Source organism: Streptomyces sp. NPDC088766 (assembly GCF_044750845.1).
In the GTDB taxonomy this organism is placed as follows: domain Bacteria; phylum Actinomycetota; class Actinomycetes; order Streptomycetales; family Streptomycetaceae; genus Streptomyces.
Genome location: NZ_JBIVKQ010000001.1, coordinates 509,006 through 566,676, shown reverse-complemented (window position 1 = coordinate 566,676; position 57,671 = coordinate 509,006). Strand labels below are relative to the sequence as shown.

The 57,671-nt window shown below is 72.3% G+C and carries 44 protein-coding genes and 2 tRNA genes (1 of these 46 cut by a window edge); 16 read left to right on the top strand and 30 right to left on the bottom strand.

What is annotated here, in order from left to right:
* Positions 1–77 precede the first annotated feature (77 nt).
* The gene (locus ACIP5W_RS02510; protein WP_401465494.1) at positions 78–473 is read left to right on the top strand and encodes a cyclic nucleotide-binding/CBS domain-containing protein; all 396 of its coding nucleotides are present in this window, start codon (positions 78–80) and stop codon (positions 471–473) included.
* A 72-nt stretch (positions 474–545) separates the two neighbouring features.
* Here the strand turns inward: ACIP5W_RS02510 and ACIP5W_RS02505 are convergent, their stop codons facing one another.
* Entirely contained in the window at positions 546–1,997 is a 1,452-nt protein-coding gene (locus ACIP5W_RS02505; RefSeq protein ID WP_401465678.1) for a catalase, read from the bottom strand.
* A 144-nt stretch (positions 1,998–2,141) separates the two neighbouring features.
* Here ACIP5W_RS02505 and ACIP5W_RS02500 point away from each other — a divergent pair, with 144 nt between their 5' ends.
* Positions 2,142–2,573 (top strand): Fur family transcriptional regulator, encoded by a 432-nt coding sequence (locus tag ACIP5W_RS02500; RefSeq protein ID WP_401465491.1) that lies wholly within the window; start codon positions 2,142–2,144, stop codon positions 2,571–2,573.
* Positions 2,574–2,724: 151 nt separating this feature from the next.
* Here ACIP5W_RS02500 and ACIP5W_RS02495 read toward each other — a convergent pair.
* From ACIP5W_RS02495 to ACIP5W_RS02480, 4 genes are all read right to left on the bottom strand, one after another.
* Positions 2,725–2,798, bottom strand: a tRNA-Met gene (locus ACIP5W_RS02495).
* Positions 2,799–2,910: 112 nt separating this feature from the next.
* A complete protein-coding gene (locus ACIP5W_RS02490) occupies positions 2,911–4,770 on the bottom strand; it encodes a tetratricopeptide repeat protein (RefSeq protein ID WP_401465488.1) in 1,860 nt (619 codons plus the stop codon).
* A 206-nt stretch (positions 4,771–4,976) separates the two neighbouring features.
* Positions 4,977–5,050: transfer RNA gene (locus ACIP5W_RS02485), tRNA-Met, on the bottom strand.
* Positions 5,051–5,091: 41 nt separating this feature from the next.
* Positions 5,092–8,061, bottom strand: a complete 2,970-nt coding sequence (locus tag ACIP5W_RS02480) for a UPF0182 family protein (protein WP_401465676.1) — start codon at positions 8,059–8,061, stop codon at positions 5,092–5,094.
* A gap of 164 nt (positions 8,062–8,225) precedes the next feature.
* On the opposite strand from ACIP5W_RS02480, the gene ACIP5W_RS02475 reads away from it, so the two are divergent.
* Entirely contained in the window at positions 8,226–8,768 is a 543-nt protein-coding gene (locus ACIP5W_RS02475; protein ID WP_401465486.1) for a PPA1309 family protein, read from the top strand.
* Between the two features lie 45 nt (positions 8,769–8,813).
* Here ACIP5W_RS02475 and ACIP5W_RS02470 read toward each other — a convergent pair whose 3' ends face one another.
* The 4 genes from ACIP5W_RS02470 to ACIP5W_RS02455 form a co-directional block, all read right to left on the bottom strand.
* A complete protein-coding gene (locus ACIP5W_RS02470; RefSeq protein ID WP_401465483.1) occupies positions 8,814–9,914 on the bottom strand; it encodes a PDZ domain-containing protein in 1,101 nt (366 codons plus the stop codon).
* A gap of 63 nt (positions 9,915–9,977) precedes the next feature.
* Positions 9,978–10,142 (bottom strand): hypothetical protein, encoded by a 165-nt coding sequence (locus ACIP5W_RS02465; protein ID WP_363092863.1) that lies wholly within the window; start codon positions 10,140–10,142, stop codon positions 9,978–9,980.
* A 210-nt stretch (positions 10,143–10,352) separates the two neighbouring features.
* Positions 10,353–10,811, bottom strand: coding sequence for a molybdenum cofactor biosynthesis protein MoaE (locus ACIP5W_RS02460; RefSeq protein WP_401465480.1), 459 nt, complete (start codon positions 10,809–10,811; stop codon positions 10,353–10,355).
* 237 nt (positions 10,812–11,048) lie between these two features.
* Positions 11,049–12,158, bottom strand: a complete 1,110-nt coding sequence (locus ACIP5W_RS02455; RefSeq protein ID WP_401465477.1) for an SDR family oxidoreductase — start codon at positions 12,156–12,158, stop codon at positions 11,049–11,051.
* Between the two features lie 193 nt (positions 12,159–12,351).
* Between ACIP5W_RS02455 and ACIP5W_RS02450 the strand changes: the two genes are divergently transcribed.
* Complete coding sequence (locus tag ACIP5W_RS02450; RefSeq protein ID WP_401465474.1) at positions 12,352–13,839, top strand: zinc-dependent metalloprotease; 1,488 nt, start codon at positions 12,352–12,354, stop codon at positions 13,837–13,839.
* The gene (locus ACIP5W_RS02445; RefSeq protein ID WP_401465471.1) at positions 13,836–14,357 is read left to right on the top strand and encodes an NUDIX hydrolase; all 522 of its coding nucleotides are present in this window, start codon (positions 13,836–13,838) and stop codon (positions 14,355–14,357) included. Before ACIP5W_RS02450 ends, ACIP5W_RS02445 begins: the two co-directional genes overlap by 4 nt.
* A 61-nt stretch (positions 14,358–14,418) precedes the next feature.
* Here the strand turns inward: ACIP5W_RS02445 and ACIP5W_RS02440 are convergent, their stop codons facing one another.
* From ACIP5W_RS02440 to ACIP5W_RS02425, 4 genes are all read right to left on the bottom strand, one after another.
* A complete protein-coding gene (locus tag ACIP5W_RS02440) occupies positions 14,419–15,174 on the bottom strand; it encodes an AIM24 family protein (RefSeq protein WP_401465468.1) in 756 nt (251 codons plus the stop codon).
* A gap of 18 nt (positions 15,175–15,192) precedes the next feature.
* A complete protein-coding gene (locus tag ACIP5W_RS02435) occupies positions 15,193–15,873 on the bottom strand; it encodes an AIM24 family protein (RefSeq protein ID WP_401465465.1) in 681 nt (226 codons plus the stop codon).
* Between the two features lie 11 nt (positions 15,874–15,884).
* A complete protein-coding gene (locus ACIP5W_RS02430; protein ID WP_401465462.1) occupies positions 15,885–17,600 on the bottom strand; it encodes a TerD family protein in 1,716 nt (571 codons plus the stop codon).
* A 136-nt stretch (positions 17,601–17,736) separates the two neighbouring features.
* Positions 17,737–18,336 (bottom strand): M48 family metallopeptidase, encoded by a 600-nt coding sequence (locus ACIP5W_RS02425; RefSeq protein WP_401465459.1) that lies wholly within the window; start codon positions 18,334–18,336, stop codon positions 17,737–17,739.
* Positions 18,337–18,575: 239 nt separating this feature from the next.
* Here ACIP5W_RS02425 and ACIP5W_RS02420 point away from each other — a divergent pair, with 239 nt between their 5' ends.
* Together ACIP5W_RS02420 and ACIP5W_RS02415 are read left to right on the top strand one after the other, a co-directional pair.
* Complete coding sequence (locus ACIP5W_RS02420; RefSeq protein WP_401465456.1) at positions 18,576–19,793, top strand: ThiF family adenylyltransferase; 1,218 nt, start codon at positions 18,576–18,578, stop codon at positions 19,791–19,793.
* Entirely contained in the window at positions 19,786–21,156 is a 1,371-nt protein-coding gene (locus ACIP5W_RS02415) for an ABC1 kinase family protein (RefSeq protein ID WP_401465453.1), read from the top strand. Before ACIP5W_RS02420 ends, ACIP5W_RS02415 begins: the two co-directional genes overlap by 8 nt.
* Before the next feature lie 188 nt (positions 21,157–21,344).
* Here ACIP5W_RS02415 and ACIP5W_RS02410 read toward each other — a convergent pair whose 3' ends face one another.
* The 4 genes from ACIP5W_RS02410 to ACIP5W_RS02395 form a co-directional block, all read right to left on the bottom strand.
* Positions 21,345–21,671 carry a hypothetical protein gene (locus tag ACIP5W_RS02410; protein ID WP_401465450.1) on the bottom strand — a complete coding sequence of 109 codons (327 nt, stop codon included), beginning with the start codon at positions 21,669–21,671 and terminating at the stop codon, positions 21,345–21,347.
* On the bottom strand, positions 21,668–22,036 hold the full coding sequence (locus ACIP5W_RS02405; RefSeq protein ID WP_030038270.1) for a WhiB family transcriptional regulator: 369 nt from the start codon (positions 22,034–22,036) through the stop codon (positions 21,668–21,670). Before ACIP5W_RS02405 ends, ACIP5W_RS02410 begins: the two co-directional genes overlap by 4 nt.
* Positions 22,037–22,213: 177 nt before the next feature.
* On the bottom strand, positions 22,214–22,540 hold the full coding sequence (locus ACIP5W_RS02400) for a hypothetical protein (RefSeq protein ID WP_401465447.1): 327 nt from the start codon (positions 22,538–22,540) through the stop codon (positions 22,214–22,216).
* Positions 22,541–22,705: 165 nt separating this feature from the next.
* Complete coding sequence (locus ACIP5W_RS02395) at positions 22,706–24,910, bottom strand: ATP-dependent DNA helicase UvrD2 (protein ID WP_401465444.1); 2,205 nt, start codon at positions 24,908–24,910, stop codon at positions 22,706–22,708.
* Between the two features lie 186 nt (positions 24,911–25,096).
* Between ACIP5W_RS02395 and ACIP5W_RS02390 the strand changes: the two genes are divergently transcribed.
* On the top strand, positions 25,097–25,339 hold the full coding sequence (locus tag ACIP5W_RS02390) for a mycoredoxin (RefSeq protein WP_382784432.1): 243 nt from the start codon (positions 25,097–25,099) through the stop codon (positions 25,337–25,339).
* Positions 25,340–25,420: 81 nt separating this feature from the next.
* Here ACIP5W_RS02390 and nudC read toward each other — a convergent pair whose 3' ends face one another.
* The 5 genes from nudC to ACIP5W_RS02365 form a co-directional block, all read right to left on the bottom strand.
* Complete coding sequence (gene nudC, locus ACIP5W_RS02385) at positions 25,421–26,365, bottom strand: NAD(+) diphosphatase (RefSeq protein ID WP_401465441.1); 945 nt, start codon at positions 26,363–26,365, stop codon at positions 25,421–25,423.
* Between the two features lie 156 nt (positions 26,366–26,521).
* Positions 26,522–27,925 carry a dipeptidase gene (locus ACIP5W_RS02380; protein WP_401465438.1) on the bottom strand — a complete coding sequence of 468 codons (1,404 nt, stop codon included), beginning with the start codon at positions 27,923–27,925 and terminating at the stop codon, positions 26,522–26,524.
* 43 nt (positions 27,926–27,968) lie between these two features.
* The gene (locus ACIP5W_RS02375; RefSeq protein ID WP_401465436.1) at positions 27,969–31,652 is read right to left on the bottom strand and encodes a UvrD-helicase domain-containing protein; all 3,684 of its coding nucleotides are present in this window, start codon (positions 31,650–31,652) and stop codon (positions 27,969–27,971) included.
* Between the two features lie 159 nt (positions 31,653–31,811).
* On the bottom strand, positions 31,812–35,309 hold the full coding sequence (locus ACIP5W_RS02370) for an ATP-dependent helicase (protein ID WP_401465433.1): 3,498 nt from the start codon (positions 35,307–35,309) through the stop codon (positions 31,812–31,814).
* A gap of 308 nt (positions 35,310–35,617) precedes the next feature.
* Positions 35,618–36,031: an MGMT family protein gene (locus ACIP5W_RS02365; RefSeq protein WP_401465430.1), complete on the bottom strand. Its 414-nt coding sequence runs from the start codon at positions 36,029–36,031 to the stop codon at positions 35,618–35,620.
* Between the two features lie 185 nt (positions 36,032–36,216).
* Between ACIP5W_RS02365 and ACIP5W_RS02360 the strand changes: the two genes are divergently transcribed.
* The 3 genes from ACIP5W_RS02360 to ACIP5W_RS02350 all read left to right on the top strand — a co-directional run bounded on the left by ACIP5W_RS02360 (position 36,217) and on the right by ACIP5W_RS02350 (position 42,510).
* Positions 36,217–38,925, top strand: a complete 2,709-nt coding sequence (locus tag ACIP5W_RS02360) for a lysylphosphatidylglycerol synthase domain-containing protein (protein ID WP_401465427.1) — start codon at positions 36,217–36,219, stop codon at positions 38,923–38,925.
* A gap of 348 nt (positions 38,926–39,273) precedes the next feature.
* On the top strand, positions 39,274–40,818 hold the full coding sequence (locus ACIP5W_RS02355) for an alpha/beta hydrolase (RefSeq protein WP_401465424.1): 1,545 nt from the start codon (positions 39,274–39,276) through the stop codon (positions 40,816–40,818).
* Positions 40,819–40,947: 129 nt separating this feature from the next.
* A complete protein-coding gene (locus tag ACIP5W_RS02350) occupies positions 40,948–42,510 on the top strand; it encodes an alpha/beta hydrolase (RefSeq protein ID WP_401465421.1) in 1,563 nt (520 codons plus the stop codon).
* A gap of 65 nt (positions 42,511–42,575) precedes the next feature.
* Here the strand turns inward: ACIP5W_RS02350 and moeZ are convergent, their stop codons facing one another.
* The 7 genes from moeZ to ACIP5W_RS02315 all read right to left on the bottom strand — a co-directional run bounded on the left by moeZ (position 42,576) and on the right by ACIP5W_RS02315 (position 51,856).
* Positions 42,576–43,754 carry an adenylyltransferase/sulfurtransferase MoeZ gene (gene moeZ / locus ACIP5W_RS02345; protein ID WP_382784331.1) on the bottom strand — a complete coding sequence of 393 codons (1,179 nt, stop codon included), beginning with the start codon at positions 43,752–43,754 and terminating at the stop codon, positions 42,576–42,578.
* A gap of 63 nt (positions 43,755–43,817) precedes the next feature.
* Entirely contained in the window at positions 43,818–44,567 is a 750-nt protein-coding gene (locus tag ACIP5W_RS02340; protein WP_401465417.1) for a spherulation-specific family 4 protein, read from the bottom strand.
* A complete protein-coding gene (locus tag ACIP5W_RS02335; RefSeq protein ID WP_401465414.1) occupies positions 44,555–45,517 on the bottom strand; it encodes an NAD-dependent epimerase/dehydratase family protein in 963 nt (320 codons plus the stop codon). Before ACIP5W_RS02335 ends, ACIP5W_RS02340 begins: the two co-directional genes overlap by 13 nt.
* Before the next feature lie 220 nt (positions 45,518–45,737).
* The gene (locus ACIP5W_RS02330) at positions 45,738–47,081 is read right to left on the bottom strand and encodes a hypothetical protein (protein WP_401465411.1); all 1,344 of its coding nucleotides are present in this window, start codon (positions 47,079–47,081) and stop codon (positions 45,738–45,740) included.
* Positions 47,078–48,922, bottom strand: a complete 1,845-nt coding sequence (locus ACIP5W_RS02325; protein ID WP_401465673.1) for a DUF3492 domain-containing protein — start codon at positions 48,920–48,922, stop codon at positions 47,078–47,080. Before ACIP5W_RS02325 ends, ACIP5W_RS02330 begins: the two co-directional genes overlap by 4 nt.
* A 251-nt stretch (positions 48,923–49,173) precedes the next feature.
* The gene (locus tag ACIP5W_RS02320; RefSeq protein ID WP_401465409.1) at positions 49,174–50,682 is read right to left on the bottom strand and encodes a DUF3152 domain-containing protein; all 1,509 of its coding nucleotides are present in this window, start codon (positions 50,680–50,682) and stop codon (positions 49,174–49,176) included.
* Positions 50,683–50,689: 7 nt separating this feature from the next.
* Positions 50,690–51,856: an alpha/beta fold hydrolase gene (locus tag ACIP5W_RS02315; protein WP_401465404.1), complete on the bottom strand. Its 1,167-nt coding sequence runs from the start codon at positions 51,854–51,856 to the stop codon at positions 50,690–50,692.
* Positions 51,857–52,054: 198 nt separating this feature from the next.
* On the opposite strand from ACIP5W_RS02315, the gene ACIP5W_RS02310 reads away from it, so the two are divergent.
* The 4 genes from ACIP5W_RS02310 to ACIP5W_RS02295 all read left to right on the top strand — a co-directional run bounded on the left by ACIP5W_RS02310 (position 52,055) and on the right by ACIP5W_RS02295 (position 54,068).
* Positions 52,055–52,276: a hypothetical protein gene (locus ACIP5W_RS02310; protein WP_401465401.1), complete on the top strand. Its 222-nt coding sequence runs from the start codon at positions 52,055–52,057 to the stop codon at positions 52,274–52,276.
* Positions 52,277–52,497: 221 nt separating this feature from the next.
* Entirely contained in the window at positions 52,498–53,139 is a 642-nt protein-coding gene (locus tag ACIP5W_RS02305) for a TetR/AcrR family transcriptional regulator (RefSeq protein ID WP_366062522.1), read from the top strand.
* Between the two features lie 145 nt (positions 53,140–53,284).
* Positions 53,285–53,512 carry a DUF3107 domain-containing protein gene (locus ACIP5W_RS02300; RefSeq protein WP_073493074.1) on the top strand — a complete coding sequence of 76 codons (228 nt, stop codon included), beginning with the start codon at positions 53,285–53,287 and terminating at the stop codon, positions 53,510–53,512.
* A gap of 286 nt (positions 53,513–53,798) precedes the next feature.
* Positions 53,799–54,068 (top strand): hypothetical protein, encoded by a 270-nt coding sequence (locus ACIP5W_RS02295; protein WP_401465396.1) that lies wholly within the window; start codon positions 53,799–53,801, stop codon positions 54,066–54,068.
* 132 nt (positions 54,069–54,200) lie between these two features.
* Here ACIP5W_RS02295 and ACIP5W_RS02290 read toward each other — a convergent pair whose 3' ends face one another.
* Positions 54,201–54,929, bottom strand: coding sequence for a ferritin-like fold-containing protein (locus ACIP5W_RS02290; RefSeq protein ID WP_401465393.1), 729 nt, complete (start codon positions 54,927–54,929; stop codon positions 54,201–54,203).
* Positions 54,930–55,435: 506 nt separating this feature from the next.
* Between ACIP5W_RS02290 and ACIP5W_RS02285 the strand changes: the two genes are divergently transcribed.
* Positions 55,436–57,671, top strand: the 5' portion of a protein-coding gene (locus ACIP5W_RS02285) for a DEAD/DEAH box helicase (protein ID WP_401465390.1). 374 nt of this gene lie beyond the right edge of the window; only the first 2,236 of its 2,610 coding nucleotides appear in the window; its start codon is at positions 55,436–55,438; its stop codon lies off the right edge, out of view.

Below are 57,671 nucleotides of genomic sequence, written 5' to 3'. Positions count from 1 at the left end.
CCTGCCACCCTGGCGACACCCCCACTTGTGAATTTGTGAATCCGCGCACCGGCGGATTCGTAGGAGGTGTTCAGCCCATGCTCGTCCGCGACGCCATGAGCACGGTGGTGCTCACCATCGGCCCCGCACACACCCTCCGGCAGGCCGCCGCCCTGATGTCCGCACGCCGCGTCGGCGCGGCCCTGGTGCTCGACCCGGACGCCGGTGGCATCGGCATCCTCACCGAACGGGACATCCTCAACTCCGTGGCCCGGGGCGAGAACCCGGAGACCGAACACACCCACGCCCACACCACCAACGACGTCGTCTTCGCCGCCCCCACCTGGACCCTGGAGGAGGCGGCCGCGGCCATGGCACACGGCGGCTTCCGGCACCTCGTCGTCCTGGACCACGAGGAGGCCGTCGGCGTCGTCTCCGTCCGCGACCTCATCCGCTGCTGGGCCCCCGCACGGCAGCCCGCGCCGGCCCTGTGAACACGGACGGGCCGGACTCCCCGAGGGAAGTCCGGCCCGTCCGGTCACGACAAGCGGTCCAGTGCTGGAGTATCAGCCGCGCAGGGCCTGGACCGCGGCCTCCAGCCGCTTGCCGTAGTCTCCGTCGGCCCGGCGGAAGTTGTCGATCGCCCGCTCCACGACGTCGTCGCGGGAGACCTTGGCGATGAAGCCGGCCAGGTTGCCGATCAGGCGTTCCTTCTCGTCCTGCGACATCAGCCGGTAGAGGTTGCCCGCCTGCACGAAGTCGTCGTCCTCAGCGTGGACGGGCGCCGGGTGGTTGCCCGTGCCGCCGGTCACCGCGGTCGCGGACCACAGCGGACGGCCGGTCTGGAACGGTCCGCCGAAGCTGTTCGGCTCGTAGTTCTTCGCCCCGCCGTGGCGGCCGTCGTACAGAAGGCCGTCCCGCGCGTGGGTGCGCGCCACGGTGGCGTGCGGGCGGTTCACCGGCAGGTGGTCGGCGTTGATGCCGACGCGGTAGCGGTGGGCGTCGCCGTAGGCGAAGAGGCGGCCCTGGAGCATCTTGTCCGGCGAGGGGCCGATGCCGGGCACGAAGTGCGCCGGCGAGAAGATCGACTGCTCGACCTCGGCGAAGACGTTCTCCGGGTTGCGGTTGAGCTCCAGCTTGCCGAACTCGATCACCGGGTGGTCCGCGTGCGGCCACACCTTGGTGAGGTCGAACGGGTTGAACCGGTACGTCGCCGCGTCGGCCACCGGCATGATCTGCACGCCCACGGTCCAGGTCGGGTACTCGCCGCGCTCGATGGCCTCGCGCAGGTCCCGCTGGTGGGAGTCGGGGTCCTCGCCGGCGAGCCGGTCGGCCTCGGCCTGGGTGAGGTTCCTGATGCCCTGGTCGGTCTTGAAGTGGTACTTGACCCAGAAGGCCTCGCCGGCCCCGTTGCTCCACTGGTAGGTGTGCGAGCCGAAACCGTCCATGTGGCGGTAGCTCGCCGGGATGCCGCGGTCACCGAACAGCCAGGTCACCTGGTGGGTGCTCTCGGGGCTGAGGCCCCAGAAGTCCCAGACGTTGTCCGCCTCCTGCGAGCCCGTGTACGGGTCGCGCTTCTGGGTGTGGATGAAGTCGGGGAACTTGATGGCGTCCTTGATGAAGAACACCGGGGTGTTGTTGCCGACGAGGTCGTAGTTGCCCTCCTCGGTGTAGAACTTCAGCGCGAACCCGCGCGGGTCGCGCACGGCGTCCGCGGACCCGAGGCTGCCCGCCACGGTCGAGAACCGCAGGAACGTCTCCGTCTGCTTGCCGACCTCGGAGAGGAAAGCCGCCCTGGTGTACGGCGTGACATCGGCGGTCACCGTGAAGGTGCCGTAGGCGCCGGCGCCGCGGGCGTGCACCACGCGCTCCGGGATGCGCTCACGGTTGAAGCGCGCGAGCTTCTCCAGGAGCAGCTGGTCCTGGACGAGGACGGGGCCGCCGACGCCCGCGGTCTCGCTGTTCTGGTTGTCGGCCACCGGCGCGCCGGCCTCCGTCGTGAGCGGCCCCTGCGTCACGTGCGTCTTCTGCGTCATTCCCGACCGTTCCTGTTGCTTGGCCAAAACCAGGATCGATCCTACAATGGATATTGTCTAAATCAAGCATGCCTCCAAAGTCACACCTGTTCGGGACTCGCCTCCCCCTCCTGTTAGGCTGGTGCCATGAGCGACCTTCTGGAACGGCTGCGCGGACGCGGATGGCGAATGACCGCGCAGCGACGCGTCGTGGCCGAGGTCCTCGACGGCGAACACGTCCACCTGACGGCCGACGAGGTCCACGCGCGGGCCGTCGCCAAGCTGCCCGAGATCTCCCGGGCGACCGTCTACAACACGCTCGGTGAGCTGGTCTCCCTCGGCGAGGTGCTCGAGGTCGCCACCGACAAGCGCGCCAAGCGGTACGACCCGAACGCGCACCGGCCGCACCACCACCTGGTCTGCGCCCGGTGCGGCGCGATCCGCGACGTCCACCCGAGCGGCAATCCGCTGGCCGACCTCCCCGACACCGAGCGCTTCGGCTTCACGGTCTCGGGCGTCGAGGTGACGTACCGCGGCGTCTGCCCGAACTGCGCGTCGGCGGCCTCGGTGTCCGCCTGATCCACGCGACACAGAAGCCCCGGCATCCGTCCTGGACGCCGGGGCTTCGCGTTTTCCGACACCGCCTGAATACGGCACCGCCTGAATCCGACACCGTCCGAACATGAGCTAAGGGCCGGAACCCTTTCGGATTCCGGCCCTCGGCCTTCAGTAGCGGGGACAGGATTTGAACCTGCGACCTCTGGGTTATGAGCCCAGCGAGCTACCGAGCTGCTCCACCCCGCGTCGTTGAATGCAACGTTACGTCACGGCGACAGGAAGAAGCAAATCGATTCGCCGCACCCCGCCGTCGCAGGTCAGGGCATGCCGGCCGGGACGGCGGGGCGGGCCGCGGACCTCACGCCGACAGTTCCTCCCGGAGGGCGTCCCGCAGCCGCGCGGCCCGTTCGGCCACCTCGTCCGGCCCGAGCGACACCGCCCGATCCGCCCATCGCTGCCCCTCCGCCAGTTCACCCCGGCGCGCGTAGACGAGGGCGAGCCGCAACGCCGCCCGTCCGTGCCCGGCGTCGGCCGCGCGCGTCCACCACACGGCGGCCTCGGGCTCACTGCCCTCCCGCGCGAGCAGCAGCCCCAGGTTGAAGGCGCCGTTGCGCGACCCGGCCTCCGCGGCCGTCCGGTACCACCGCGCGGCCTGCACCACATCGCCCCGCGCGGCGGCCAGCATCCCGACCCGCACCTGCGCACGTCGGTGCCCCTGGGTCGCCGCCCGCTCGTACCACTCCTCGCATTCGGTCTTCTCGTGCACGATCTCGCCCAGCTCGTGCGCCGGCTGGGGCGGCCGACGGGCGTCGAGCACAGAGGCCAGCCGGTACGCCGCCTCCGCGCTGCCCCCGCCCGCCGCGCACCGCAGATGCCGTTCGGCGGCCTGTTCATCGCCCTCCCGCAGCCGGGCGATGCCGACCTGGAGCGCCGCCTCGGTGTGCCCGGCCGCCGCCGCCCGCTCGTACCAGCGCAGCGCGACCGCGTCCTCGCCGCGGCCGGCGAACAGGATCCCGAGGTTGAAGGCGGCGTCGACGCTGCCCGCCTCCGCGGCCTTGGAGAACCACGGCTCGGCCCCGGACGCGTCCCCGCCCTGGAGCAGCAGGACGGCCAGCGCGTTGGCGGCCTCGCGGTGCCCGGCGTACGCGGCGCGCCGGTACCACTGCTCGGCCTGCGCGGTGCGGCCCTGCTCGGCGCAGAGCAGGGCGAGGTTGTAGGCGCCGTTGTCGTCCCCGGCGTCCATGGCCGCCCGGTACCAGCGTTCGGCGGTCTGGGTCTGGTTGCGCTCGGCGTACAGGGCGCCCAGCGCGTTGGCCGCGTTGCCGTCGCCGTCCTGGGCGGCGCGCAGCCACCACATGGCGGCGTTCTCGGTGTCGCCGGCGTCACGCAGCAGGAAGCCGAGGGCACAGGCCGCCCGGGGCTCGCCGTCCTTGGCGGACGTCAGGTACCAGCGCCCTGCCTCCTTCAGCTCGCCCCGACGCTCCAGGATCGCCCCGAGGTGCAGCGCGGCCCGCCGGTGTCCGCGCGCGGCGGCCTGCCGGTACCACTGCTCGGCCTCCGCCGGCACGGCGGCACCGTGGTCGGCCGCGTCCCAGCGCCCGTCGGCGAGCTGCGGCTCCCTGCGGTCGAGCGCCCGCGCGAGCCGGTACGCCGCCTCCCGGTGCCCGCGTTCGGCGGCGGCCCGCATCCAGCGCTCGGCGCCCGGGCGGTCACCCCGGTGCTCCAGCAGGTCGGCAAGGGCGTAGGCACCCAGGACGTGCCCTTGTTCGGCGGCCTGGCGCAGCCAGTACTCGGCGGCGGGTTCGTCGCCGCGCTCACGGTGGTGACGGCCCAGTGCGTGCGCCGCGGGCGCGGAGCCGGCGACGGCGGCGACCCGCCACCAGCCGGCGGCCTCGTCGGGGTAGCCGCGCTGGTGGAGGAGAACACCGAGGTTGTTGGCGGCGGCACGGTCGCCCCCCGTGGTGGCGGCACGCAGATGGGGTTCGGCTCCGTCGAGATCGCCGCGGCGCAGCAGCAGGGCCCCGAGGACGCTCATCGCCTCGACGTCGCCGGCCTCGGCGGCGAGCCGTCGGCGCGCCTCCTCGACGGCGTCCCCCGTCTCGTCCCGACCCATGTCCGGAGTCTCCTCCGAGGTCTCGTCCGGGGTACCTTCCACACCGGAAGGCTGCACAAATCGCCCTGTCTCGAACAGAGTTGCCTTGTCCCCCATAACGTCCATCGTCGCACCACCTGCAACCCGGTCACACCTGGTATACCGCAGTCCGTGAGGTCACTTCAGCGTTTTGTCGACATGCCCACAGAGAGACAAGTCAAACACAGATGCCTCAACTCCCCACGCCGGCACGGCGGTGCCTCTTGCGAGGACATGCGTTCGCACACCACGAAGGCCCGGATCCTTTTCAGGATCCGGGCCTTCGCCTGGAGTAGCGGGGACAGGATTTGAACCTGCGACCTCTGGGTTATGAGCCCAGCGAGCTACCGAGCTGCTCCACCCCGCGTCGTGTTCCACAACCGTACCACGACGCGGGATGGTTCTTGATCAGCCGCTGGAACTGCCGCTCGGGCTCGGCTCGGGACTGGCGCTGGTGCCCGGCTTGGCGCTCGCGCTCGGCGAGCTGCTCGGACTCGGGCTGCCGTTGGCGTTGTTGTCCGCCGCGGCCTGCGCGTCCTCGGCCCGCTTCAGTGCGGCCTCGAGATCCGCCTGCGCCTTGGCGTACGCCTCCCAGTCGGGCTTCTTGAGGGCCTCCTGGCCCGCGGTGAAGGCCTTCTGGGCGTCCTGCAGCGCCTCCTGGACCGTCGCGTTGCCGGTCGCCGGTGGCGGGGTGGTGGTGCCACCGTCGTCCGCCGGCGGCTTCGGTGTCGCCCCCTCCGTGCCGAAGACCTTGTTGAGGGCCTCGTCGAGGGAGTCCTCGAAGGCGGTGACACCTCCGTAGGACACCAACACCTTGCGCAGCAGCGGGTACTTGAGTCCACCGCCGCGTACGTAGACCGGCTCCACGTACAGCAGTCCTCCGTCGAGCGGCACCGTCAGCAGGTTGCCGTACTCGACCTCCGAGTCACCGCCCTTCAGGAGCCTGATGGACTCGGCGATGTCCTGTTCGGAGTTGAACTGGCTCTGTACCTGTTTGGGTCCGTCGACGGTCGTGCTGGTCGGCAGTTTCAGGACTCTGATCTTGCCGTAGCCGGAGGTGCCGGCCTCGGAGTCGACCGCCATGAACGCGCTGAGGTTGTCCCGGCCGTTGGGCGTGAACGTCGTCGTCAGCGAGAAGGCCTGTGCCTTCTGGTCGGGCATCTTCATGCTCAGGTAGTACGGCGGCACCGCGTCGTTCGACTGGTTGGTCGGGTCGTTGGGCACCTGCCAGACCTCGCTGCCGCTGAGGAACGTCGTCGCGTCCTTCACGTGGTAGCGGGTGAGCAGCTCACGCTGGACCTTGAACAGGTCCTGCGGGTAACGGAGATGGGCCATCAGCGCGGTGGAGATCTCCGACTTCTTCTCCACCGTGCCGGGGAAGGCATTCATCCAGGTCTTCAGGACCGGGTCCTTGGTGTCCCACTGGTAGAGCTTGACCTCGCCGGTGTACGCGTCGACGGTCGCCTTCACCGAGTTGCGGATGTAGTTGACCTGGTTCTGCTGGGCCACCACCGCGCGGTTGTTGTTGGTGGCGGTCAGCGAGTCGGCCGTCGTGTCGCCGAGGGTGGTCCGCGAGGCGTACGGGTAGCCGTTGGTCGTGGTGTACGCGTCGACGATCCACTGCACCCGGTCGCCCACGACCGCCGGGTAGGCGTCGCCGTCGATGGTCAGCCACGGGGCGACCGCTTCGACGCGCTCCTTGGGCGTGCGGTTGTAGAGGATCCTCGAGCCCTCGCCGATCGCACCGGAGTACAGGATCTGCGGCTCGCCGAACGCCACCGCGTACGCCGCCCGGTTGACCGGGCTGGAGAGGTTGACGCCGCTCTTGCCGGTGTAGCTGGTGGTCTTCTCACCCTGGTCGTCGGAGTAGTCGATCTCCTTCTGGGGACCGCCGACGATCGAGTACGTGGTCGTCTTCTCGCCGTAGTAGATCCGCTGCTCGTACTTGCCGAGCACGCCCTCCGACGGCAGGTTGGACTCGGTGAAGGCCGGACGGCCGTCGGCGTCGGCGGTGGTGCCCTTGGCGGCGACCACGCCGTAGCCGTGGGTGTAGCGGAAGTGGTTGTTGATCCAGTTCTGCTTGTCCACGCCCGCGAGGTTCAGCTCGCGCAGACCGATGACCGTGTCCTGGTCCTGGCCGTTCACGCTGTAGCGGTCCACGTCCAGGTTGGTCGGGAAGGCGTAGTACTTCCGGATCTGCTGGAGCTGCTGGAAGGTCGGCGACACGATGTTCGGGTCCAGGACGCGGATGCTCGCCGCGCCGGCCACGTCGTCGCGCAGCGTCGTCTTGTCCTCGGTCTTGCTCGTCCCCGAGTAGTCGGTGACCTGGGTGCCCTCGATGCCGTAGGCCTCGCGCGTCGCCTTGAGGTTCTTCTCGACGTACGGCGCTTCCTTGGCCTGCTCGTTGGGCTGGACCTGGAACTTCTGGACGATGGCCGGGTAGAGGCCGCCGATCAGGATCGCGGAGAGCACCATCAGGCCGAAGCCGATGACGGGCAGCTGCCAGGTGCGCCGCCACAGCGTGGCGAAGAACAGCAGGGCGCAGATGACCGCGATGCAGAACAGGATCGTCTTGGCCGGCAGGTAGGCGTTGGCGTCGACGTAGCGCAGGCCGGTCCAGTTGTCGGTCGCCTTGAAGTCGCTGGACTTCACCGCCAGGCCGTACCGGTCGAGCCAGTACGCGACCGCCTTGAGGGCGACGAAGATGCCCAGCAGCACCGACAGGTGTCCGGTGGCCGCGGCCGTGGCGCGCGCGCCGGGACTGGTGACGCGCAGCCCGCCGTACAGGTAGTGGGTGAGCGCGGCGGCGATCAGGGAGAGGATCGTGGCGGCGAAGCCGAAGCCGAGCAGGAACCGGTACCAGGGCAGGTCGAAGGCGTAGAAGGACACGTCGAGGTGGAACTGCGGGTCCTTCTGCCCGAAGGACACGCCGTTGATCCACATCAGCCAGGTCCGCCACTGCCCCGACGCCGAGGCGCCGGCGATCAGTCCGACGAGGGCGGTGATCCCGAGCAGCAGCCACTTCTTGTAAGGCGCGATGCCCATGCGGTACCGGTCGAGGCTCTGCTGCTCCATCGACATGGCGCTCAGCGGCGGCCGCAGGCGGTGGGCCAGCCAGATGTTGAACCCGACCGCGAGGGCCATCAGCAGACCGAAGACGAAGAAGAGTCCGATCTTGGTCGACAGGGTGGTCGTGAACACGGAGGAGTAGTCCACCGACCGGTACCAGAGCCAGTCCGTCCAGAACCCGGCGAACATGGTGAACGCCATGGCCAGGACGGCAAGCACGCCCAGTGTCATGAGCAGAGTCCGGACCCGCCGGGACGGGCGGCCCACTCTGATCCGTGGCCCGGTCGGGCCTCCGCCGCGGTCCGGCATCTGGAAAGCCAAGGTTCGCACCCCGAAGTTCGCTGTTGATCCGTCAGGTCCGCGTCTTCGTGGACCCTCCGTGGCCCCCTGTGATCGTGGGCCCACACCTATGCAACTTACTCACCGTTTACTCGGTTCCCGATTCCGGCCGGGAACGAGGCAGGATTGTGACCATGTCCAACACTCCCATGGCGGCGAGCCCGCTCACCCGGGCCGTACTCGAGATCGACGAGTACGCCTCCGGCCTCGGCTGGGACCAGCCCGCCCGCCTTTTCGCCCTCGTAGACACCGCACGGCTGCGGACCCAGGAACCCGCGCTCGCCGCCCAGCTCGGTCTGGAGGACGCGCCCGAGACCACCGGTCTCACCCCGATCGAGCAGGACGAAGTGCCAACGGACAAGCCGCTCGACGAGTTCCTCGCGACGATCGCCTGGCCCGACGCCGTAGCCGGCTGCGCGCTGACCGTGGAGCGTCTGATGCTGCCCCCGTCCGCCGAGGCCCAGGTCCCGCAGGGGCTGAGCGGGGCGAAGCTGACGCGGTGGGTGGCCGATCACCCCGACCGCCAGGAGGTGCGGATGACGGTGGCGGTCCTGCGCGACGGCACCCGGGACTCGGCCCTGCGGCTGCGCGAGAAGGACTCGCCGACGGAGGTCCTCACCGGTTCGGAGCTGGTCCCGGGCCTTGCGGAGGCCCTGTCGGCGACGTTCGAGGAATAACCCCCACGGCGTCGCCGCACGGCCCGGCGGCCTCCCGGCGTCGCCTCAGGACTTGCCGGCCGTGCACTTCGGCAGGTCGGCGGTGTCGCCGCTGCGAATGTCCTTCAGGGCACCCAGGGCGTCCTCGATGGTGTTCACCTTGACGAGCGTCAGCCCGCTCGGGGTGTCCTTGGCTGCGGACGCGCAGTTGTCGGCCGGCGTCAGGAAGTACTGGGCGCCCTTGTCGCGGGCGCCGACGGTCTTCAGCTGGATGCCGCCGATCGGGCCGACCTTGCCGTCGTCGTCGATGGTGCCGGTGCCGGCGACGAACTTCCCGCCGGTCAGGCTGCCCGGGGTGAGCTTGTCGTAGATGCCGAGCGCGAACATCAGGCCGGCGCTCGGGCCGCCGACGTCGGCGAGCTTGATGTCGATGGTGAACGGGAACGTGTGGTCGGTGCCGGCGGAGATCCCGACGACGGCCCGCTTCTGCGCGCCGTCGTCGGAGGCCGCCGTCCTGATCGTGACCTTCTGGGTCCTGGTCGCCGTCTTCCGCGCCTTCTCGGCGGCGGCCTGGTCCTTCGCCGGCACGATGGTGAAGACGACGTCCTCGCCGGGCTTGTGCTTGGTCACCAGCTTCGCGACGTCGGAGGGCGCCTTCACCGCCGTACCGTCCACGTCCTTGATCACGTCTCCGGCGTGCAGCCGGCCCTCGGCGGGCGAGCCCTTCACGACGGTGGAGACGATCACCCAGGACTGCACCGGGACGTCGAGCTCCTTCAGGGCGGCGACCTTGGCGCTCTCCTGGGACTGGCTGAACTCCTCGGCGTTCTCCTGGGTGGACTGCTCCTCGGTCTTGCCGTCCGGGTAGAGCGTGTCGTGCGGGACGACCTTGTTGTCGTGCGCGAGCCAGCCGTAGACCGCCTCGACGAGGTTCATCCGGTAGTCGGCGCTGGTCACCCGCACGGTCGTCATGTTGAGGTGACCGTCGGCCGGGTAGGTCTTGCGCCCGGCGATCTGGAGCACCGGCTCGCCGCCGTGCTCTCCGAGCGTGTTCACCGTCGGCCCCGGGGACATCTCCGCGTACGGCACGCGGATGAGTACTCCCGCGCAGAGGAGCGCGATCAGCATCAGGGTGGAGGCGAGCATCGTCGCGGTGCGGCGTGGCATGACTCGACAGTACGGGACGCCTCTGTCGGCGCACTGTCAGGGCCACCGCCCGGGTCACGGACCTCAGGTGCCCGAGTGGGACCTCTCCATGGCCGCGCGGAAGCGGGCGTATCCGTCCAGCTCGGGACCGTCGCCGCGGGCTCTGCGCGTGCGGTTGGCCCAACTGCCCCACAGACCCGCACCGATCGCGGCGACCAGCGGAATCAGCAACCAGGCGAGCGCCCCCATGCCGACCTCCCAACCCCACGTGCGACCGCAGCTGACTGATCAGCAGATTAACCTTCCGCACTGACAACGCTCACGGCAGGGGTGGGGTTACGCAACCGGACGGGCGGCCGGTTCAGCGCTCCCCGACCCGCCCGGCCACCGCCCCTCAACGACGGCGCTACGCACCGACCCGCCCTCCCGCCACCCGACCACCACCCCTCAACGACGGCGCTACGCACCGACCCATTCTTCGGTGCCGTCGGAGAACCTCTGGTGCTTCCAGATGGGCACCTCGTGCTTGAGGTCGTCGATCAGCCTGCGGCAGGCCTCGAAGGCCTCGCCGCGGTGCGGACAGGACACGGCGACGACGACCGCGAGATCGCCGACCCTGAGGTCCCCCACCCGGTGCACGGCGGCGAGCGCCCGCACCGGGTACTCGGCGACGACCTTCTCCGCGATCCGCCGCATCTCCGCCTCGGCGCTGGGATGACTCGAGTAGCCGAGGCTGTCCACGTCGGCACCGCCGTCGTGGTTGCGCACGGTTCCCACGAACAGTGCCGTCCCACCGGCCGCGTCGTCCCCGACGGCCCGGAAGACCTCGTCCAGGGACAGCGCGCCGTCCCGGATCTCGATCAGCTTGACGGGGTCCTGCGCGACCTGCTCACCGGGGTGATCGTTGCTGGGTGCCATGGCTCCATCGTGCCGCACCCCGCAGACAGGGGGGAACAGCGGAATCACCCGGCACGCGCGCGTAGGGCCTGGAGCCTCCTGCAGAGGAGCTTTTTACAGAGGTGTCTCCGCCCGTCCGGTGGGGTCCCTCGCCGGGAGGGTCGGTCGGGTCCGGGAGGGAGACACAGCCCCGGGCCCGGGAGGGAGAAGGAGACGGGGCGCCCCCCTGGAGGGCCGGCCCTCCGACCACCGCTACCGCTACCGCCGCCGCGCCTTGCGTGCCCGGCGCACCACGGCGGCGGCGCCGAGCAGAGCCACGGTCGCCCCCGCGGCCCCCGCGGCCGTCGCGTCCTTCCGGCCCAGTCGCCGCCCGGCCACGGTGTGCCGCCCGGAGACCTCCTCCAGCAGCTCCGCCAGTACCTCCTCGTTGGTCCAACGGGGCCGCCACCCGGCGTCGTGCAGCCGGCTGCCGCTCACCACCCACGGGTACATCGTGTACGCCAGGTCCCCCGCCGGGGACGGTGTGAGTCCGATCCGGTGCAGCCGGGCCGCCGCGCCGAGCGCCACCGTCGACGGCAGCTCCATCCGCCGGATCCCGCTCAGCTCCTCGACCTCCTCCTGCTCCAGCCATCCGTCGCACCCGACGGCGAGTTCCCCGTCGACCTTCTCCAGGACGGCGTACTCCAGGGCCCCGCACAGGTCCTCGACGTGGCAGAACTGCCAGACCGGCCGGGATCCGGCGACGACCAGCAGCCGGGGCGACTCGAAGTACCGGGTCAGCGCGGTGTCCGTGCCGCCCACCAGCACCGCCGGCCGGACCACGGTGACGTTGAGACCGGGATGGGCGCGCGGGGCGCGGCGGGCGAGCCGCTCGATCTCCAGGAGGTCCCCGACGCCGGTCGCCTCCGCCGTGGCCTTCAGTTCCGCGTCCTCCGACAGCGGCAGCTCGTTGTCCGGCAGCGCGCCGTAGACCATCGCGGAGGTGCACAGGACCACGCGGTGCACCCCGGCGGCCGCGGCGGCGGTCAGCACCGTCTGGGTCCCGCGCACGTTGTAGGCCGTTCGGGCGGCGGCTTCGCTCCCCAGGTCGAGATCGAGCGCCAGATGGACGACAACGTCCGCGCCGCGCAACTTCTCGGCGATCGCCGGGTCGCGGACATCGAGGATGTGCCACTGCGCCGCGTCGCACTCGCCCCGCCGCTCGTCGATGGCGATGACCTGCTTGATCTCGTCGGACGCGGCGAGCCGCTCGGTCAGCAGCGCGCCCACCCCGGTCGCGGCGCCGGTCACGGCGACGACGGGGCCGCGCGGCCCGCCCGGGGTCGACGGGTTTCGCGCTGCGCGAACCTGCGGATCTGGGGAACTCACCAGGTGTCTCCAGCGGTTGTTTTCCATACGGGCGCGAGTGACGCGTTCGTACCAGGTGGCATCCATCCTGCCGCAGGCCGCGAGTCGGCGAAGCACCGAGGCCCGATCGAGCCCGGGTGTCTACGCTGGGGGGTGTTGCAGGGCAGCCGCGCCGCCGGACCAGAGCCGGTGGCCTTACCAGCCGAGGAATCCCGTGAGTGACACCCCATTCGGATTCGGCCTTCCGCCGGAGGAGCCGGACGACGGCGACGAGGGCAAGAAGAAGGACCCGCAGGGCGGCGGTGGTCAGGGACCGGCCAACCCGTTCGGCTTCGGCGGGCTGCCCGGCGCCGGAGGCTTCGGCGGCCCGGGCGCGGACAATCCCCTCGCCGCCATGTTCGGCTCGCTGAACCCCAACGACCTGGGCGCGGCGTTCCAGCAGCTGGGCCAGATGCTCTCCTACGAGGGCGGCCCGGTGAACTGGGACATGGCCAAGCAGATCGCCCGCCAGACGGTCTCCCAGGGCACCTCCGACGGCGTCAAGGACGCGAGCGTCGGCCCCGCCGAGCGGACCGCCGTGCAGGAGGCCGTCCGCCTGGCCGACCTGTGGCTGGACGACGCGACCTCACTGCCGTCCGGCGCCGGCACCGCCGTGGCGTGGTCGCGCGCCGAGTGGGTCGAGGCCACCCTGCCCGCGTGGAAGGAGCTGGTCGACCCGGTCGCCGAGCGGGTCGGCGCGGCCATGGGCGATGTCCTGCCCGAGGAGATGCAGGCCATGGCCGGCCCGCTGATCGGCATGATGCGCTCGATGGGCGGCGCCATGTTCGGCTCGCAGATCGGGCAGGCCGTGGGCGTACTGGCGGGCGAGGTCGTCGGTTCGACCGACATCGGCCTGCCGCTCGGTCCGGCCGGCAAGGCCGCGCTGCTGCCGCTGAACATCGAGTCGTTCGGCAAGGACCTGGGCGTCCCGAAGGAGGAGGTGCGGCTCTACCTGGCCCTGCGCGAGGCCGCCCACCAGCGCCTGTTCGCGCACGTGCCGTGGCTGCGCTCGCACCTGTTCGGCGCGGTCGACGGCTACGCGCGCGGGATCAAGGTGGACACGGCGAAGCTGGAGGACGTGGTCGGGCAGTTCGATCCGCAGAATCCCGAGCAGCTGCAGGACGCCCTTCAGCAGGGCATGTTCCAGCCGGAGGACACCCCGGAGCAGAAGGCCGCCCTGGCACGTCTGGAAACGGCTCTGGCACTGGTGGAGGGCTGGGTCGACGCGGTGGTCCACGCGGCCGCCAAGCCCCGCCTGTCGTCCGCGGACGCACTGCGCGAGACCCTGCGCCGCCGTCGTGCCACGGGCGGTCCGGCGGAGCAGACCTTCGCGACGCTGATCGGACTGGAGCTGCGCCCGCGGCGCCTGCGGGACGCGTCCCGGCTGTGGGCCTCGCTGACGGACGCGCGCGGTGTGGACGGCCGTGACGCGCTGTGGGCGCACCCGGACATGCTGCCGACGGCCGCCGACCTGGACGACCCGGACGGCTTCGTGCACCGCGAGCAGATGGACTTCTCCGAGTGGGACAAGATGCTCGGCGAGGCGGCGAGCGGCGGCGCGGGTTCCGGCTCGGGCTCGGGTCCCGGTTCCGGTTCCGGAGAGAAGCCGCACCTGAAGAAGGACGACGACACCGACGAGGGCAAGGGCGACAGCACCGAGTGAGCCTGCACGACGACGCGGTTCTCGCACTGAAGGCGTACGGGGACCAGGACGAGTTGCGCCAGGAGTACCTCGACCACCTGGCAGCGCACCCGGACGCCATGTGGAAGGCCTGCGAGGCAGGGCACCTGACGGCCAGCGCCCTGGTGATCGACCCCGATCGGGGGCAGGTGCTGCTGACCCTGCACAGGAAGTTGCGGATGTGGCTCCAGATGGGCGGCCACTGCGAGCCGCAGGACGCCTCCCTGGCGGCGGCCGCCCTGCGCGAGGCCACCGAGGAGTCCGGCATCCCGGGCCTGACACTGCTGCCGGGCGGCCCGGTCCGGCTGGACCGTCATCCGATCCCGGCCCCGTGCCACTGGCACTTCGACGTCCAGTACGCGGCCCTGGCCCCGCCCGGCGCCACCCAGGCCATCAGCGACGAGTCCCTCGACCTGCGCTGGTTCCCCTACGAGGCGGTCGCGGAGGTGGCGGACGAGTCGGTCGTCCGCCTGCTGGAGGCGGCACGGACGCGTCTGTGAGGCGGTACGCGTAAGGGGCGGCCGGCCAGGCGGTCGCCCCTTACGTCTGCTTTCCGGACGGTCAGCTCCAGGCGTTGCCCTGGTTCTGCGTCCGCGCCCCTTGCTGGCCCATGCCGTACTGCGCGGCGAGGCCGGAGCCGATCTGGGCGTTCTGGGGCGGCAGCAGTTCACTCGGCTGGACGAGCGCGAAGCCGGTTCCCATGAAGCTCAGCTCCCAGCCCTCACCGGTGTTGCCGCGACGCCGCCACACCCCGGAGGAGTGCGTCTGCGCCTGCATCTGCACCCGCAGCCCGGTGGACCATGCGACGATCGCGTCGGCGTCGCAGTTGACGTACTTGTCGGGCGTGACCTGCAGCATCAGGGGCGCGCCCGAGGTCATCAGGGCGACCCGGCCACGGCCGGTGATGTTGAGCTGGTACTTCCCGGAGCCGGAGATGCCGTAGAGGCTGTCGACGGCGATGACCTCGTGGTGCAGCGCGGAGTCCATGGCGAGGACGTAACTGCTGTCGACGGTCAGTCCCTCGTGGTCGACCTCCACGACGTGGATGTGCTGGGCGAGGTTGGCGAGGTAGACGATGCCCTGCCCGTGGCAGCGCATCAGGTCCAGGCCCTCGCCGGTCCGCGCACGCGCGCGTGACTGGCTGTTGCTCTGGAACTCGGCGTCGAACTCCACGAGGCCCTGGTAGGCGACCATCGTGCCCTTGCGGGCGAGGACGTCGTCGTGGCCCTCCAGGGCGACGCGGAGCATCTGCTTGTTCTGCAGGCTCCAGCGTTCCTGGGTCTGCTGGTCGTTGTAGGCGAAAAGCGGGCTCTGCATGGTGACTCTGGCTCCCCCTCAGCCCCGGACCCGAAGGCGGTCGGTGCTGTCCTCGCTGGGCTGGACGACGACGATGCCCTCTCCGGAGAAGGCCATCTGGTAGGCCTCGCCGCTGCCCCGGCCGATCAGCGACTGTGCCTTGAAGCTGCGCTTGCCCTTGACCTTCAGGTTCGGGGACCAGGCGACGAGCGCGTCCGGGTCGACGTAGGTCTCGTTCTCGCCGCCGCCGCAGTCGACGACGATCGGCTTGCCCCGGGAGGTCAGCGCGACCCATCCCTGACCGGAGATCTTGGTGTTCCACAAGCCCTGTCCGGCGAACTTCGCCATCCCCTTGACCCGCTCGACTCCCCAGGTGAGGTGGGCGTCGAAGGCGAGCAGGTTGGTGGCGTTGACGGAGATGCCGTCGCCGTTGAGGTTGATCACGACGACGTTCGCGCCGTAGTCGGCGAGGTAGAGCAGGCCGTCGCCGGAGCACTTCATCAGGGGCGCGCCCTCGCCGGTCATCCAGTCGCGCGCGATCTGGCGCACGGCCGGCGGGTTGGGCTCGTACTGGATGAAGCCCTCGTAGGCGACCATCGAGCCCACGCGCGCGAGGAGGTCGCTCCCGGTCTGGAGGGCCACCTTCAGCATGTGGTTGCCGTGGTTCTCCATGCGGGCGGTGACGGGTGCGGGGGCGTAGCCCGCGAGCGGCTGGTTCATGACGGGCTCCCTCAGACCTCGTACGGCTGGACGACGATGAAGTTGCCGGGAGCGGCCCGGAACTGGAGGTTCACGCTCTCTCCCGTGTCGCCCGGATAGGCGTTGCGGCGCATGCGCACCTGGCTGGAGACGACGACCTGGGCCGCGGCCGACCAGGCGACGACGGCGTTGCAGTCGGCGAAGGTCGTGGGCGTGACCGGCAGGACGACGGGCGTGCCGTGCGTCTTCACGACGATGGTGCCGGTGCCCGTGAACTGCATGGTGAAGAGGGCGCCGCCGGGGATCCCGTGCCCCTCGATGCGGCGCACCTCGTACTGGAGGCTCTCGTCGAAGGCGAGGACGTTCTCCGCGGAGACACAGATGCCGTCGCCCTGGAGCTCGATGGGGTGCAGCATCGTGGAGTCCTCGGCGAGGAACACCTGTCCCTGGCCGGTGCAGCGCATCAGCTGCATCTCCTGACCGGTCGCGTTGCCGACGATCCGGCCGGCGAAACCGGCGCCCTTGTAGCTGAAGTCGACCTTGCCCTGGTAGAGCACCATGCTGCCCTGCCGGGCCAGCACGGGCTGGCCGCCGACGCCGAGGTCGACGCGGATCAGCTTCCGGTTCTGCTGTGTCCAGCGCTGCCCGGTCGGCGTCTCCTTGAACTGCTGGAGGGCCGCGGCCACACCGGCGCCGCCCTGGGGCGCGCCCTGCGGCACGCCGTAGGTCTGCTGGCCCGGCACCTGACCGAACGCCGGCTGCTGTCCGTAGCCGGGCGGCGGGGTCGGCTGCCCGTAGCCCGGCGGCGGCGTGGGGGCCTGCGGCGCCGGGGGCTGGCCGTAACCGGGCGGCGGCGGAGCGGTCGGCGCGCCGGGCTGGCCGTACGGCTGCTGCTGCGGCTGCTGGCCGTACGGCGGCTGCTGGCCGGGCGGGCCGTACGGCGCGGGGGCCGGGGACGGCGGCGGGACCTGTACTCCGCCGGGCGGGGTCATGGGCGCGACGATCGTCGGTGCGGCGTGCACCGGCGGCTGGGTCGCGGCCGGAGACGGGCCGGCCGGCGGGGCGAAGCCCTGTGCCGCGGGCTGCGGCTGCTGCGGGGCGGGGGCCGGAGCGGGGGCGGACGGGGCGCCGAACGCGGGTGGCGCGGACGCCTGGGCGGGCGGGGCGAAACCGGGAGCGGCACCGGACTGCGGCTGGGGCGCGGCGGCGGGCGCCTCTTCCTCGGCGACCTCGCCGCCGAAGTTCTTCAGCAGCGCGTCCAGACCGCCGTCGAAACCCTGCCCGACGGCCGCGAAGCGCCACACGTCCTTGAGGTAGAAGTCGCCCAGCATCACGGCGCGCTCGGTGGAGAACTCCGAGCCGTCGAAGGAGTAGCGGGCCACCTCCTGGCCGCCCGCGACGATCCGCAGGTAGCCGGGGGCGATCTGCGACATCTGGCCGGCGCCGTCGAGGGTCGCGGTGAAGGACAGCTTCCGGATCTGCGGGGGGATCCGGTCCAGAGTGACGCGGAAGGACTCCGTGTCGCCCGCCTGAGGGCCCAGGAGCTGGACCGACTCCTCGGGGGTCTTCGGCTGGTTGAAGAAGACGAAGTACCGGTCGTCCGAGAGCCGCTCGTCGGCGTCGAGGCCGAAGCAGCTGATGTCGAAGGTCAGGCCGGGACCGGAGATCTGCACGCCTACGTACAGATCCGTGCCCGCGGTGAGGTCACTGATCCTGGCCTTGTGGCCGCGTTGGAATTGCCTGGACATGCGTAACGACCGTCCCCCATCCCGATTGCGAGTGCGTCGCGTCAGGCTAACGGCAAACCCGGAGATCGGACGATGTCGGTACAGACCCGGTACACAACCCGCGCGGTACACCGCCGGACGTCCCGCGCGCGGGGGCTCACTCCCCGCGGGTTCCGGGCGGGTGGGGCAGCCGCTCGGCCGCGACCACCCCTTCCAGGTAGCCGCGGGCCCGCTCGGTGCGCGGGTAGGCCTCCAGCAGCCGCCAGAAGTCGGGGCCGTGGCCGGGCACCAGCAGATGCGCCAGCTCGTGGAGGAGCACGTAGTCGACGACGTACTCCGGCATGCCCTTGAGACGGTGCGACAGGCGGATGCTGCCCTCGGCGGGGGTGCACGAGCCCCAGCGGGTGTTCTGGTTGGTGACCCAGCGCACCGTGGCGGGCCGGGCCCGGCCCGCGAAGTACTGGGCCGACAGCCGCTCGGCGCGTTCGGCCAGTTCGGCGTCGCCGGGGGCTCGCCGGCGGCTCTCCTGGGCGGCGAGCTTGTCGAGCATGACGCTCACCCAGCGTTGCTCCTCGGCCTCGGACATCCGGGCGGGGATGAGCACGACGGTGCGATCGCCCTCACGGTAGGCGGAGACCGTCCGGCGCCGACGGGCGCTCCTGCGGACTTCGATCGCGCTCGCCCATGAGCCGCTCGGCGGCTGGCTCGTCGTGCTGCGCTGTGGCGTTCCGGCGCGGTGCGGTGGGTCGGCGGGCACGCCCCGACGTTACCCGTTGCGCACGGGGGAAGTCCCGGCTCCGGGACGGTTCGGTTTCGATCCCGCACCTCACTTTTGCCTCGTACGACGGATTTGTACGATAAATTCCGTTCCCTGTGGACAACTTTCGGCGCCCTCCGGCGTCGCCGGGCATGCTGGCAGTCGTCGGCGGAGCCAGGTCGCCCCATGGCCCCGCTCCGTCGGCGTACGGGGAGATTCCAGGCTGACGGGGGCCTTCGATGCATCCGATGGTGAAGCCCGCGCTGCGGCGCGGCTGGCGTGACCTGAACACCGTGCAGTTCGGGCTGGCCCCGGCGCACGCGCTGACGCTCGGCCCGGTGGACACGGCGACGGGCAGTTTCCTGGACCTGCTGGACGGCACCCGCGGTCTCCCTCTCCTGCGTGAGGAGGGGCGCCGGATGGACCTGCCGGACGGGCACGTGGATCAGTTGGTGCGGCGGCTGGCGCGGGCCGGTCTGCTCGACGACGCACGCGGGGGCGGGGCGGAGGGAGCCGCCCTGCGGGAGAAGAAGGACGTCATGGACCGGCTGCGCCCGGACCTCGCGTCGCTGTCGCTGACCACGTCGGAACCGGGCGGGGCCATCGAGCACCTGGCCACCAGGCGTCGGCTGCGCGTGCAGGTACGGGGCGCGGGCCGGGTGGGCGCCGTGGTGGCCTCGCTGCTCTCGGGCGCCGGGGTCGGTGAGGTGGACGTGCGCGACGGCGGCGTGGTGGAGCCGGGGGACGTCGCCCCGGGCGGGCTGCCCGCCGAGACGGTCGGTGAGCGCCGGGACGAGTCCGCCCGTCGTGCGGTGCGCCGGGCCGCGCCGGACAGACCACCCCGCAGGAGCACCCGCTCACCGGCCGGGGCGGATGTGCCCGGTTTCTCCCTGGTGGTCCTGGCCCCGAGGGACGACGTGTCCGTGCACGCTCCGGCTCCGTCCGAGACGGAGTCCTTGATCGCCTCGGGCACACCGCATCTCCACGCCGGGGTGGTGGAGGCGACCGGAGTGGTGGGCCCGCTCGTCCTGCCCGGCGAGACGGCCTGCGCGGGGTGCCTTCACCAAACGCGTACCGACCGGGACCCGGCCTGGCCCCGGCTGGTCGCGCAGTGGCACTCCGGGACGCGGCGCGCCGTCCGCGCCTGCGACCTGACGCTGGCCACCACGGTCGCGGGGCTGGCGGCGGCGCATGCGCTGGCCTTTCTCGACGGCACGCTCCCGTCCAGCGCGGGCGCCCGCTGGGAGGTGTCCGTGCCGGCCCTCCAGTGGCATGCGCGACCGGTGTGGGCACACCCCGCATGCCCGTGCGAGGCAGCGGAGAAAGGTAATGAGGAACACACCTTCTCCGAGGACACGGAGTCGCGCGCGACAATGGCGGAGCAACGGCATTCGAAGGAGTTACGCCGTACGGCAGACGCGGCGCGGCTTTCTGGGACCTGGAGGGCGCATGTCTGATCTTCCCCGGAAGGCGGTCACCCGGACCGCCAAGCTCGCCGCGCTCCCGCTCGGCATCGCGGGCCGGGCCACCTGGGGCCTGGGCAAAAGGATCGTGGGAGAGTCCGCGGAGATCGTCGGGCGCGAGCTGCAACAGCGCACCGCGGAGCAGCTGTTCAAGGTCCTGGGCGAGTTGAAGGGCGGTGCGATGAAGTTCGGGCAGGCCCTGTCCGTCTTCGAGTCCGCACTGCCCGAGGAGGTCGCCGGCCCCTACCGCGCAGCCCTCACCAAGCTCCAGGAGGCGGCGCCGCCCATGCCGACCCGCACGGTGCACTCCGTGCTCGCGGAGCGGCTCGGCGAGGACTGGTCCGAACTGTTCCTCACGTTCGACGACAAGCCTGCCGCGGCCGCCTCGATCGGCCAGGTGCACCGTGCGGTGTGGCACGACGGGCGGGAGGTGGCGGTCAAGGTCCAGTACCCCGGCGCGGGCGAGGCCCTGCTCTCGGACCTGAATCAACTGAGTCGTTTCGCCAAGCTGCTGGGGCCTCTCATCCCCGGCATGGACATCAAGCCGCTGATCACCGAACTGCGGGACCGCGTCTCGGAGGAACTGGACTACGGGTTGGAGGCGCAGGCCCAGCAGGCCCACGCGGAGGAGTTCACCGACGATCCCGATGTCGTGGTCCCGGCGGTGGTCCACCAGTGCGACCAGGTCCTGGTAACGGAGTGGATCGACGGCGTCCCCCTGTCCGAGGTGATCTCCGCCGGCACCCCCGAGCAGCGCAACCGCGCCGGCCAGCTGCTGTCGCGTTTCCTCTTCTCCGGGCCGGCCCGCACCGGCCTGTTGCACGCCGACCCGCACCCCGGCAACTTCCGTCTCGTGCCCGGTGGCCCTGAGGGCGAGGACGACTGGCGCCTGGGCGTCCTGGATTTCGGCACCGTCGACCGGCTCCCGGGCGGTCTGCCCGAGCCGATCGGCACCTCCTTGCGCATGACCCTCGACGGCGAGGCGGGAGCGGTCTACGAGCTGCTGCGCGAGGAGGGCTTCGTCAAGGAGTCCATCGCGCTGGAGCCCGACGCCGTCCTCGACTACCTCCTGCCGATCATCGAACCGGCGGTGGTCGACGAGTTCACGTTCACGCGTGACTGGATGCGCAGCCAGGCGGCCCGGATCGCCGACCCGCGCTCCCCCGCCTACCAGCTGGGCAGGCAGCTCAACCTCCCTCCGGCCTACCTACTGATCCACCGGGTGACGCTCAGCACGATCGGCGTGCTGTGCCAGCTCGGTGCGACGGTGCGGCTGCGGGAGGAACTGGAGGAATGGCTTCCGGGATTCGTCGCCGACGAGGGCCTGGAGGCGGAGGAGTCGGTCGCCGAGGCGTGAGCGGCCGCCGGGGCGTGAGCGGCCGCCGGGGCTGGCGGATCGTGCGGCCGGGCCGGCCGCCCCTCGGTCGTGTCGCCGGCATCCGTGGCACAACGCGCCGCGGGGGGCCGGTCCGTTCGGACGGACCGGCCCCCGCGTGGAGAGCTTCGCCTCCCCTGCCGGGAGGCCACCGCTTCAGGTGAGAAGGGTCACTGCATCACGGCCATGGCGAGCGCCCGGCGAGCACGCAGCGAGGCGCGCTCGGCCCGACGCTGCATCCGGCGAGCGGTCACCAGGCGCATGGCCCGGCGTTCCTGCTCGGCCGCGTGCAGCCGGTCGCGCATATGAGCACGAGCCAGGGCTTCTGGGATGAGTTGCATCTCGCGGGTCCTGTTCTGACGCGAGTCGTTCGCGCCGGTGGTGGTGACGTCTTGGGTCGCGGAGCCTGCGGGCTCGCTGGTGGACGGCTTCATCGGGGCCTGCTTCTTGGGGTCGTGCGTGACGGGACGGTCGATCGTTCCTGCGATGGTGTTCATGCCGTGACCGGGTTCTTGCGCGGGCGGCCACGCGGCCGCTTCCGGGCGACGACGACACCCTGGACGAACAGCTCGCCACCCCAGACGCCCCAGGGCTCACGCCGCTCCTTGGCGCCGGCGAGGCAGGCCTCGACCAGCGGGCAGGTGCGGCAGAGGGACTTGGCGTACTCCACGTCCGCGGGCGACTCGGCGAAGAAGACCTCCGGGTCGTAGGAGCGGCACGGGACGGGTACGCCGAGGTTCTCGATGGCGTCGTCGAGCGCGGTGAGCGCCGTAAGCGGGGTCAAGGTGGAGTCCTCCGTGAGGCCGGGCGGGGGGATCGTTTCGGAAGGCGGTACGGACGGGGCGTGCGCTTCGAGTTGCACGGATCGTCTTCCTCGTCTGGTCGTTCCGGCCCTGTTGGGCCGGGGGGCGGCTTGGTACCGGGTTCTTTTCTTGTCCCGAGGCCCCTTCGCTCTGCCGTCCCCGGTCGGGGACAAACAGAAGGGCCGCGGATCCCGGGTGGGGTTCCGCGGCCCTGAAGGCGCCGGCCTGATCGACGATCAGGCTGGATCACTCCAGGGTTCTGGCCCACGGAAGGCCCACATCAGGTGGTGCTGCGTCGTCTGCTTCCGGGCTCCGGCACCGGTCGCCGTAAAGGCATAGGCCTTCGCCTGTGCCTTTACTGCCGCTTCCAGTGCCTCGGTCGGTCGCTCGCTGCGGTCACGGGCAACAAGGCCCACGGGGGCAACGGAGGAGGACGCCGGCCGGTCGGCACGAATGCCGGACAGACCGGTGCCCAGGTTCGAGGCGGCGAGAATGCACGTGGAGACGTTCGAGCGATCGGTCAGTTTGGCGGTGCTGACGGAGTTGGTGTTGATGATGATCACTGGAATCGCCTCCTCTCGGCGTCTCGGGGGACCAGGACGAACCGGTCCGACGGATATGCAAGTACAGCACGGAACCGGGGCCTTGGAGAAGGCCTCTGTTCTCGTGCCTAAGAACCTATGGGGATTCCCGGGGCATGCGCAAACTATTTTTCCGACGAGTTCGGATCAGTCGTCGCCGTCCTCCGCCGCCAGGTCCTGGCCTGCGCAGATGGCCAGGACATCGGTTCCGTAGCGGTTGAGCTTGCGGGTGCCGACGCCCGGGATCCGTGCGAGTTCGCCCGGTTCCTCGGGGGCGGTCTCGGCGATCGCGACCAGCGTCTTGTCCGTGAAGACGCAGAACGCGGGCTGCCCGGACCGCCGGGCCTGGACCGCGCGCCAGGACCGCAGCCGCTCGTAGAGCCCCTCGTCCATGTCGGAGGGGCAGTCCTCGCAGCGCATCAGCTTCATCTCGCCGCCGTCGGTCAGGGTGCGCCCGCACACCCGGCAACGGGCAGGGGTGCGCTGGGTCCGGCGCGGCCCGACCGCCACGCCCGTGGTCGCGCTCCCGAAGCCGCGCTCGACGCCACCGGCTCCGGCACCGGCGCCGCGCCCGGACGCGCTGCCCGAACCGGGGCGCAGCCCGTCGAGGAACCGGCTGGGCCGGCGGTTCGGGCGGCCACCCGGCGAACGGCAGAGCGCCCAGGAGACGTGGAGGCGCTCACGGGCCCGGGTGACGCCGACGTAGAGCAGACGGCGCTCCTCCTCGATCTGTTCGTCGGTGCGCGCGTAGGTGATCGGCATCATGCCCTCGGCGACGCCGACCAGGAAGACGACGTCCCACTCCAGCCCCTTCGCCGAGTGCAGGGAGGCGAGGGTGACGCCCTGGACCGTCGGGGCGTGCTGGGCGCCCGCGCGCTCGTCGAGTTCGGCGATCAGGTCGGCGAGGGTCGCGTCCGCTCGGGCGGCGGTGAAGTCCTGCGCCAGGTGCACCAGGGCGGCCAGCGACTCCCAGCGCTCCCGGACCGCACCGGAACCGGCCGGCGGCTGGGGCGTCCAGTTCTCGCCGGACAGGACCGCGCGCACCTGGGAGGGCAGGTCGACGACGTCCTCGAGGAGGGCGTCGTTGCCGCCGAAGCGGGCGGCGGCGCGCAGGGCGTTGATCGCCTTGCGCACCTCGGGGCGGTCGAAGAACCGCTCGGCGCCGCGCAGCTGGTAGGGGATGCCGACGTCGGCGAGGGCCTGCTCGTAGGTCTCGGACTGGGCGTTGGTGCGGAACAGGACGGCGATCTCGGCCGGCTGGACGCCGGCGGCCAGCAGCTCACGGATGCGGCGGGCCGCGCCCTCGGCCTCGGCGGGCTCGTCGGCGTACTCGGTGTAGACGGGTTCGGGTCCCGGTGCGCGCTGGGAGATCAGTTCCAGGCGGTGGTCGGCGGCCCGGCCGCGGGCCTGGGCCAGCAGACCGTTGGCGAGGTGGACGACCTGGGGGGTGGAGCGGTAGTCGCGGACCAGTTTGACGACGGTGGCCCCTGGGTGGCGGGTACGGAAGTCGAGGAGGTGGTCCGGGGTGGCACCGGTGAACGAGTAGATCGTCTGACTGGCGTCACCGACCACGCACAGGGAGTCCCGGTCGCCGAGCCACAGCTCCAGCAGACGCTGCTGGAGGGGGCTGACGTCCTGGTACTCGTCGACCACGAAGTGCTGGTACTGGGCGCGGACCTGCTCGGCGATGTCCTGCCGGTCCTGGAGGACGGCGACGGTCAGCAGGAGCACGTCCTCGAAGTCGATGACGCCGCGCTCGCGCTTGAGATCCTCGTAGGCCGCGTACAGCTGGGCGATCTCGGCGGGCGCGCGGGGCGTCTCACGGCCGGCCTTGGCGGCGGCCGCCGGATAGTCGGCGGGGACGGTCTGGGTGACCTTGCACCACTCGATCTCAGCGGTGGTGTCCCGCAGCTCGCCCCGGTCGAGGCGGATACGGCAGGCGACTGCGGCGTCGGCGACGAGCTGGACCTTGCGGTCGACGAGGCGGGGCAGGGAGCCACCGATCGCTTTCGGCCAGAAATACTGCAACTGACGCAGGGCCGCGGAGTGGAAGGTGCGGGCCTGGACGCCCTGGGCGCCGAGCTGGCGCAGCCGCCCGCGCATCTCTCCGGCGGCGCGGTTGGTGAACGTGACGGCGAGGACGCTGGAGGGATGCAGGATGCCGGCGCGCACGCCGTAGGCGATGCGGTGGGTGATCGCCCGCGTCTTGCCGGTACCGGCTCCGGCCAGCACGCAGACCGGCCCGTGCAGGGCGGTGGCCACCTCGCGCTGCTCGGGGTCGAGCCCTTCGAGCACCGCGTCGGCCGAGTCCGGTACCTGCGGGAAGAGGGTGGAGTGCGTCGCTGCTGTCACACAGCCATGCTGCCAGGTCGCCGGGGACGCGTGAGCAGGTTGTCCACAGGTGGGCACCGGCAGTCGTACTGATGCGGCGCGGGTCACCCCCGCCGTCCGCACGGCACGGGAATGGTGTGCCTTGCGCGTACGTTCTCCCCCTGCGACCACCTGTTACCCCGGACCCGCCGAAGGAGCACGAGAGACATGCTGGGCACTGTGACGATGTACAGCACCACGTGGTGCGGTTACTGCCAGCGGCTGAAGAAGCAGCTGGACCGCGAGGGCATCGCGTACACCGAGATCAACATCGAGCAGGACCCGGAGTCCGCGGCGTTCGTGGAGAAGGCGAATGGCGGAAACCAGACGGTGCCGACGGTTCTGTTCGCAGACGGTTCGACGCTGACGAACCCCTCGCTGGCACAGGTCAAGCAGAAGATCGGCGCGTAGCTCGCCGGCCGCCTCGGCGGTACGGCGAAGGCGAGGAGGGCGGTCCCTGGATGTCAGGGGCCGCCCTTCTCGGGTCCGGACTCACATGACGCTGCGGGTCGGCAGCGGCTTGCCGTACCAGAGTTCGATCAGGCGGGCCGCGATGGAGATGCCGTACGGGGGCAGGACCTCGCCGGACTCGAAGGCCGCGCCGAGTTCGTCGCGGGAGAACCAGCGGGCCTCGTGGATCTCGTCACCGTCGACGTCGATGTCGGTGGAGGTGGCACGGGCCATGAAGCCGAGCATGAGGCTGGACGGGAACGGCCACGGCTGGCTGGCGACGTACTCGACCTGGCCGACGGCGACGCCGGCTTCCTCGAAGACCTCCCGGCGCACCGCCTGCTCGATGGACTCGCCGGGCTCGACGAAACCGGCCAGCGTCGAGAAGCGGCCTTCCGGCCAGTGGACCTGGCGGCCGAGCAGGATGCGGTCCTCCTCGTCCGTGACCGCCATGATCACCGCCGGGTCGGTGCGCGGGTAGTGCTCGGCGCCGCAGGCGGGACAGCGGCGGATGTGACCGGCGGCGGCGATGACCGTGCGCTCGCCGCAGCGGGAGCAGAAGCGGTGGGTGCGCTGCCAGTTCTCCAGGCCGACCGCGTGCACCATGAGGCCGGCGTCGCGCGGCGACAGCAGCAGTCCGGCCTCGCGCAGGCCCGCGGGGCGGGCGGACTGGTCGATGCGGCCGGGCAGCGCGTCCTTCTGGAGGGCGAAGTAGCTGACGCCGTCGGCGTCGGTGCCCAGGAAGTAGCGGTGGGCCTCGGTGAGCGGGGCCTCGAAGGAGGGCGTCATGACGAGTTCGGTCCGGCCGTCGGACGTCTCGTCGATGAGGACCTGGCCGCCGGAGACGACGAAGCAGCGTGTCGTGGGGTGGCTCCACGCCGCCGCGAGCCAGGCCTCGTCGAGCCGGTGGTGGGCGGCGCGGTCGATGCCGCTCGGGGCGGTGAGCGAGATGGGTCGGTCGGCGTTCTGGTCGGTCCAGGTGGTCACAGGTGCTTCCAACTCCCCCGGTGGAACGGTTGTTTCGGCGGGCGGTTCAGCGGGTCGTGCGGCAGGGGGGCGACCGGGCCGGATGTGGTGTGGCCGTGCGGGGCGGCTTCTCCAGTGTGCCCCGCGCGCGGTGTCGCTCCGGACCGGGCGGGGTCGTCAGGGTGCATGGCGCCAGGTGTCGGCGAGGTCGCCCCAGAGGTAGGCGGTGGTCTCGACGCCCTTCAGGAGAAGGTCCAGCTCCACCTTCTCGTTCGGCGCGTGCCAGCCGTCGGAGGGGACGGAGATGCCCAGGAAGAGCACTGGGGCGCCGAGTACCTCCTGGAGGTCGGCGGCGGGGCCCGAGCCTCCCTCGCGGGTGAAGCGGACGGGGCCCTCGAAGGCGCGGCCCATGGCGCGCACGACGGACTGCAGGGCCGGGTGGTCCAGCGGGGTCAGGCACGGACGCGTGGCGGGGCGGAACGTGATCTCGTGACGGATGCCGGCGGGCACCTGCTCGTCGGCCCAGGCACGGACCGCCTTCTCGACGTGGTCGGGGTCCTGTCCCGCGACCAGCCGGAAGGACAGCTTCACGAAGGCGGAGGACGGGACGATCGTCTTGCTGCCTGGGCCCTGGTAGCCGCCGCCGATGCCGTTGACCTCGGCGGTGGGGCGCGCCCAGATGCGCTCCAGGGTGGTGTGCCCGGCCTCGCCGTGGGTGGCGTGCGACTTGGCGGTGCGCAGCCAGCGCTCCTCGTCGAAGGGCAGCTCGGCGAAGAGTTCGCGTTCGCGGTCGGTGAGTTCGACGATGCCGTCGTAGAAGCCGGGAACGGTCACGCGTGCGTGCTCGTCGTGCAGGGCGGCGACGAGGCGGGCGGCGGCGGTGGCCGGGTTGGGCACGGCGCCGCCGAAGGAGCCGGAGTGGATGTCCTGGTCGGGTCCGGACAGGCGGATCTCGCACTCGGCGAGCCCGCGCATGCCCGTGCACACCGTCGGGGTGTCCTCGGACCACATGCCGGTGTCGGAGACGATCACGGCGTCGGCGGCGAGCCGCCGGGCGTGCTCCTCGACGAGGGCGCGGAAGTTCGGGGATCCGGACTCCTCCTCGCCCTCGATCAGCAGCTTGAGGTTGACGGCCGGGGCGGTCCGGCCGGTGGCGGCGAGGTGGGCGCGCACGCCCAGGGTGTGGAAGAAGACCTGGCCCTTGTCGTCGGCCGCCCCGCGCGCGTGTAGACGGTTTCCGCGGACGACCGGCTCGAAGGGGTCGCTGTCCCAGCCGTCCTCGCGGGCGGCGGGCTGCACGTCGTGGTGGCCGTAGACCAGGACGGTGGGTGCCTGCGGGTCGCCGGACGGCCAATCGGCGAAGACGGCGGGTGCGCCGGGCGTCTGCCAGACCTCGACGGCCGGGAAACCGGTCTCCCTGAGCTTGGCTGCGAGCCAGTCGGCGCTTCGGCGTACGTCGGGCGCGTGGTCGGGCTGGGCCGAGACCGACGGGATGCGCAGCCACTCGGCGAGGTCGTCGAGGAACGCCGCACGGTGGCGCTCGATGTACGTGCGGACGGCGCTGTCCGGGGTCTGGCTCATGGTCACGAGCCTATCCGGCCGCACCGACCTCCTGGCCGGGCGGTTACGCACGGTTTACTTTCACGGCCGGTCCTCCACGACCGTCCGCCGGGGCCTCCTCGCCCGTCAACAGGCGCTCCAGCGCGGCCCGGTCCGGCAGATCCCCGGGCCGTACGACCTCGCCGGTGCGCACGTACACGAACGCCGCTGTGACCGATTCCACGGGCACACCCTGCTGCTCGGCCCACGCGAGCCGGTAGACGGCGAGCTGGAGCGGGTCGCCGTCGTGTCCCCGGCCGGTCTTCCAGTCGACGATCTCGTACGTCACGCCGTCGTGGTCGAAGACCTCGTAGACGGCGTCGATACGGCCCCGTACGACGCGACCGGCAAGGGCGAGCTGGACGGGGACCTCGACGCGGCAGGGGGTGCGGTGGGCGTACTCGGTGCGCTCGAAGGCGTCCTTGAGCGCTTCCAGGTCGCGTTCGTCGGCGATCTCCGCGTCCTCACCGGGCAGCTCCTCCGGCTCGAGGAAGGGCAGGGGCAGCTCCTCGAAGCGGGCCTCCACCCACGCGTGGAACCTCGTGCCCCGGCGCGCGGCCGGCTGGGGCGGGCTCGGCATGGGACGTGCGAGCTCCTGGGCGAGCCCGTCGGGGTCGGCGGCCAGGCGCAGCAGCTGCGACGCGGTCAGCGTCACCGGCAGGGGTACGTCCGTGACGCTCTGCCGGGCGCGCAGCAGTTCCCCGGTGAGCGCGTCCAGGTCACGGTCCCAGGAGGCGACCGTGCGGGCTTCCTCGGGCGTGAGGCGGGCCGGGCGCCGCTCGGGGGGCGACGCCTGGTGCGGGACGACGGGGCGGCCGGTGGTCCACTCGCCGCCGCGGGCCGGGGGCTGGGTGCGGGGGCGGCCGGGGGCGGCTTCCGCGAAGGGGTCCGGCTCGTCGTACGGGTCCGGCCCGTCGTAGGGTCCCGGCTCGTCGTACCTGTCGGATTCGCCGTACGAATGCGGCTCGTCGTACGGGTCAGATCCGTCGTACGGGTCCGGCTCGTCGTAGGGTCCCGGCTCGTCGTACCTGTCGGATTCGCCGTACGAATGCGGCTCGTCGTACGGGTCAGATCCGTCGTACGGGTCCGGCTCGTCGTAGGGTCCCGGCTCGTCGTACGGGTCCGGCCCGTCCTCGGCAGGCGGTGGGGGCCAGTCGGGGTCGTCGTGGGTCTCGGGTGCGTGTGCGGCCGTGGGTGCGCCCGTCCCGGCCGCGGCGAGGTTCTCCAGGTGGGTGAGGACGGTTTCGGCGGCGGTGCGGCGGCGGGCCAGCGCGGCGTCGTCCAGGGGCAGCGGCCAGACCTGGTCGGCGGACGCCCGGTGCAGGACGGGGTTCTCCTCAGCCTCCCCGGGTTCGTCGGCCCAGGCCTCGATCTCGCCGTAGCCGGCGGCGCAGTGGTCGTGCAGGGCGTGGAGGAAGGCGGAGGGGCCGCGGGGTTTTTTCTGGGTGGGGCCCCACCAGTGGCCCGAGCCGAGGAGCAGGGAGCGGGGGCGGGTGAAGGTGACGTAGCCGAGGCGCAGTTCCTCGGTGTGCTGGTGGTCCTTCATGGCCTCGTGGAAGGCCTTCATGCCCCGGGAGTCCCAGGCCTCGACGTCGGGCAGCGTGTCGGCGTCGCCGCGCAGCTCGTGCGGCAGCACCTTGGCCTGGGCGGTCCACTTCTCGCGGCCCTGGCCGCTGGGGAAGGTGCCGGTGACCAGTCCGGGGACGGCGACCACGTCCCACTCGAGGCCCTTGGACCTGTGCGCGGTGAGGACCTTGACGGTGTTCTCCCCGCCGGGCAGGGCGTTGTCCAACCCCTTCTCGTACTGGGCGGCGGTGCGCAGGAAGCCGAGGAAGGCGAGCAGGCTCGCCTCGCTCTCCGCGGCGGCGAAGGAGGCGGCGATGTCGAGGAAGTTCGACAGGGTCTCGCGGCGGCGGGCGGCCAGGGCGTGCGGGGACGCCGACAGTTCGACCTCGAGGCCGGTGACGGCGAGAACGCGGTGCAGGACGTCCATCAGCGGGTCGGCCAGGGAGCGGCGCAGGTCGCGCAGTTCCGTTGCGAGCCGGGCGAAGCGCACGCGCGCGTCCGGCGAGAAGGGCAGCCCGTCGTCGGTTCCCTCCAGGGCTGTCTCCAGGAAGGTGTCCAGGGCGTCCGCGAGGGATATCACCTCGGAGGGGTCGACCCCCTCGACGGCCTCGGCGAGCCGCCGGTCCGGGTCGTCGCCGTCGCCCCCGCGCGCGCGGGACACGAGCAGCCGCGCGCGCCGCCCCAGCAGGGCGAGGTCACGGGGACCGATGCGCCAGCGCGGGCCGGTGAGCAGGCGGACCAGGGCGGCGTTGGCGCCGGGGTCCTGGAGGACTTCGCAGACGGCGACGAGGTCGGCCACCTCGGGCAGGTGCAGCAGGCCTGAGAGGCCCACCACCTCGACGGGTACGTCACGGGCGACCAGGGCACCCTGGATTTCGGCGAAGTCGGTGGCCGTACGGCACAGGACGGCGATCTCGCCGGGCGCCTTGCCGGTGTTCACCAGGTGCGCGACGGAGTCGGCGATCCAGTCGATCTCCTCGGCGTGGGTGGTCAGGAGCGCGCAGCGGACCGTTCCGTCGCGCTCGGCGCCGGGGGCGGGGCGCAGTGCCTCCACGCCCGCGTGCATGGCGCGCAGCGGTTCGGCCAGGCCGTTGGCGAGGTCGAGGAGGCGGCCGCCGCTGCGGCGGTTCTCGCTGAGCGCCTGCCGGGTCGCGGGGCTGCCGTCGGCGAGGGCGAAGTGCTCGGGGAAGTCGTCGAGGTTGGCGACGGACGCGCCGCGCCAGCCGTAGATCGCCTGGCAGGGGTCGCCGACGGCGGTGACGGGGTGGCCGGTTCCGCCGCCGAAGAGGCCTGCCAGGAGGGTGCGCTGGGCCACGGAGGTGTCCTGGTACTCGTCCAGGAGCACCACGCGGAACTCGTCTCGCAGGACGCGGCCCACCTCGGGGATCCGGGCGAGCTGGGCGGAGAGGGCGATCTGGTCGCCGAAGTCGAGCAGGTCGCGCTCGCGCTTGGCGGCCCGGTAGCGCAGCACCAGCTCGGCGAGTTCGCGCCGGGCGGCGGCGGTCTCGGGCACCTTGCGCAGATCGGCGTTGCTGAGCCTGGTGTCCTCCAGGGTGCGCAGCAGACCGGCGTCCCACGCGAGCAGGTCCTCCGGGCGGACCAGGTGCTCGGACAGCTCGGAGTCGAGGGCGAGCAGGTCGCCGACCAGGTCGGCGAAGGAACGGGTGAGTGCCGGGTAGGGGCCGGGTGCCTCGCGCAGCACGCGCGCGGCGAGTTGGTAGCGGGTGGCGTCGGCGAGCAGCCGGGATGTCGGCTCCAGGCCGATGCGCAGGCCGTGGTCGGTCAGCAGACGGCCCGCGAAGGAGTGGTAGGTGGAGATCACCGGTTCGCCCGGCGGGTTGTCCGGGTCGATGACGTCGGGGTCGGTGACGCCGGCCCTGACCAGGGCCTTGCGGACGCGCTCGGCGAGTTCGCCGGCGGCCTTGTTGGTGAAGGTCAGGCCGAGGACCTGCTCGGGGGCGACCTGGCCGGTGCCGACCAGCCACAGCACGCGCGCGGCCATCACCGTCGTCTTGCCCGACCCGGCTCCGGCCACGATCACCTGCGGGGCGGGCGGTGCGGTGATGCAGGCCGTCTGCTCCGGGGTGAAGGGGATCCCGAGGAGCTCCTTGAGCTGCTCGGGATCGGTGATACGGGCGGACATGGAGAGAGGCTAACGGCGCCCACCGACAGTCGATGACAAAACGTCTGCCGCGGCATGGAACGCGCAGGTCAGGAGGTTGGTGCGGTCCGTCACACCAGACCGTTCGTGCCACGTCGCGCGCCGCACGGGTGGCTTCCGCGCCGTGGTCCGACGGCGGGCTCACTCCACCACGTGGCGTCCCTCGGGCCGGGCGCTGCACGAGGCGCGGAAGGCGCAGTGGGTGCAGTGCTGGCCGGCGGTGGGCGTGAACCGTTCGTCGAGGACCTTGCCGGCCGCGGTGGCCAGCAGTTCACCGACCCACTCGCCCTCGAGCGGCTCCTGCGCCTGCACCTTGGGCAGGGTCTCGCCGCCGTCCCGCTTGGCGGCGCCCTGGCGCAGCTGCACGAGTTCGGCGCCGCCCGGCTCGGGGCGGACGCCGTCGAAGGCCTCGTCCACGGCGCCTTCGCGGACGGCGAGCTGGTACACGGCGAGCTGCGGATGCCGCTCCACCTCGCGCGCGGTGGGCGCCTGTTTGCCGGTCTTGAAGTCGACGACGTAGGCACGGCCGTCGCCGTCGGCCTCGACGCGGTCCATCTGGCCGCGGATGCGGACCTCGTACTCGCCCGCCTCCAGGGTGACGTCGAAGTCGTGCTCGCTCGCGACGGGCGTGCGGCCGGCACGGTCCATGACGTGCCACTTCAGGAACCGTTCGAGCGCCATGCGCGCGTGTTCCTTCTCCTGCGCCGACTTCCAGGGCGCGTCGAAGGCGAGCGCGTTCCACACGGAGTCGAGGCGCTCCGTGAGAACGGCGAGGTCGGCCGGGGTGTGTCCGGAGGCGACCTCGTCGGCGAGGACGTGCACCACGTTGCCGAAGCCCTGGGCGGCCGTGGCGGGGGCGTCGGCCTTCACCTCTCGGCCCAGGAACCACTGGAGGGCGCAGGTGTTGGCGAGTTGGTCGAGGGCGCTGCCGGAGAGCACGACGGGCCGGTCGCGGTCGCGCAGCGGCACCTTGCTCTCGGTCGGCTCGAACATGCCCCACCAGCGGTAGGGGTGCGCCGACGGCACCAGGGGCCGGCCGTCCTCGTCGGCCAGGGCGGCCAGGCGGGCGAGGCGGCGCGCCGCGGCTTCCCTGAGCGGCTCCGAGACGCGCGGGTCGACCGTGGTGGCACGCAGTTCCGCGACCAGCGCGGCGACCGACAGGGGGCGGCGCGGGCGGCCCGTGACGTCCCTGGGCTCGACGCCGAGTTCGGTGAGGAAGCGGGAGGGCTGGTCGCCGTCGTCCGCGGGCGCCTTGACCGCAGTGACGACGAGCCGGTCACGCGCGCGCGTGGCGGCCACGTAGAACAGGCGGCGCTCCTCCGCGAGCAGGGCGCCCGGCGTGAGCGGTTCGGCGAGTCCGTCGCGGCCGATGCGGTCGGCCTCCAGAAGGGAGCCGCGGCGGCGCAGGTCGGGCCACAGGCCCTCCTGCACGCCCGCGACGACGACCAGGCTCCACTCCAGCCCCTTGGCACGGTGCGCGGTCATCAGACGTACGGCGTCGGGGCGCGCGGCGCGCCGGGTGAGGGTGTCGGCGGCGATGTCCTCGGCCTCGATCTCGGCCAGGAAGTTCAGCGCACCGCGCCCGCCGGTGCGCTCCTCCGCGCGCGCGGCGGTGGCGAACAGCGCGCATACGGCGTCCAGGTCGCGGTCGGCGTTGCGGCCGGCCGCGCCGCCGCGGCGGGCAGACCGTTCCAGGCGCGCGGGCCAGGGCGTGCCCTCCCACAGGTCCCAGAGCGCCTCCTCGGCCGTGCCGCCGCCCGCCAGACGTTCCCGGGCCTTCCTCAGCAGCGCGCCCAGCCGCTGGGCACCGCGCGCGTACACGGGGTCGTGCACGGCCAGGCGCTCCGGTTCGGCGAGGGCGCGCGTGAGCAGTTCGTCCGACGGCGGGGGCAGGGGGTTGCCCGCGGCCCGTTCCTCGTCCCGCAGGGCACGTCCGAGGCGGCGCAGGTCGGCGGCGTCCATGCTCGCGAGGGGCGAGGTGAGCAGGGTGAGGGCGGTTTCGGTGTCGAGCCAGGAGGCCTCGGGTGCGACTCGCCCGGCGACGGCGGTGTCGGCGTCGGGTGCGGCTGGGTCGGGTGTGTCGGCGTCGGCTGTGTCGGTGCCGGGTGCGGCTGGGTCGGGTGCGGCTGTTCCCTCCGCGTCGACGGGCGCCTCACCGCCGACGGGCGTCTCAATGCCCGCGGGCCCGCCGCCCTCCCCCGAGCCGCCCTCTCCCGGCCCGTCGGGCCGCACCGTGCCCGAGGCCGCCTCCGCCGTGGCCACCGCGCGCAGCGCCGTCAGCAGGGGGGCCACCGCGGGCTCGTGGCGCAGGGGCAGGTCGTCGCCGTCGATGTCGAGGGGGACGCCCGCGGCTGTCAGGGCGCGGCGGAGCGTGGGAATCGTGCGGGAGCCGGCCCGCACCAGGACGGCCATCTCACCCCAGGGCACGCCGTCCTCCAGGTGCGCCCGGCGCAGGATGTCGGCGATGTTGTCGAGCTCGGTGCCGGACGTCGGATACGTGTAGACCTCGACACGACCGCCCTCCCGCGCGGGGGCGAGGTCCCGGTGGGCGCGGACCTTGTCGGCCGGGAGGCGGGTCAGGGGCATGCGCTGGGTCACGAGCCGGGTGGCGGCCAGCACCGCGGCCGCGGAGCGGCGGGAGGTGCGCAGGACCTCGACGGGGGCCGGGCGCCCGTCGAGGCGCGGGAAGACGCGCGGGAACTCCAGGATGCCGTTCACGTCGGCGCCCCGGAAGGCGTAGATCGACTGGTCCGGGTCTCCGAAGGCGACCAGGGAGCGGCCGCCGCCCGCGAGGGCGTGCAGCAGCCGTACCTGGGCGGGGTCGGTGTCCTGGTACTCGTCGACGTAGACGGCGTCGTACTGCGTAGCGAGCCGCTGGGCGATCTCGGGGCGGTGGGCTAGCAGGACGGCGCGGTGGACGAGTTCGGCGTAGTCGATCACGCCGTGCAGGTCGAGGACGTCGAGGTACTCGGCGAGGAAGGAGGCCGCCGCCCGCCAGTCGGGGCGGCCGATGCGGCCGGCGAAGGCGTCCAGGGCATCGGGGCCGAGGCCCAGTTCGCGGCTGCGGGCGAGCACCGCCCGGACCTCGTCGGCGAATCCGCGCGTGGTGAGGCAGGCGCGGAGGTCGTCGGGCCAGCGCACGTGCGCGAGGCCCCGCCGCTGGAGTTCGATCTGGCCGGCGAGCAGCTCGCGGACGGCCACGTCCTGTTCGGGGCCGGAGAGCAGCCGCAGCGGTTCGGCGAACAGGTCGCTGTCCTGTTCGGCGCGGACCAGGGCGTAGCAGTACGAGTGGAAGGTGGTGGCGCGGGGTGCCCGGGCGGCGCCCATGCGCAGCGCCATCCGGTCGCGCAGTTCGACGGCCGCCTTGCGGCTGAACGTCAGCACGAGGATGCGCGCGGGGTCGCCGCCGCGCGCCACGCGGGCCGCGACCGACTCGACGAGCGTGGTGGTCTTCCCGGTGCCCGGACCCGCGAGGACCAGCAGCGGGCCGGTGGTGTGGTCAACCACGGAGCGCTGTGCGGCGTCCGGACGAGGGGGATCCACCCGCATCGGCCGGGTCCGGACCAGCCGGTACGCGCCACGGCTCCCCTGCCGCCCCTGGGGGTGCGGCAGGCGCCTGGTGGAGGAGGAGGAGCTCACGTGGTTCGCCGGTCCTGGTGGGTGTGCAGGTCGTCACGTCCGGCGCGGGGCGCCGTCGCGAGGGGTTCGTGGTGGTACGGGTGCCGCCCGAGGCGGGCGGTGGTCCGGGGATGAGGGCGACGCGTGCGGCCGACGCTACGCCGACGGACGGCTCGGAAGGACAGCTTCCGCTTCTTCCCTCAGGGCCCGTGCGCCCCGTAGGTCACCCAGGTCCCTCGCCCCTCGAACGTACGCCATGTCACGGACGTGCCCCGTTTCCCCCGTACGGGCCACAAGCTCCCCTCGGACGGGGCCGATGGCGGAAGCTGTCAGATGTGACCCTCCCCACGCTCACCGCCGTCCCACCTCGCCCGTCTCATGTCCAGGCGCGGCAGATGCCCCTCGGTGGCCCGGCTCGCCTCCTTCAGGGGCGTACCCTCCGCGCGGTACCGGTCGAGGGCCCGCAGTTCGTGGCTCGGCAGCAGCACTCCGTCGGCGCGCACGACACGCCACCAGGGGACGGACCCGCCGTAGAGGGCCATCACCCGGCCGACCTGGCGCGGGCCGCCCTCCTCGAGCCATTCGGCCACGTCGCCGTAGGTCATGACCCGCCCGCGCGGGATCAGCTCCGCGACCTCGAGGACGCGCTCGGCGTACTCCGGCAGCGCGTCGTCGGCGTGGTTCGGTGGCGTGTCACCGGTGTGCTCCGGGCGGGCGGCGTCCGGAAGGCTCTGCTCGCTCATCCGCCCCATCCTGCACCACCCCACCGACAATGCGACGGGTCCGGAACTCTGTGTGACCCTCGCCCCACGGCGACGCTTCGGGCAGACTGTGCGCCCCGCCTTTGCACCCTGATGCCCCTGTGTGTCGGTGCGGCATGCCACCATCGTGCGGGCGGTGACCGGTGATACGAGACCAAGAAGAGACGATGAAGCAGCAGGGTGTGCATCCCGAGGACGCGGAGGGCACCTCTGACGCTGCGTCGCGCCCGGACACCGCCGGTCCGGCGGGAGAGGACGAGGACCTGGTCGAGGTGACACACATCGACGGGGTCGAGGGCGACGAACCACTCCTACCCGCACGCGTGCACCGTCCCTCGGACCTCATGCGGCTGCTGGTCGGCGTACTGGCCGTCGTCGTCCTGCTGGGCATCGCCGCCTTCGCGCACGGAACGACCTCGGGCCTGGAACAGGACATCAACAAGGGCACCGGACAGGCGCCCGACCTCCTCATCAAGATCGCGGGACTGGCGTCCAGCATCGCGATCCTGCTGGTGCCCGTGGCGTTCGCGATCGAGCGGCTCATCAAGCGGGACGGGCTGCGGATCGCCGACGGCGTGCTCGCGGCGGTCCTCGCCCACGGAGTGACACTCGCCACCGACCTGTGGGTGGCCAAGGCCGCCCCGGACTCGATCCAGGAGGCGCTCACCCAGCCCTCCCCGGGCGACGTCCACGCCCTCACCGACCCCGTCCACGGCTACCTGGCGCCCGTGATCGCCTACATGACGGCCGTCGGCATGTCACGGCGTCCCCGCTGGCGCGCGGTGCTGTGGATCGTGCTGATGCTCGACGCGTTCTCGATGCTCGTCACCGGTTACACGACACCGTTCTCGATCATCCTGACGGTGCTGATCGGCTGGACCGTCGCGTACGGCACGCTGTACGCGGTCGGCTCACCCAATGTCCGGCCCACGGGACGGACGCTGATGGCAGGCCTGCGGCACGTCGGCTTCCGTCCGGTGAGCGCCGCGCGCGAGGAGGTCTCGGAGAACCCGGAGACCGGCGACCGCGGCCGGCGCTACTTCGTCACGCTGGAGGACGGCCCGCCGCTGGACGTCACCGTGGTCGACCGCGAGCAACAGGCGCAGGGCTTCTTCTACCGCGCGTGGCGCAATCTGACCCTGCGCGGCTTCGCCACCCGCAGCAGCCTCCAGTCGCTGCGCCAGGCGCTGGAACAGGAGGCGCTGCTGGCCTATGCGGCGATCGCGGCGGGAGCCAACGCGCCGAAGCTGATCGCGACGTCCGAGCTGGGCCCCGACGCCGTCATGCTCGTCTACGAGCACACCGGTGGCCGCACCCTGGACTCGCTGGCCGACGAGGAGATCACCGACGAGTTGCTGCACGACACCTGGCACCAGGTGCGCGCCCTTCAGTCCCGCCGCATCGCGCACCGCAGGCTCGTCGGCGACGCGATACTGGTGGATCGTTCCGGCACGGTGATCCTCACCGACATGCGCGTCGGCGAGATCGCGGCCGGCGATCTGCTGCTGCGCATGGACACCTCGCAACTACTGGTGACGCTCGGCCTGCGGGTGGGTGCCGAGCGCGCGGTGGCCTCCGCGGTGAGCGTGCTCGGTCCCGACGCCGTCGCCGGCTGTCTGCCGATGCTCCAGCCCATCGCGCTGAGCCGCTCCACGCGCGCGACGCTGCGCAGGCTCGCCCGCGAGCGGGCGCAGCGCGAGCGGGACGCCGTCCTGGAAGCCTCCCGGCAGGCCAAGCAGGCCCGCCACGAGGCAGCCGGACACGAGGCCGGGCCGCCGCCCGCGGACAAGGTCGAGAAGAAGGCCGTACGCGCGGAGGCACGGGCCGAGAAGCGGGCCATCGACGAGGCGCTGGAGGAAGCCCGTGAGGAGGACCTGCTCACTCAGATCCGGCACGAGGTGCTGCGCATCCGCCCGCAGGCGCCGGTCGAGCCCGCCCGCCTCGAGCGGGTGCGTCCGCGCACGCTGATCAGTTTCATCGCCGGCGCGATCGGCGCGTACTTCCTCCTGACCCAGCTCACCCACATCGAGTTCGGCCCGCTCATCGCCAACGCCGAGTGGGGCTGGGTCGCCGCGGCCGTGCTGTTCTCGGCGGCGAGCTATGTGGCGGCCGCGATGAGCCTGCTGGGTTTCGTGCCGGAGCGGGTGCCGTTCCCGCGTACGGTGGCCGCGCAGGTCGCCGGGTCCTTCGTGAAGATCGTCGCACCGGCCGCGGTCGGCGGGGTCGCCCTCAACACGCGGTTCCTCCAGCGCGCGGGGGTGCGGCCGGGACTCGCGGTGGCGAGCGTCGGCGCATCGCAGCTGTTCGGGCTGGGCTGTCACATCCTGATGCTGCTGTCGTTCGGCTATCTGACGGGCACCGAGAAGACGCCGTCGTTGTCGCCGTCCCGGACCGTCATCGCGGGGCTGCTGACGGTGGCGGTGCTGGTGCTCGTGGTGACCTCGGTGCCGTTCCTGCGGAAATTCGTCGTCACGCGCGTGAGGTCGCTGTTCGCGGGAGTCGTGCCGCGCATGCTGGACGTGCTCCAGCGGCCGCAGAAGCTGGTCACCGGCATCGGCGGCATGCTGCTGCTGACGGCCTGCTTCGTGATGTGCCTGGACGCGTCGATCCGCGCCTTCGGCGACGAGACGACCTCGATCAGCATCGCCAGCGTCGCCGTCGTCTTCCTCGCCGGCAACGCGCTCGGTTCCGCCGCCCCGACGCCGGGCGGTGTCGGCGCGGTGGAGGCGACCCTGACGGTCGGTCTGATCGCCGTCGGCCTGCCCAAGGAGGTCGCCGCGCCCGCGGTCCTGCTGTTCCGGCTGCTGACGCTGTGGCTGCCGGTGCTGCCGGGCTGGCTGGCCTTCACCCAGCTCACCCGCAAGGGCGCCCTCTAGGGCGCGTTCCGAAAGTGGCGTCGTCTGCCCGAAGGGCAGGCCCGGCGGCGTCCGGTGCGTGCGATCGCAAGGCGGAGGGTCGCCCCGATACTGGTTGTATCGGGGTGATCCCGACAACGCGGCTGGGGGTGCCCCCTCCGGGGGAGTGCGTGCCAGGCGTTGCCGGGCTGGGGGCACCCCCTCTGGGGGAGGGACTTTCGAAACACGCCCTAGACGCCTTTCCGAAGTCCCGCCTGTCCTTCGGGCAGACGACGCCGCTTTCGGAACACGCCCTGGCCCCGGGAACGGCGTTACCTCGTACGGACCGTGCCCCGCGCGCGGGGGCGGGCACGAGCCCAGGATGGGATCATGCCGAACCCCTCCCGCTCGCGTGCCGCCGTACTCACCGCCACCGCCGTCCTGTTGTCCTCCCTGGTGGCGGGGTGCGGCGAGGACTCCCGGGACGAGGATCTGACGGCGCAGAAGCTGAGCTGGAAGGACTGCCCCGCACCGTCCCCGTCCGAAGGCGGCGGCAACGCACCGTCACCGCTGCCGGACGGTGACGAGTGGGAGTGCGCGACCATGCGGGCGCCCCTGGACTGGAGCGATCCCGGGGGCGACACGATCGGCATCGCACTGATCAGGGCGCGGGCGAGCGGTGCAGGGAACCGGCGGATCGGCTCCCTGCTGTTCAACTTCGGCGGGCCCGGCGGCTCCGGGGTCACCACCCTGCCCGCGTTCGGCGAGGACTACGCGACCCTGCGCACCCGCTACGACCTGGTGAGCTTCGACCCGCGCGGGGTCGGCCGCAGCGCGGGCGTGCGCTGCGAGAACGACCAGCAGCTCGACGCCTACCTCCAGCAGGACATGACTCCCGACGACGCCGCCGAGCGCGGCACGCTCCTGGACAACACCAAGAAGTTCAACGCGGCCTGTGAGAAGAAGTCGAAGAAGATGCTGCCGCACGTGCGCACCACCGACGCGGCCCGCGACATGGACCTCATGCGCCAGGTCCTCGGTGACGACAAGCTGCACTACTTCGGCATCTCCTACGGCACCGAACTCGGCGGCGTCTACGCCCACCTGTTCCCGAAGAACGTGGGCCGTGCCGTCTTCGACGCGGTCGTCGACCCGACGCAAACACCCGAGCAGAGCGCGCTCGGGCAGGCCAGGGGTTTCCAGCTCGCGCTCGACAACTACGCCGAGGACTGCACGTCGAAGACGGAGGACTGCCCCGTCGGGGACACCCCGCAGGACGTCAAGGACCGGATCGTGACCCTGTTGAAGACCTTGGACGGCAAGCCGATCCCCGGCGTCTTCCCGCGCGAACTGACACAGACCGCCGCGACCAGCGGCATCGCGCAGTCGCTGTACTCGAAGGACTTCTGGGAGTACCTCACCGAGGGCCTGGACCAGGCCTACGACGGCGACGGCAGGATCCTCATGCTGCTGTCCGACTCCATGAACGGCCGCAACGAGAACGGCGAGTACAGCAACATCATCGCCGCCAACGTCTCTGTGAACTGCGCCGACGACAAGCCGCGCTACTCCGTCGCCCAGGTGGAGCGCAGGCTTCCGGAGTTCCGGGCGGCCTCCCCCGTGTTCGGGGACTTCCTGGCCTGGGGCATGGTCGGCTGCACCGACTGGGCCGTGCCGGGCTCCGCCGACCATCCCGACGTGAGCGCGGCCGGCTCGGCGCCGATCCTCGTCGTGGGCAACACGGGCGACCCGGCCACCCCGTACGAGGGCGCACGCAGGATGGCTGACGCCCTCGGCAAGGGCGTCGGGGTGGAGCTGACGTACAAGGGGCAGGGTCACGGCGCGTACGACAGCAAGAACACGTGTGTGCGGGCGGCGGTGGACGGCTACCTGCTGGACGGGAGGGCACCGGCCGCCGGGACGGTCTGCTCCTGACCCTCGAACCCAATAAACATCCAGGTCAAACGGTTATCCACAGGCTCCGACGGGTGCGCGGCGATCCGCCTACCATGGCCTGACAGCCGTCCGCCGCCGGTGCGGACGGTTCCGCGAGGGGGAACACACATGGCGCGATTCGTACGGTGGACGGCGTTGGGAGCCGCCGCCGCACTGCTGATGACGGGTTGCGGCGGCTCGTCGGACGACGGGGACGACGGCAGGGGAGGCACGGCCGATGCGCGCCCGTCGGCCTCCTCCGGTACCGCGGACGCGACGGCGGCACCCCTGCCCGCCTCGCTGATCGGGCAGAAGCTCGACTGGGGCCGCTGCAGGGCCACCGCGGACTCCGCGGCGCCGGGCGGCGAGTGGCGGTGCGCGAAGCTGAAGGTGCCGCTGGACTGGTCGAAGCCGGACGGGGAGACGATCGATCTCGCGCTGATCCGTGCCCGTTCCCGCGGCTCCGACAGCAAGCGCACCGGCTCCCTGTTGTTCAACTTCGGCGGCCCGGGCGGCTCCGGGGTGTCGACGATGCCGGCGTACGGCTCCACGGTCTCCTCCCTGCGCGAGCGCTACGACCTGGTGAGCTGGGATCCGCGCGGGGTGGGCGCCAGCGAGGGGGTGCGCTGCCGCAGCGACAGCAAGATCCAGGCCGCCGAGTCGGTCGACTCCACACCGGACACCACGGCCGAGGAGAAGGCCTACCTCCGCGACGCCGTCGACTTCGGCAAGGGCTGCCAGAAGGACGCCGGAGCGCTGATGGCGCACGTCTCGACCACCGACACCGCGCGGGACATGGATCTGATGCGGCAGGTCCTCGGCGACGACAAGCTGCACTACTTCGGCATCTCCTACGGCACCGAACTCGGCGGGGTCTACGCCCACCTGTTCCCGAAGAACGTGGGGCGGGTGATCCTCGACGCGGTCGTCGACCCCGGCGCCGATGCCGTGGGGCACGCGAAGAACCAGGCGAAGGGCTTCCAGCTGGCGCTCGACAACTACCTGAAGTCGACCGGACAGAACCCCGCACGGGGCAGCCGTAAGATCGCCGACCTGCTGAAGCGGATCGACACCGACCCGCTGCCGACGTCCTCCGGACGGAAGCTGACCCAGACGCTCGCGGTCACCGGCATCGTCCTGCCGCTCTACAGCAAGGAGGGATGGCCGACCCTGACCAGTGCCCTGGAGTCGGCGCAGGAAGGCGACGGCTCCGAACTGCTCACCCTGGCCGACGCCTACAACGAGCGGGACGGCGAGGGGAACTACGGCACGACGACCCACTCGCAGCGGGTCATATCGTGCTTGGACGACAAGCAGCGGCCGACGGTGGAGGAGACGAAGAAGCTGCTGCCGGAGTTCGAGAGGATCTCACCCGTGTTCGGCACGTTCCTCGGCTGGGACACGGCCGGCTGGTGCCACGACTGGCCGGTGGCCGGACAGTTCGACAGCCCGGAGGTGAGCGCGGCCGGGGCTGCGCCCATCCTGCTGGTCGGCAACACCGGCGACCCGGCGACGCCCTACGAGGGCGCACAGCGGATGGCGGACGAGCTGGGCGAGGGTGTCGGTGTGCTGCTCACCTGGAAGGGCGAGGGCCACGGGGCGTACGGCAGCGGGAGCGACTGCGTCGACTCGACGGTGGACGACTACCTGCTCGACGGCACCGTGCCGAAGGACGGCAAGGTCTGCTCATGAAGACGGCGGGGGCCGCGGGCACCCGTGGTGCGCGCGGCCCCCGCCGCTCAGGCAGGCAGGTCGGCTCAGTAGACCGGCTTGCTCGGCTCGATCTGGTTGACCCAGCCGATCACACCGCCGCCGACATGGACGGCGTCCGCGAAGCCCGCGGACTTCAGCACCGCGAGGACTTCCGCACTGCGGACACCCGTCTTGCAGTGCAAGACGATCTTCCGGTCCTGGGGCAGGCCCTCGAGGGCGGTGCCGAGCAGGAACTCGTTCTTCGGGATCAGCTTGGCGCCCGGGATGGAGACGATCTCGAACTCGTTCGGCTCGCGGACGTCGATGATCTCGATGCTCTCGCCGTCGTCGATCCACTCCTTGAGCTGCTTGGGCGTGATCGTCGCGCCGGCGGCCGCCTGCTGGGCCTCCTCCGACACGACGCCGCAGAAGGCCTCGTAGTCGATGAGCTCCGTGACGGTCGGGTTCTCGCCGCAGACCGCGCAGTCGGGGTCCTTGCGGACCTTGACCTGCCGGTACTGCATCTCCAGGGCGTCGTAGATCATCAGACGGCCGACCAGCGGCTCACCGGTGCCGGTGAGGAGCTTGATCGCCTCGGTGACCTGGATGGAACCGATGGACGCGCAGAGCACGCCCAGCACGCCGCCCTCGGCGCAGGAGGGGACCATGCCGGGGGGCGGGGGCTCCGGGTAGAGGCAGCGGTAGCAGGGACCGTGCTCCGACCAGAAGACGGACGCCTGACCGTCGAAGCGGTAGATCGAGCCCCACACGTACGGCTTGTTCAGCAGCACGGCGGCGTCGTTGACCAGGTAGCGGGTGGCGAAGTTGTCCGTGCCGTCCACGATCAGGTCGTACTGGCTGAAGATGTCCATCACGTTGTCGGCCTCGAGCCGCTCCTCGTGCAGGACCACGTTCACGTACGGGTTGATGCCCAGGACGGAGTCGCGCGCGGACTCGGCCTTGGAGCGGCCGATGTCGGCCTGGCTGTGGATGATCTGGCGCTGGAGGTTCGACTCGTCGACCTCGTCGAACTCCACGATGCCGAGCGTGCCCACGCCCGCCGCGGCCAGGTACATCAGCGCCGGCGAGCCCAGGCCGCCGGCGCCGACACACAGCACCTTGGCGTTCTTCAGCCGCTTCTGCCCGTCCATCCCGACGTCGGGGATGATCAGGTGGCGGGAGTACCTGCGGACCTCGTCTACGGTGAGCTCGGCAGCCGGCTCGACCAGGGGTGGCAGCGACACGGGGACTCCGTTGGTCGGTCAATCACTACGGTTGTTCTCTCCGTAACACTGCCATGGCCTTCTTCATTCCGAGACACCTGTTCCGATCCGCGAGACGATTTCGTCCCAGTAGCCGGGCATGGCCTCCCACGGGTCGAACACGCCGTCGTGGTCGTGACGGTCGGTGACCCAGATCGTGGCCGCTCCCTGCCAGCGGGCGATCCTCAGCGCCTCGTCGAGGTGACCGCGGGGCACGCCGTGCACGAAGTGGCAGAACCGCTCGGGCGGGTAGTCGGCGGTCCACTCGGCCGCCTGCGACCAGCGGTAGTCGCTCCAGGGCCCGGAGAAGGTGACGAGCTGATCGGCGTTCTCCGCGTATCCGGGATGCGGATGGATGCCGTGACCGAGGACGATGTGAGGCTCGTCACGGAGCGAGCGCAAGGTGCCGACGGCGCGTCGGATCTCCGGGAGCTCGGCGCGTTCGGTCGGGCAGCGGTCCACGAGGAAGCCGTCGACCTGGTACCAGTCGAGGTAGCGGTGGGCGTCGGAGATCACCTCGGCGAGAGCGCGGGCGCCGTGGACGGCGTCGAGGTGGCCGAGGACGCGGACGCCCGCGTTGCGGAGACGGCCCGCGGCCTCCAGGCAGTGCGGGTCGGGGCGGGCACCGGGTCCGTCGGCGACGTTGAGGACGACCCAGTGCAGGCGCCTGCCGGGACGGGCGAGTTCGCCCCACTCGGTCGGCGCGACAAGGGGGTGCGCGAAGCCGGGGACACCGAAACCGGTGCGGACGCCGGTGCTCGCGGTGCCCGCCCGGGTGCCGGTCAGATACGGCATGCCGCCTCCATCCAGATGTCGGCGAGGGACTCCTCGAGGTTGATCCGCGGCCGCCAGCCCAGCCGGTCACGGGCGGTGCGGACATCGGCCTGCTGCCAGCTGCCGCACCCGTCGGGGTACGGGTACGCGACCGGAGCCGCGTGGTCGGAGTCGGGACGTGGGTGGCCGATGGCCGGCCGGAGGTGGCCGCCGGGCGGGCCGTCGAGTTCGTGGAGGGTGCCGCCGTATCCGGCCACACGGGCGAGGACGGCGGCGGCGTCCCGGAGGCGGACGGCGCGGCCGGAGCCGATGTTGATCACACCCTGCGCGGCGGACAGCGCGGCGGCGTGCACGGCGCGGGCGACGTCACGGACGTCGATGAAGTCGCGCTGGGCGCCGAGTCCGCCGAGTTTCAGCTCGCCGTCGCCGGACTGCATGGCGCGGCGCATCGCCTCGGCGAGCCGGCCCAGCGGGGAGCCGGCGGGGGTGCCGGGCCCGGCCGGGGAGAACACCCGCAGCACGACCGCGTCCAGACCGGAGCCCAGGACGAGCTCGGTGGCGGCGAGCTTGCTGACGCCGTACGGGCCGCCGGGGCGCGGCACGGCGTCCTCGGCGGTCGAGGACCCGGGCTGGCTGGGGCCGTATTCGGCGCCGCAGCCGATGTGGACGAGACGGGCGCCGCAGCCGCTGCGGCGCAGCGCCTCGCAGACGGTGGCGACGGCGACGGTGTTGTGCCGGGTGAGTTCCCGGGCTCCGCCGCGGGTGGCTCCGGCGCAGTTGACGACGACCTGGGGGTGGACCGCGTCGAGGAAGCGGGTGAGGGCGCCGGGACTGCCGCTCGCGAGGTCGAAGCGGACGTCGGCGTCGTCGCCGCGGCCGAGCGCGGTGAGCTGGACGGCCGGGTCGGCGAGCAGACGGTCGGCGACGAAGCGGCCGACGTAACCGTTGGCTCCGGTCAGCAGGACCCTCATCGCGCGGCTCCCGGGGTGTGCGTCGCGGCTGCTCCGGTGACCGCGCGGGCTCCTGCGACCGCGGGTGTCCCGGTGGCTCCGGTCGCTCCGGATCGGGAGGTGGTCATCTGGTCTCTCCTTAAGGGGATTGCATGGGTGGAGGAGCGCGTGCGTCGTGCGGTCCGTGCACGGTGGGGGTGGCGCGGCGCGCGGTGGTCGGGGGCGGGCGGGCGGCTCCGGGTCAGCACGGCTGTCCCGATGGCGCGTGGGCCGAGGCCCTGGTGAGGGTGCGGGTCGCGTGGATCAGCAGGATGAGGGCGGCCGCCCCGCAGGCGAGGGCGGGGACCGCGGCGGGGCCCCGGGCGGCCATGAGGGTGTCGACGGGGACGGCCAGGAAGCCGCAGCCGGGCAGCCGGCCTGCGAAGAGCAGGGCCAACGCGATCGCCTCGGCCACCCCGGCGGCCCTGAGGACGGCCATCGGGGTGTGGGTGAAACCGTGGACGGTGAGGAGGCGGGAGAGAAGGAGCAGCGCGCCCAGGGTGAGCGTGCCCGCATAGGCGGCCGGTTCGCCGAGGGTGGCCGCGCAGACGCCGGTGAGGACCGCGAGGGCGCACAGGAACAGGGCGAAGGCACCGAGCAGAAGCGGCCGTACGGAGGCGGTGAACTCGTCGAGACCTCGGCTGCTGCCGAGCCTGTGCCGGACGCGTACGGCGAGAAGGTGCGCGCACCACGCGGCGGGCACGCAGGCCAGCGCGAGGGTAAGGAGTGGAGCCGTGGCGAGCGGCCAGGGCCCGTCGGCCGTTCCGGTGGGCAGGCCGTCGGGGCCGCCGTCGGCCGCGGCGCGCAGCAGGCCGTCGCCGAGGGCGGCGTAGGCGAGGAGCCATCCGGTCCAGCCGCCGGTGCGGTGCCGGCCGGCGTGCGGGCCTCCGTTCGGGATCGACGAGCCCCGGCCGCCGCTGCGGCTCAAGGGGCCCCGGCGAAGAGCGGCCCGCACGGCGAGAGCCACCGCCAGGACGCCCGCGGTGACCACGAGGAGGCGGGTCCGACCGTGGGTGAGACGAAGGCCGACGACCGTGGCGGTGCCCAGGGCGCCGGGCAGGAGGGTGAGCAGCGCCCAGTCCAGGCGGACGCGTGGCGCCGGCGCGGGCTCCGGGCTCGGGTGCGAAGGCGTGTCGGCGTCCCTGGCGACGCGGGCGTACATCTCCTCCGCGAGGGAGAAGACGTCCCGGTGCCGGAACCTCGCGGCGGTGCGGTCGGTGACGCCGTGGGCCTCCAGTCCCGCCGCGATCTCCAGCGGATCGACCGCCCGTTCGCACAGGTCGCGGTGGCGGTGCATCAGCGCTTTCACCGGGTCCACGGCGCCGCCTCGCCGAGGGGCGACGGGGGCTGTCTGCGGACCCGGGTGTGCCACGGTGGCCGACGCGGGACGCCCGGCCGGGGTGGTCGCCCCCGGCCCACCGGGGTCGGACGGCCCGTCGGCGCCCGCAGGCGTGTCCTCGTTCACGAGCCACTCCTCGGACCGTTCGTCCCAGGCACCGGCGGGTGCCGGTGTCGCGGGGCGGTCGAGTTCGCCCAGGCCGCTCATCGGGCCCCCTCCGTCGCGGCGACGGGAGTGGTGGCGCGGGGTGCGGACAGGCCGTGCGGTGTGGCGGAACCGCGTGCCACCGCCGTACCCGGCAGCGGCGGTCCCGCCGCCCGGCCGGGCGGGTTCCGGGGAGCGGCCCGTCCGCCGAGGCCGGTCCACCGGCCGGGCAGCCAGGCCTCGGCCGGGACCGCGAAGGGCCGGGGTTCCCCGGCCGCGTCGAGGACGACCCGGCGGACCGGGCTCCGGGAGACGATCTCCAGGTAGATGTCGTGAAACGCCGCGATGTTCTGCTCGACGGTGAACAGCTCGAGGGCACGGGCGCGGGCGGCCGCACCCAGGCGTGCGCGGCGCGCGGGGTCGCGCAGCAGGGCCACGCACGCCTCCGCGAGCGCCCTCGGGTTGCGCGGCGGGACGACGAGTCCGGTGCCCCCGATGACCTCGACCACCGCGCCGACGTCCGTGGACACGGTGGCGCGCCCGCAGAACATCGCCTCGACGAGGCCGACCGGGAACCCCTCGACGACGCTGGACAGGATCACGACGGCACCGGCCGCGTACGCCTCGGCGAGTCCGGGGACCTCCGGTCCGCCGGTCTCCTCGAAGGACACCGGGTTGTCGCCGACGGCGTGCGGCCCGGCGGCTTCGTCGGGGAAGAGCTGCGCGGCGAGCATCCGGCAGTGACCGAGGTAGGCCTCGCCCTCCGTTCCGGCCGCGCTGCCGAAGATCCGCAGCCGGGTCCCGGGCTCCTCCCGGCGGATCTCGGCGAAGGCGTGCAGCAGGGACACCAGGTCCTTGGCCGGTTCCACCCTGCCGACCCAGACCAGCGTGCGCGGGTCGGCGGCGTCCGGGGATTCGCCGACCGCGGCGAAGCGGGAGGCGTCCATGCCCGGGGGGACCGTGCGGAGCTTGGCCCGGTCGGCACCGCAGCGCTCCTGCCAGCGGCGGGCGTGCGCGTTGCCGGGCGTGACGCACGCCGCCTGCCGGTACACCTCGGCGGCGAGCCGCCCGTGGAAGGCCGTGAGCAGGGACCGTACGGCCGGGGCGTGCGGCGTCGGAGCGGCGGCCGAAGCCGGGTCGGCGCCGGGCGCGACGCCACTGCCCGCACCCGCACCCGCACCCGCACCCGCACCCGCACCCAGATAGTGCGTCCGCAAGCGGACCCCGTACTCCGTCACCAGCAGCGGCACGCCGAAGAAGTGACGGGCGAGCAGGCCCGGAAGTGCCGCCGCGCCCCCGGAAGCCGCGTGGCAGAGATCGACCGAGCCGAGCCCGTCGTTGCCGTCGTCCTCGTACCAGTCGAGCGAGAGGGGGCGCAGGGCCCGTTCGAGGTGCGCGGCGACGGCGAGGAGGTCGGGAACACGCGCCTCACGCGCCGTGCCGAGCGCGCCGGGCGCACGACAGGCGCGCTCCAGGGCGCGTACGGCATGTTCCGAGCGGAGCGCACCCACCAGGCCGCCCTCGTCACGGGCGAGTTCCGCGAGCCCGTACAGCGCGTTGCCGAAACGGTCCGCCTGGGGTGCGGAACGGTCCGTCCCCGCGTCGGCGGGCGCTCCCTCGCACAGGACGGACACCAACGCGCCGTAGTACTCGGTGAAACGCCGGCGCACACGCCGTCCGTGCACCACCCCGTCGTCCTCGGCGGTCCACAGCGGCGCGGTGCGCACGCGGTTGACCTGCGACGGCAGTGCGACCTGGCCCGCGGTCTCCTGGCGCTCGGTGCGGCTGAGCGCGTAGACGTCGAACTCGTGCTGCCCGAGCCCGCGCACGAGCCGGTCGCACCAGAGCCCCGCATCACCGCTCACATACGGATAGCCACCCTCCGTAAGCAGTCCGATACGCACGCGCACCCCCGATCTCCCGTTTGGGGAGCCGCCGTTGACCCGGCGGCTCGCAGCGGGACGAACGTATGCGGACAAGGCGGTGGCGCGACGGACGGTTGTCCATCGCGCCACCAAAAGGGGTGAACGGTCGTAACTTTCCCGTGCGGGCGGCGTTCCGTCGCGCTAAGAGATCAAGCGAGCGCGAAACGTCACGCACCGGGGGTGCGTAGAGGTACTGCCGGACGCCCCCGCGGCCGGCGCCCCGCGGTTCGTCAGTTGTTCGGGTAGGGCCAGGGGTTGGGCAGGCAGCGGATGCCGTCGTACTCCAGGAACTTCGTCTGCTGCTGCATGACCGGGGCGAGGTCCCCGTCCTTGTCGCAGGTGACATGGCCGTAGCCGAGCCGGTGGCCCACCTCGTGGTTGATCAGCATCTGGCGGTAGGCGTACATCTCGTCGCCGTAGGTCGCGGACCCCTGTGCCCACCGGTATGCGTTGATCATCACGCGTTCGGTGGCGGCCGAGTCGCAGGAGACGTTGTCCTCGGTGGTGTCCAGGCCGGACTTCGCGCACCAGTCGGCGGTGGTGCCGGGGCTGGCGAGCGTGATGACGAAGTCCGGCTCCCCCGAGTGGATCCGCTCGAAGGTCCGCGCGCCGCCGTGGGCCCAGCTGCGGTCGTCGTTGAGCGTCTTCTGCACGGCCTGCGCGAACAGTTCGGCGTCGAGCCCGAGCCCCTGCTCGACATCCACGCGGTAGGTGTACTTCTGGCCCTTGCCGGGCGCCTTGTCGATCCCGGGCACGGCGTCGAACTTCCCCGACCCCACGATCGTGGCCCCGAAGCGGTACCGCGCGCTCATCATCTGGTCGTACGTCAGCGGCACCACGCTGGGTGACGCCGACGGGCTCGGCCGCTCGGCGCCGCGCGCGGCGGAGTCGCGGGCGTCACGGGCTGCCTTGTCGGTCGCGGTGTGCGACTGGACGGAGTCCTCGTCGCGCGCGTCGGTGACCTGGCCGGCGACCACGACGGCCAGCACGGTGGTGACGGCGGCGGCCGCGATGCCGGTGAAGGCCCGGCCCTTGCCGCCCCTGGCCGCCGGCTCACCGGTGGGCGGCTCACCACCGGCCCCGCCGGCCCCGCCGCCCGTGGGAGCCGGACGGGGGCTTCGGTCCCGGTCGGTGACGGAGACGTAGGCGTCGGTGGGACGCGGGGTGACACAGGTGTCCGTGGCGAGCGCCGTGGCCGTGGCGGCCGCCACGGGCGCGCGACGCTCGAAGACGTTGTCGTCCTCGGTGAAGGCGTCGAGGTAGTCCTGGCGCGGACCCGCCGCCGTGTCGGACGCCCGTTGCCGGGACGCGGCGGCGGGCTCGGGCCGCTGGCGAGGGATCAGCGGGCCGGATCCGCTCGCCGTACGGCCCCGCAAATCGCCCCAGGCGCCCCCGGCCTCCCGCTGCTCGGGGTGTCCGCCGCGGACCTGCGGGGTGCCGTGGGCGGGAGTGCCGCCGGGGGCGCGGCGGCCACCCGGGAAGGGCAGACCGCGGGCGGGGGTGCCGTCGGGTGGCCCGGGCACGCCCCGCGCGGGGGTGCCGTCGGGAAGCCTCGGCACACCGCGAGCCGGGGTGCCGTCGGGAAACCCGGATCCCGCCGTGGGCGCGTCGGCGGACGGGGCCGCGTCCTGGGGACTGGCGTCCCCCGCCTCGCCCGGCGCGGCTTCCCGGGGAGTGCCGCCGGTGTCCTGCTGTGCTGTGCTCCTGGGCGCGGGCCCGCGCCGGCTGTGACGTCCCACGGCCCCCTCAGCTCCCCGTGCCCGCGGATCCGCCGGCCCGTTCGGTGAACGCACCGGAACCCGGGCCGGTTCCCGGGCCCGCCTCCGGCCCCGCCCCGGTGTCCGCCTCCGTCCCTGCCCCTGCCCCGGTACCGGCATCCGGCGCCGTCCCGTAGCCCGTGGCCTTCCCGGCCCGCGCCTCCGTGGCCTTCCCGGCGCCCGTCTGCGTGACCGGTCCCGGATCCGCCGTCTGCTCCAGCAGTTCACGGAACGCCGTGGCGACCGTCTCCGGATACTCCATCATCGCCACGTGCCCCGCGTTCGGCAGGGTGAGCAGGCGGGAGTCGCGGAAGGTGCGTGCCGCCCGCTGGGCCATGCGGAAGCCGACGAGCCGGTCGCGGCCGCCGTAGACGAGGAGAGCCGGAGCGAGGACGCGTTCGGCCTGGCGCCACAGACCGTGCTGGCCGCCCAGCGTGTAGGCGCTGACCAGCCCGCGGGCGGAGCGCGTCATCGCGTCCCAGAAGTACGGCAGCCGCAGCCGCCGCTCGAGTTCCTCCACGGCGTGGCCGAACGCCTCCGGGGTGACCCGCCCGGGATCGCCGTAGCACAGGGCCATGACGCCGCGGACCCGCTGCTCGGCCGTCCACTCCTGGGTGAACCGGGTGAACAGCGCGGCCACGCCGGGCATGCCGAGCAGGCCGGTGGGCACCGCCGTGCGCTGGACGCGCAGCTCCGGGAGAGCGGGCGAGACGAGAGTCAGGGTCCGGACGAGGTCGGGGCGGACCGCCGCGACACGCGTGGACACGGCGCCGCCCAGCGAGTTGCCGAAGAGGTGGACGGGGCCGCGGCCGGACGCGTCGAGGTGACGGATCACGGCACGCGCGTGTGCCGTGATGGAGTAGTCGCCGTCGTCCGGCGGCGGGGAGTCCCCGAAGCCGGGCAGGTCGACGGCCTCGCTCTCGACGACACCGTCGAGCTGCGCCATCAGCGCGGACCAGTTCTGCGAGGAGCCGCCGAGGCCGTGGACGTACAGCGCGGGATGCAGCCCCGCGCGCGCGGCCGGCCTGGAGCGGACCGTCAGGGTGATGCCGGACAGGCGGACCGACCGCAGCCTCTCGCCCTCGGCGACGCGGACCGCCGCGGCCTTCGGCAGCACGCTGGTGGGCGGCACGGACGGCAGCTCTGTCGAAGACATGCCGCAATGTTACGAGACGATCACACGCGGACCCGTGTGTTCGGCGTCACAGGAGGCCGACCGCGCGTCGTGCAGATGGCGGCGCGATTCCTGGGCACATCGCATAGCGTCCGAAATGGGTGTCTCCTAGGCTCGTACAGAGGGCACCCGCGTGTGACCCCTGCATTTCCAGGGACGTTCGTAGGAAGGGAGCCCGTCATGGCCGTCGACCCCACCGATCCGGAGACGTTCGCGGACCAGGAGGACGCCGCCGCGGAGATCGACGTCGAGGCACCGGAGAACGACACCGCCGAACAGCAGGCCGATGTCGCGCCGGAGAGCGACGACCCGCTGGACGAGATGGATCCGAGCCGGGCCAACGAGGCGGACCTCATCGAACAGGCGCGTGTCGTCTCGCAGGACGAGGACGACTACCGCTGAGCAGGCCCGGGGCCACCCCCGGAGACGCCGAGGACCGCCGTGCGCCTGGCCGCAGCGGAGCGCGATTGTGCCCGCTACGCCCCGCTACGAAACCTTACCTACGGCTTTTGCCGTCGTCCGGTCCGTGAAATTCTGCGCTCGCAGCGCGCACACCACGGTTACCGAAAAGTACGATGGCGGCGCGGCGGCACACCGCAAGAGGGACGACATTGGGAGGCGGCGTGACAGCCATCGAGCAGACCGAGGCGGCGCGCCCGCGAGGCACGCGCCTGCCGCGCCGTGCCCGACGGAACCAACTGCTGGGCGCCGCCCAGGAAGTCTTCGTCGCGCAGGGCTACCACGCGGCGGCGATGGACGACATCGCGGAACGCGCCGGCGTCAGCAAGCCGGTGCTCTACCAGCACTTCCCGGGCAAACTCGACCTGTACCTGGCGCTGCTGGACCAGCACTGCGAGTCGCTCATCCAGGCCGTGCGCAGCGCGCTCGCCTCGACGACCGACAACAAGCAGCGCGTCCGCGCGACGATGGACGCGTACTTCGCGTACGTCGAGGACGACGGCGGCGCATTCCGCCTGGTCTTCGAGTCGGACCTGACGAACGAGCCCGCCGTGCGCGAGCGCGTCGACAAGGTCACCAACGAGTGCGCCGAGGCGATCTGCGAGGTGATCGCCGAGGACACCGGCCTCTCGCGCGCGGAGTCGATGCTGCTGGCCTCCGGCCTCGGCGGTCTCGCGCAGGTGGTGGCTCGTTCCTGGCTGCACAGCGACCGCAGCGTCCCGCGCGACCAGGCGGTGCAGTTGCTGGCCTCCCTGGCCTGGCGGGGCATCGCCGGATTCCCGCTGCACGGCATCGAGCAGCACTGAGCGACACCGCCCCGGCCGTTTGTTCCCGTTCGCTGTTCGCTCCTGGCGTGGACGGCCGCGCCGTGCACGTCCCCTCACCGGGCTAATGTGTGCAGCGTACGGCGCGGACGCCCGCGCACCTCGTGATCGTCGGAGGGACTTAGCCGTGGAGGTCAAGATCGGCGTGCAGCACGCGCCCCGCGAGATCGTTCTGGAGAGCGGTCAGACTCCCGAGGAGGTCGAGCGCGTGGTGGCCGACGCCCTGGCCGGGAAGTCGCAGCTGCTCAGCCTCACGGACCAGCACGGCCGCAAGGTCCTGGTTCCGGCCGACCGCCTGGCCTACGTGGAGCTGGGCGAGCCGGCCCCGCGCAAGGTGGGCTTCGGCGCGCTGTAGGCCACGCTCGACGGAAGGGGCCCGGCGGCCGTTCGGCTGCCGGGCCCCTTCCGCGTCCCGCCACGCCGGAACGCGGATCGGTCCACACCGGACGGATCGGTCTACACCGGCCGGATTCAATCCATACCGGCCGGATCTGCCCACACCGGAACGCGCATCGGCTCCTGCACCGCACCCGCCACGGACGGAGCACGGCCCGGCCGCACAGGAGGATTGCATTCCGCAGGTCACGGGTAAGACGGGCTACGACCTTGGTGCACGGCCCGGCCGCCTGGAGGGACCCCGGATGATCTTGGAAGCGCTCGGCTCCGCTGTGCTCGGTCTCGTACTCGCGTGGGCGGCGGTCCACCGCCTGTCCCACCGGCTCCCCGCCCGCACCCTGGTGCTGGCGACGGGCGTCGCCGGAGCCCTGTTCGGCGACTTCGTCACCCACAGCGCGCTGGGCCCCGGCTCCGCGATCGTCGCCCTCCTCGGCGCGGCGGTGGTCTCCACCGCCTCCCTCTCGCTGCTCCTGCGCCCGTCGGCCGGGCTCCGCCGCCGATCAGCCACCGCGTAGCCGCACCGGTCCCCGCGGGGACCGAGCCGGCGAGGGGCGCGGGAAGCCTCGTGACCTACCGCGCACGGCCCTAAGCTCCGGGGACAAGGCCCGCGGGCTCCTCCCCGGAGCGCTGCCGGCCCCCGTGGAGCGCTACGCGGCCAGGCCCAGCGCGGCCATCCGCTTCGTGTGCGCCTCGGTGATCCGCGAGAACATCCGCCCCACCTCCGCGAGGTCGAACCCGTCCGCGACACCGCCCACGAGCATCGTCGACAGCGCGTCGCGGTCGGCCACCACCCGCTGCGACTGCGACAGGGCCTCGCCCATCAGCCGCCGCGCCCACAGCGCGAGCCGCCCGCCCACGCGCGGGTCCGCGTCGATCGCCGCGCGCACCCGGTCGACGGCGAAGCCGGCGTGACCGGTGTCGTCGAGCACGGCCAGCACCAGGGCGCGGGTGTCGGTGTCCAGACGGGCCGCGACCTCGCGGTAGAAGTCGCTGGCGATCGAGTCGCCGACGTAGGCCTTGACGAGGCCCTCCAGCCAGTCCGACGGGGCGGTCTGCTTGTGGAAGCCGTCGAGCGCGGCGACGAACGGCTCCATCGCGCGCGTCGGCTCCTCGCCGACCTCCGTGAGCCGGTCGCGCAGCCGCTCGAAGTGGTGGAACTCGGCCGACGCCATCTTCGCCAGTTCCGCCTTGTCCTCCAGCGTGGGCGCCAGTTTGGCGTCCTCGGCGAGCCGCTCGAACGCCGCGAGCTCGCCGTACGCGAGCGCGCCGAGCAGGTCCACGACCGCGGCCCGGTACTGCGGATCGGTGGAGGCCTTCGCCCAGTCCTGGGCGGCGATACCGGTGGCGGCGTTCTCAGGCTTGTCAGAGCTCGTCATGGAGCGCACAATAGCCCGCTCGTCGCGGGAGGGAAGTCCCTGGTCAGTCAGTGTGACGACGACGACGCGAAGGGCCCTGTCCGACGGTGTGACAACCACAACGTGACCGAATCGGCCATCGCATGTGCGCGAATCCGGGGTATGGTGGTAATGCGCCTGCCGAGTATTCGACGGGCCGCACGTATGAGGATGCCCGGTCGGTGGCCCGATCGGCTCCGACCCGACAGCCCTCCCTGGCCGTACGGCACATTGCGTACGACGACCGGAGGGACCCCTCAGCGGTACGAACGCTAGAGCGTCGGCAGAGGTCCCGTGTCTTGCCGGCTTCGCCCACAGGGCAGCCGACGTCCCCGGCACGGTCCGCCACGACCCCCGCGCTCGCCTCGCACCGCGCACACAGAAGAGGCAGCACCCTGACTACCACCTTCCGAGAGCTCGGGATCCTTCCCGAGACCGCCGAAGCCCTCGAGGCCGTCGGCATCATCACCGCCTTCCCCATCCAGGAAATGACGCTCCCGGTCGCCCTCACGGGCACGGACGTCATCGGACAGGCAAAGACCGGCACCGGCAAGACGCTCGGCTTCGGCCTTCCGCTGCTGGAGCGCGTCACCGTCCCCGCCGACGTCGAGGCCGGACGCGCCAGGCCCGAGGACCTGACCGACGCCCCGCAGGCGCTCGTCGTCGTCCCCACCCGCGAGCTGTGCACGCAGGTCACCAACGACCTGCTCACCGCGGGCAAGGTGCGCAATGTGCGCGTCCTCGCCATCTACGGCGGTCGCGCCTACGAGCCCCAGGTCGAGGCCCTGCAGAAGGGCGTCGACGTGGTCGTCGGCACCCCGGGCCGGCTGCTGGACCTCGCGGGCCAGCGGAAGCTCGACCTGAAGCACATCCGCTCGCTCGTCCTCGACGAGGCCGACGAGATGCTCGACCTGGGCTTCCTGCCCGACGTCGAGAAGATCATCAACATGCTTCCGGCGAAGCGTCAGACCATGCTGTTCTCGGCGACCATGCCGGGCGCGGTCATCGGCCTCGCCCGCCGCTACATGTCGCAGCCCACGCACATCAACGCCACGTCGCCGGACGACGCGGGCGCGACCGTCGCGAACACCAGGCAGCACGTGTACCGCGCGCACAACATGGACAAGCCCGAGATGGTCGCGCGCATCCTCCAGGCCGAGGGCCGTGGTCTGGCCATGGTCTTCTGCCGCACCAAGCGCACCGCCGCCGACCTCGCCGACCAGCTCAAGCAGCGGGGTTTCGCCTCCGGCGCGGTCCACGGCGACCTCGGCCAGGGCGCTCGCGAGCAGGCGCTGCGCGCCTTCCGCAACGGCAAGGTCGACGTCCTCGTCTGCACCGACGTCGCCGCCCGCGGCATCGACGTCGAGGGCGTCACCCACGTCATCAACTACCAGTCCCCCGAGGACGAGAAGACGTACCTGCACCGCATCGGCCGCACCGGCCGCGCGGGCGCCAAGGGCATCGCCGTCACCCTCGTCGACTGGGACGACATCCCGCGCTGGCAGCTGATCAACAAGGCGCTGGACCTGGGCTTCCCGGACCCGCCGGAGACGTACTCCACGTCCCCGCACTTCTTCGAGGACCTCGACATCCCCGCCGGCACCAAGGGTGTCCTGCCGCGTTCGGAGCGCACCCGCGCCGGACTCGACGCGGAGGAGATGGAGGACCTCGGCGAGCCGGGCGGCCGTGGTGGACGCGGCCGCAACGACCGGGGCGACCGCCGTGGCGGCGGTCGTGGCGAGCCCCGCTCCGCCGAGCGCGAGCGTCCCGCCCGTACGCCGCGCCGTCGCCGCCGCACGCGCAACGGCGAGCCCCTCGACACATCGGCCCCCGCCGTCACCGCGGCGCCCGAGCAGGCACCCGTCGCGGAGGAGGCGACCGCGTCGCGCACGCCGCGCCGTCGGCGCCGTACGCGTGGCGCGGTGGCGCAGGAGACCGCCACGGCGGTGCCGGTGACGCCCGTCGACGCCCCCGAACCCGCGCAAGCGGCGGTGACGTCCGCGGAGGGCCCGGCCCTCGACGCCCCGGAGGCCGCCAAGCCGCGCCGCCGCCGCACCCGCCGGAACGCGGACGCGCCGGCGGACGTGACGGAGACGGCGGTCGAGACCGTGGTGGAGATCCCCGCCCAGGCGCCGGTCGCGGCCCCCGAGGCCGAAGCCGCCGTCGGCACGGCGGAGGCGGCGGAAGCGGCGGAGGCCAAGCCGCGCCGCCGCACCCGCAAGGCGACGGCCCCGGCGGATTCCGCGGTCGACACCGCCGAAAGCGCCGCGGTGGCCACCGAGGCGAAGCCGCGCCGGACCCGCAAGACCGCCGCCGCGGCACCGGCCGCCGAGACCGCCGTCGGCACCGCCGAGACCGCGGAGGCCAAGCCGCGCCGCACGCGCAAGACGGCCACCGCCGCACCGGCCGCCGACGACGCCGAGGCCAAGCCCCGCCGCACCCGCAAGAGCGCCCAGCCGGAGACGACGGCCACCGTCGCCGACATCCCGGCCCAGGCCGCGCAGGAGCCGGAGCCCAAGCCCCGCCGCACCCGCAAGACCGCCGCCACGGCACCGGCCGCCGAGGCCGCCGTCGACACCGCCGAGACCGCGGAGGCCAAGCCCCGCCGCACCCGCAAGACCGCGGTGGCGACGGAAGTTGCGGCGGACGTCGCCGACGCGGTCGAGGCCAGGCCCCGCCGTACGCGCAAGACGGCGGCACCGGCCGTGGAATCCGCGGTGGACA

Bases quoted from the DNA above. Each gene is read 5' to 3' on its own strand.
- ACIP5W_RS02510 (WP_401465494.1), top strand. From the start codon at position 78: ATGCTCGTCCGCGACGCCATGAGCACGGTGGTGCTCACCATCGGCCCC.
- ACIP5W_RS02500 (WP_401465491.1), top strand. From the start codon at position 2,142: ATGAGCGACCTTCTGGAACGGCTGCGCGGACGCGGATGGCGAATGACC.
- ACIP5W_RS02490 (WP_401465488.1), bottom strand. From the start codon at position 4,770: ATGGACGTTATGGGGGACAAGGCAACTCTGTTCGAGACAGGGCGATTT.
- ACIP5W_RS02480 (WP_401465676.1), bottom strand. From the start codon at position 8,061: ATGCCGGACCGCGGCGGAGGCCCGACCGGGCCACGGATCAGAGTGGGC.
- ACIP5W_RS02475 (WP_401465486.1), top strand. From the start codon at position 8,226: ATGTCCAACACTCCCATGGCGGCGAGCCCGCTCACCCGGGCCGTACTC.
- ACIP5W_RS02470 (WP_401465483.1), bottom strand. From the start codon at position 9,914: ATGCCACGCCGCACCGCGACGATGCTCGCCTCCACCCTGATGCTGATC.
- ACIP5W_RS02465 (WP_363092863.1), bottom strand. From the start codon at position 10,142: ATGGGGGCGCTCGCCTGGTTGCTGATTCCGCTGGTCGCCGCGATCGGT.
- ACIP5W_RS02460 (WP_401465480.1), bottom strand. From the start codon at position 10,811: ATGGCACCCAGCAACGATCACCCCGGTGAGCAGGTCGCGCAGGACCCC.
- ACIP5W_RS02440 (WP_401465468.1), bottom strand. From the start codon at position 15,174: ATGCAGAGCCCGCTTTTCGCCTACAACGACCAGCAGACCCAGGAACGC.
- ACIP5W_RS02435 (WP_401465465.1), bottom strand. From the start codon at position 15,873: ATGAACCAGCCGCTCGCGGGCTACGCCCCCGCACCCGTCACCGCCCGC.
- ACIP5W_RS02430 (WP_401465462.1), bottom strand. From the start codon at position 17,600: ATGTCCAGGCAATTCCAACGCGGCCACAAGGCCAGGATCAGTGACCTC.
- ACIP5W_RS02420 (WP_401465456.1), top strand. From the start codon at position 18,576: ATGCATCCGATGGTGAAGCCCGCGCTGCGGCGCGGCTGGCGTGACCTG.
- ACIP5W_RS02415 (WP_401465453.1), top strand. From the start codon at position 19,786: ATGTCTGATCTTCCCCGGAAGGCGGTCACCCGGACCGCCAAGCTCGCC.
- ACIP5W_RS02410 (WP_401465450.1), bottom strand. From the start codon at position 21,671: ATGAACACCATCGCAGGAACGATCGACCGTCCCGTCACGCACGACCCC.
- ACIP5W_RS02390 (WP_382784432.1), top strand. From the start codon at position 25,097: ATGCTGGGCACTGTGACGATGTACAGCACCACGTGGTGCGGTTACTGC.
- ACIP5W_RS02380 (WP_401465438.1), bottom strand. From the start codon at position 27,925: ATGAGCCAGACCCCGGACAGCGCCGTCCGCACGTACATCGAGCGCCAC.
- ACIP5W_RS02375 (WP_401465436.1), bottom strand. From the start codon at position 31,652: ATGTCCGCCCGTATCACCGATCCCGAGCAGCTCAAGGAGCTCCTCGGG.
- ACIP5W_RS02365 (WP_401465430.1), bottom strand. From the start codon at position 36,031: ATGAGCGAGCAGAGCCTTCCGGACGCCGCCCGCCCGGAGCACACCGGT.
- ACIP5W_RS02360 (WP_401465427.1), top strand. From the start codon at position 36,217: ATGAAGCAGCAGGGTGTGCATCCCGAGGACGCGGAGGGCACCTCTGAC.
- ACIP5W_RS02355 (WP_401465424.1), top strand. From the start codon at position 39,274: ATGCCGAACCCCTCCCGCTCGCGTGCCGCCGTACTCACCGCCACCGCC.
- ACIP5W_RS02350 (WP_401465421.1), top strand. From the start codon at position 40,948: ATGGCGCGATTCGTACGGTGGACGGCGTTGGGAGCCGCCGCCGCACTG.
- ACIP5W_RS02340 (WP_401465417.1), bottom strand. From the start codon at position 44,567: ATGCCGTATCTGACCGGCACCCGGGCGGGCACCGCGAGCACCGGCGTC.
- ACIP5W_RS02335 (WP_401465414.1), bottom strand. From the start codon at position 45,517: ATGAGGGTCCTGCTGACCGGAGCCAACGGTTACGTCGGCCGCTTCGTC.
- ACIP5W_RS02330 (WP_401465411.1), bottom strand. From the start codon at position 47,081: ATGAGCGGCCTGGGCGAACTCGACCGCCCCGCGACACCGGCACCCGCC.
- ACIP5W_RS02315 (WP_401465404.1), bottom strand. From the start codon at position 51,856: ATGTCTTCGACAGAGCTGCCGTCCGTGCCGCCCACCAGCGTGCTGCCG.
- ACIP5W_RS02310 (WP_401465401.1), top strand. From the start codon at position 52,055: ATGGCCGTCGACCCCACCGATCCGGAGACGTTCGCGGACCAGGAGGAC.
- ACIP5W_RS02295 (WP_401465396.1), top strand. From the start codon at position 53,799: ATGATCTTGGAAGCGCTCGGCTCCGCTGTGCTCGGTCTCGTACTCGCG.
- ACIP5W_RS02290 (WP_401465393.1), bottom strand. From the start codon at position 54,929: ATGACGAGCTCTGACAAGCCTGAGAACGCCGCCACCGGTATCGCCGCC.